This is a genomic window from Micromonospora sp. DT43 (assembly GCF_049841645.1).
In the GTDB taxonomy this organism is placed as follows: domain Bacteria; phylum Actinomycetota; class Actinomycetes; order Mycobacteriales; family Micromonosporaceae; genus Micromonospora.
The window spans coordinates 125,182-181,495 of record NZ_JBNCKR010000014.1 but is presented as its reverse complement, the minus strand read 5'-3'; the positions used below and the strand labels follow the sequence as shown (position 1 = coordinate 181,495).

At 72.6% G+C, this 56,314-nt stretch carries 51 protein-coding genes and 2 pseudogenes; 30 read left to right on the top strand and 23 right to left on the bottom strand.

The features are described from left to right. Positions 1-499: 499 nt before the first annotated feature. Positions 500-811, bottom strand: coding sequence for a MazG-like family protein (locus tag ACLQ26_RS27430; RefSeq protein ID WP_425747212.1), 312 nt, complete (start codon positions 809-811; stop codon positions 500-502). A gap of 273 nt (positions 812-1,084) precedes the next feature. On the opposite strand from ACLQ26_RS27430, the gene ACLQ26_RS27425 reads away from it, so the two are divergent. Further along, the gene (locus ACLQ26_RS27425; protein WP_425747211.1) at positions 1,085-2,497 is read left to right on the top strand and encodes a hypothetical protein; all 1,413 of its coding nucleotides are present in this window, start codon (positions 1,085-1,087) and stop codon (positions 2,495-2,497) included. A gap of 74 nt (positions 2,498-2,571) precedes the next feature. On the opposite strand, the gene ACLQ26_RS27420 is transcribed toward ACLQ26_RS27425, so the two are convergent. The 3 genes from ACLQ26_RS27420 to ACLQ26_RS27410 form a co-directional block, all read right to left on the bottom strand. Then, on the bottom strand, positions 2,572-3,300 hold the full coding sequence (locus ACLQ26_RS27420; protein WP_425747209.1) for a hypothetical protein: 729 nt from the start codon (positions 3,298-3,300) through the stop codon (positions 2,572-2,574). A gap of 207 nt (positions 3,301-3,507) precedes the next feature. Then, positions 3,508-4,620, bottom strand: a complete 1,113-nt coding sequence (locus ACLQ26_RS27415) for a DUF3626 domain-containing protein (RefSeq protein WP_425747208.1) — start codon at positions 4,618-4,620, stop codon at positions 3,508-3,510. Continuing rightward, a complete protein-coding gene (locus ACLQ26_RS27410; RefSeq protein WP_425747206.1) occupies positions 4,604-5,056 on the bottom strand; it encodes a VOC family protein in 453 nt (150 codons plus the stop codon). Before ACLQ26_RS27410 ends, ACLQ26_RS27415 begins: the two co-directional genes overlap by 17 nt. 54 nt (positions 5,057-5,110) lie before the next feature. Here ACLQ26_RS27410 and tsaA point away from each other — a divergent pair, with 54 nt between their 5' ends. After that, positions 5,111-5,539, top strand: a complete 429-nt coding sequence (gene tsaA / locus ACLQ26_RS27405; RefSeq protein WP_425747205.1) for a tRNA (N6-threonylcarbamoyladenosine(37)-N6)-methyltransferase TrmO — start codon at positions 5,111-5,113, stop codon at positions 5,537-5,539. Between the two features lie 2 nt (positions 5,540-5,541). Here the strand turns inward: tsaA and ACLQ26_RS27400 are convergent, their stop codons facing one another. Together ACLQ26_RS27400 and ACLQ26_RS27395 are read right to left on the bottom strand one after the other, a co-directional pair. Continuing rightward, positions 5,542-6,171, bottom strand: coding sequence for an MBL fold metallo-hydrolase (locus tag ACLQ26_RS27400; protein WP_425747204.1), 630 nt, complete (start codon positions 6,169-6,171; stop codon positions 5,542-5,544). Further along, the gene (locus ACLQ26_RS27395; RefSeq protein ID WP_425747203.1) at positions 6,171-7,256 is read right to left on the bottom strand and encodes an S-(hydroxymethyl)mycothiol dehydrogenase; all 1,086 of its coding nucleotides are present in this window, start codon (positions 7,254-7,256) and stop codon (positions 6,171-6,173) included. Before ACLQ26_RS27395 ends, ACLQ26_RS27400 begins: the two co-directional genes overlap by 1 nt. 187 nt (positions 7,257-7,443) lie before the next feature. Between ACLQ26_RS27395 and ACLQ26_RS27390 the strand changes: the two genes are divergently transcribed. The 3 genes from ACLQ26_RS27390 (at position 7,444) to ACLQ26_RS27380 (ending at position 10,593) form a co-directional block, all read left to right on the top strand. Beyond that, positions 7,444-7,863 carry a hypothetical protein gene (locus tag ACLQ26_RS27390; protein WP_425747202.1) on the top strand — a complete coding sequence of 140 codons (420 nt, stop codon included), beginning with the start codon at positions 7,444-7,446 and terminating at the stop codon, positions 7,861-7,863. Between the two features lie 10 nt (positions 7,864-7,873). Then, complete coding sequence (locus tag ACLQ26_RS27385) at positions 7,874-9,049, top strand: low temperature requirement protein A (RefSeq protein ID WP_425747201.1); 1,176 nt, start codon at positions 7,874-7,876, stop codon at positions 9,047-9,049. Positions 9,050-9,123: 74 nt separating this feature from the next. Continuing rightward, a complete protein-coding gene (locus tag ACLQ26_RS27380; protein WP_425747200.1) occupies positions 9,124-10,593 on the top strand; it encodes a cryptochrome/photolyase family protein in 1,470 nt (489 codons plus the stop codon). On the opposite strand, the pseudogene ACLQ26_RS27375 reads toward ACLQ26_RS27380, so the two are convergent. From ACLQ26_RS27375 to ACLQ26_RS27360, 4 genes and pseudogenes are all read right to left on the bottom strand, one after another. Further along, positions 10,594-10,794, bottom strand: a pseudogene (locus tag ACLQ26_RS27375) (acetoin dehydrogenase); the annotation flags it as partial. Between the two features lie 92 nt (positions 10,795-10,886). Beyond that, positions 10,887-12,395 carry a flavin-containing monooxygenase gene (locus ACLQ26_RS27370; protein ID WP_425747199.1) on the bottom strand — a complete coding sequence of 503 codons (1,509 nt, stop codon included), beginning with the start codon at positions 12,393-12,395 and terminating at the stop codon, positions 10,887-10,889. A gap of 420 nt (positions 12,396-12,815) precedes the next feature. After that, positions 12,816-13,277, bottom strand: coding sequence for a hypothetical protein (locus ACLQ26_RS27365; protein WP_425747197.1), 462 nt, complete (start codon positions 13,275-13,277; stop codon positions 12,816-12,818). After that, entirely contained in the window at positions 13,277-13,756 is a 480-nt protein-coding gene (locus tag ACLQ26_RS27360) for a hypothetical protein (RefSeq protein ID WP_425747196.1), read from the bottom strand. Before ACLQ26_RS27360 ends, ACLQ26_RS27365 begins: the two co-directional genes overlap by 1 nt. Positions 13,757-13,800: 44 nt before the next feature. Between ACLQ26_RS27360 and ACLQ26_RS27355 the strand changes: the two genes are divergently transcribed. From ACLQ26_RS27355 to ACLQ26_RS27325, 7 genes are all read left to right on the top strand, one after another. Beyond that, positions 13,801-14,820 carry a helix-turn-helix transcriptional regulator gene (locus tag ACLQ26_RS27355; protein WP_425747195.1) on the top strand — a complete coding sequence of 340 codons (1,020 nt, stop codon included), beginning with the start codon at positions 13,801-13,803 and terminating at the stop codon, positions 14,818-14,820. Between the two features lie 87 nt (positions 14,821-14,907). Next, complete coding sequence (locus ACLQ26_RS27350; protein ID WP_425747194.1) at positions 14,908-15,540, top strand: ATP-binding cassette domain-containing protein; 633 nt, start codon at positions 14,908-14,910, stop codon at positions 15,538-15,540. Then, positions 15,537-16,814: a hypothetical protein gene (locus ACLQ26_RS27345; protein ID WP_425747193.1), complete on the top strand. Its 1,278-nt coding sequence runs from the start codon at positions 15,537-15,539 to the stop codon at positions 16,812-16,814. Before ACLQ26_RS27350 ends, ACLQ26_RS27345 begins: the two co-directional genes overlap by 4 nt. After that, a complete protein-coding gene (locus ACLQ26_RS27340; RefSeq protein ID WP_425747191.1) occupies positions 16,811-18,577 on the top strand; it encodes a hypothetical protein in 1,767 nt (588 codons plus the stop codon). The genes ACLQ26_RS27345 and ACLQ26_RS27340 overlap by 4 nt, the downstream gene beginning before the upstream one ends. Beyond that, positions 18,574-20,952 carry a tetratricopeptide repeat protein gene (locus ACLQ26_RS27335; protein ID WP_425747190.1) on the top strand — a complete coding sequence of 793 codons (2,379 nt, stop codon included), beginning with the start codon at positions 18,574-18,576 and terminating at the stop codon, positions 20,950-20,952. The genes ACLQ26_RS27340 and ACLQ26_RS27335 overlap by 4 nt, the downstream gene beginning before the upstream one ends. A 77-nt stretch (positions 20,953-21,029) precedes the next feature. Further along, positions 21,030-21,647, top strand: coding sequence for an ABC transporter ATP-binding protein (locus tag ACLQ26_RS27330; protein WP_425747189.1), 618 nt, complete (start codon positions 21,030-21,032; stop codon positions 21,645-21,647). Further along, positions 21,644-23,074, top strand: coding sequence for a DUF6297 family protein (locus tag ACLQ26_RS27325; RefSeq protein WP_425747188.1), 1,431 nt, complete (start codon positions 21,644-21,646; stop codon positions 23,072-23,074). Before ACLQ26_RS27330 ends, ACLQ26_RS27325 begins: the two co-directional genes overlap by 4 nt. Positions 23,075-23,172: 98 nt before the next feature. On the opposite strand, the gene ACLQ26_RS27320 is transcribed toward ACLQ26_RS27325, so the two are convergent. The 4 genes from ACLQ26_RS27320 to ACLQ26_RS27305 all read right to left on the bottom strand — a co-directional run bounded on the left by ACLQ26_RS27320 (position 23,173) and on the right by ACLQ26_RS27305 (position 30,672). Further along, positions 23,173-24,891 (bottom strand): AIPR family protein, encoded by a 1,719-nt coding sequence (locus tag ACLQ26_RS27320; RefSeq protein WP_425747187.1) that lies wholly within the window; start codon positions 24,889-24,891, stop codon positions 23,173-23,175. A gap of 21 nt (positions 24,892-24,912) precedes the next feature. Next, complete coding sequence (locus ACLQ26_RS27315; RefSeq protein ID WP_425747185.1) at positions 24,913-28,128, bottom strand: helicase HerA domain-containing protein; 3,216 nt, start codon at positions 28,126-28,128, stop codon at positions 24,913-24,915. Further along, positions 28,125-28,838, bottom strand: a complete 714-nt coding sequence (locus ACLQ26_RS27310; protein ID WP_425747184.1) for a hypothetical protein — start codon at positions 28,836-28,838, stop codon at positions 28,125-28,127. Before ACLQ26_RS27310 ends, ACLQ26_RS27315 begins: the two co-directional genes overlap by 4 nt. Positions 28,839-29,121: 283 nt before the next feature. After that, positions 29,122-30,672 carry a PLP-dependent aminotransferase family protein gene (locus ACLQ26_RS27305; protein ID WP_425747183.1) on the bottom strand — a complete coding sequence of 517 codons (1,551 nt, stop codon included), beginning with the start codon at positions 30,670-30,672 and terminating at the stop codon, positions 29,122-29,124. 63 nt (positions 30,673-30,735) lie between these two features. On the opposite strand from ACLQ26_RS27305, the gene ACLQ26_RS27300 reads away from it, so the two are divergent. Next, entirely contained in the window at positions 30,736-31,347 is a 612-nt protein-coding gene (locus ACLQ26_RS27300) for a LysE family translocator (RefSeq protein WP_425747182.1), read from the top strand. Positions 31,348-31,383: 36 nt separating this feature from the next. Here ACLQ26_RS27300 and ACLQ26_RS27295 read toward each other — a convergent pair whose 3' ends face one another. After that, positions 31,384-31,986: an MBL fold metallo-hydrolase gene (locus ACLQ26_RS27295; protein ID WP_425747181.1), complete on the bottom strand. Its 603-nt coding sequence runs from the start codon at positions 31,984-31,986 to the stop codon at positions 31,384-31,386. Positions 31,987-32,028: 42 nt separating this feature from the next. Between ACLQ26_RS27295 and ACLQ26_RS27290 the strand changes: the two genes are divergently transcribed. Continuing rightward, the gene (locus ACLQ26_RS27290) at positions 32,029-32,835 is read left to right on the top strand and encodes an SDR family oxidoreductase (protein WP_425747179.1); all 807 of its coding nucleotides are present in this window, start codon (positions 32,029-32,031) and stop codon (positions 32,833-32,835) included. 7 nt (positions 32,836-32,842) lie between these two features. Here ACLQ26_RS27290 and ACLQ26_RS27285 read toward each other — a convergent pair whose 3' ends face one another. Continuing rightward, on the bottom strand, positions 32,843-33,451 hold the full coding sequence (locus ACLQ26_RS27285) for a hypothetical protein (protein WP_393302498.1): 609 nt from the start codon (positions 33,449-33,451) through the stop codon (positions 32,843-32,845). 167 nt (positions 33,452-33,618) lie between these two features. On the opposite strand from ACLQ26_RS27285, the gene ACLQ26_RS27280 reads away from it, so the two are divergent. The 3 genes from ACLQ26_RS27280 (at position 33,619) to ACLQ26_RS27270 (ending at position 36,154) form a co-directional block, all read left to right on the top strand. Continuing rightward, positions 33,619-34,674: a DUF5919 domain-containing protein gene (locus tag ACLQ26_RS27280; protein ID WP_425747178.1), complete on the top strand. Its 1,056-nt coding sequence runs from the start codon at positions 33,619-33,621 to the stop codon at positions 34,672-34,674. Positions 34,675-34,786: 112 nt separating this feature from the next. Further along, positions 34,787-35,674 (top strand): pentapeptide repeat-containing protein, encoded by an 888-nt coding sequence (locus ACLQ26_RS27275; protein WP_425747177.1) that lies wholly within the window; start codon positions 34,787-34,789, stop codon positions 35,672-35,674. A 243-nt stretch (positions 35,675-35,917) separates the two neighbouring features. Next, a complete protein-coding gene (locus ACLQ26_RS27270; protein WP_425747176.1) occupies positions 35,918-36,154 on the top strand; it encodes a preprotein translocase YidC in 237 nt (78 codons plus the stop codon). Between the two features lie 238 nt (positions 36,155-36,392). Here ACLQ26_RS27270 and rnhA read toward each other — a convergent pair whose 3' ends face one another. Continuing rightward, positions 36,393-36,866: a ribonuclease HI gene (rnhA, locus tag ACLQ26_RS27265; protein WP_425747175.1), complete on the bottom strand. Its 474-nt coding sequence runs from the start codon at positions 36,864-36,866 to the stop codon at positions 36,393-36,395. An 82-nt stretch (positions 36,867-36,948) separates the two neighbouring features. Between rnhA and ACLQ26_RS27260 the strand changes: the two genes are divergently transcribed. Both ACLQ26_RS27260 and ACLQ26_RS27255 read left to right on the top strand, forming a co-directional pair. Continuing rightward, positions 36,949-37,677: a tyrosine-protein phosphatase gene (locus tag ACLQ26_RS27260; protein WP_425747174.1), complete on the top strand. Its 729-nt coding sequence runs from the start codon at positions 36,949-36,951 to the stop codon at positions 37,675-37,677. 73 nt (positions 37,678-37,750) lie between these two features. Continuing rightward, on the top strand, positions 37,751-38,857 hold the full coding sequence (locus tag ACLQ26_RS27255; protein ID WP_425747173.1) for a serine hydrolase domain-containing protein: 1,107 nt from the start codon (positions 37,751-37,753) through the stop codon (positions 38,855-38,857). Positions 38,858-38,867: 10 nt separating this feature from the next. On the opposite strand, the gene ACLQ26_RS27250 is transcribed toward ACLQ26_RS27255, so the two are convergent. Both ACLQ26_RS27250 and ACLQ26_RS27245 read right to left on the bottom strand, forming a co-directional pair. Continuing rightward, positions 38,868-40,121: a lycopene cyclase family protein gene (locus tag ACLQ26_RS27250; protein WP_425747172.1), complete on the bottom strand. Its 1,254-nt coding sequence runs from the start codon at positions 40,119-40,121 to the stop codon at positions 38,868-38,870. Between the two features lie 46 nt (positions 40,122-40,167). Further along, positions 40,168-41,439 (bottom strand): MFS transporter, encoded by a 1,272-nt coding sequence (locus ACLQ26_RS27245; protein WP_425747171.1) that lies wholly within the window; start codon positions 41,437-41,439, stop codon positions 40,168-40,170. Between the two features lie 128 nt (positions 41,440-41,567). Between ACLQ26_RS27245 and ACLQ26_RS27240 the strand changes: the two genes are divergently transcribed. The 3 genes from ACLQ26_RS27240 (at position 41,568) to ACLQ26_RS27230 (ending at position 43,861) form a co-directional block, all read left to right on the top strand. Continuing rightward, positions 41,568-42,395, top strand: a complete 828-nt coding sequence (locus tag ACLQ26_RS27240) for an ArsR/SmtB family transcription factor (protein WP_425747216.1) — start codon at positions 41,568-41,570, stop codon at positions 42,393-42,395. Between the two features lie 273 nt (positions 42,396-42,668). Beyond that, a complete protein-coding gene (locus tag ACLQ26_RS27235) occupies positions 42,669-43,163 on the top strand; it encodes a hypothetical protein (RefSeq protein WP_393302476.1) in 495 nt (164 codons plus the stop codon). Between the two features lie 86 nt (positions 43,164-43,249). After that, a complete protein-coding gene (locus tag ACLQ26_RS27230; RefSeq protein ID WP_425747170.1) occupies positions 43,250-43,861 on the top strand; it encodes a class F sortase in 612 nt (203 codons plus the stop codon). A 16-nt stretch (positions 43,862-43,877) separates the two neighbouring features. Here the strand turns inward: ACLQ26_RS27230 and ACLQ26_RS27225 are convergent, their stop codons facing one another. Together ACLQ26_RS27225 and ACLQ26_RS27220 are read right to left on the bottom strand one after the other, a co-directional pair. Continuing rightward, entirely contained in the window at positions 43,878-44,345 is a 468-nt protein-coding gene (locus ACLQ26_RS27225) for an NUDIX domain-containing protein (protein ID WP_425747169.1), read from the bottom strand. A 24-nt stretch (positions 44,346-44,369) separates the two neighbouring features. Then, on the bottom strand, positions 44,370-45,590 hold the full coding sequence (locus ACLQ26_RS27220; RefSeq protein WP_425747168.1) for a helix-turn-helix domain-containing protein: 1,221 nt from the start codon (positions 45,588-45,590) through the stop codon (positions 44,370-44,372). A 233-nt stretch (positions 45,591-45,823) separates the two neighbouring features. Here ACLQ26_RS27220 and ACLQ26_RS27215 point away from each other — a divergent pair, with 233 nt between their 5' ends. The 6 genes from ACLQ26_RS27215 to ACLQ26_RS27190 all read left to right on the top strand — a co-directional run bounded on the left by ACLQ26_RS27215 (position 45,824) and on the right by ACLQ26_RS27190 (position 50,347). Beyond that, a complete protein-coding gene (locus tag ACLQ26_RS27215; protein WP_425747167.1) occupies positions 45,824-46,186 on the top strand; it encodes a hypothetical protein in 363 nt (120 codons plus the stop codon). 332 nt (positions 46,187-46,518) lie between these two features. Next, positions 46,519-47,676 carry a magnesium and cobalt transport protein CorA gene (locus ACLQ26_RS27210; protein WP_425747166.1) on the top strand — a complete coding sequence of 386 codons (1,158 nt, stop codon included), beginning with the start codon at positions 46,519-46,521 and terminating at the stop codon, positions 47,674-47,676. A gap of 80 nt (positions 47,677-47,756) precedes the next feature. Beyond that, positions 47,757-48,527, top strand: a complete 771-nt coding sequence (locus ACLQ26_RS27205; RefSeq protein WP_425747215.1) for an SGNH/GDSL hydrolase family protein — start codon at positions 47,757-47,759, stop codon at positions 48,525-48,527. A 44-nt stretch (positions 48,528-48,571) separates the two neighbouring features. Further along, on the top strand, positions 48,572-48,991 hold the full coding sequence (locus ACLQ26_RS27200) for a YchJ family protein (protein WP_425747164.1): 420 nt from the start codon (positions 48,572-48,574) through the stop codon (positions 48,989-48,991). 202 nt (positions 48,992-49,193) lie between these two features. Further along, entirely contained in the window at positions 49,194-49,964 is a 771-nt protein-coding gene (locus ACLQ26_RS27195; RefSeq protein WP_425747163.1) for a hypothetical protein, read from the top strand. Then, complete coding sequence (locus tag ACLQ26_RS27190; RefSeq protein WP_425747162.1) at positions 49,961-50,347, top strand: VOC family protein; 387 nt, start codon at positions 49,961-49,963, stop codon at positions 50,345-50,347. The genes ACLQ26_RS27195 and ACLQ26_RS27190 overlap by 4 nt, the downstream gene beginning before the upstream one ends. A 47-nt stretch (positions 50,348-50,394) precedes the next feature. On the opposite strand, the gene ACLQ26_RS27185 is transcribed toward ACLQ26_RS27190, so the two are convergent. Then, on the bottom strand, positions 50,395-51,648 hold the full coding sequence (locus ACLQ26_RS27185) for an MFS transporter (protein WP_425747161.1): 1,254 nt from the start codon (positions 51,646-51,648) through the stop codon (positions 50,395-50,397). A 791-nt stretch (positions 51,649-52,439) separates the two neighbouring features. Continuing rightward, positions 52,440-53,085 (bottom strand): annotated as a pseudogene (locus ACLQ26_RS27180) (mechanosensitive ion channel family protein); the annotation flags it as partial. Positions 53,086-53,351: 266 nt separating this feature from the next. Between ACLQ26_RS27180 and ACLQ26_RS27175 the strand changes: the two are divergent. Continuing rightward, a complete protein-coding gene (locus ACLQ26_RS27175; protein WP_425747160.1) occupies positions 53,352-54,461 on the top strand; it encodes a peptidoglycan recognition protein family protein in 1,110 nt (369 codons plus the stop codon). A gap of 146 nt (positions 54,462-54,607) precedes the next feature. Beyond that, positions 54,608-56,182 (top strand): FMN-binding glutamate synthase family protein, encoded by a 1,575-nt coding sequence (locus tag ACLQ26_RS27170; RefSeq protein WP_425747159.1) that lies wholly within the window; start codon positions 54,608-54,610, stop codon positions 56,180-56,182. Positions 56,183-56,314: the final 132 nt, after the last annotated feature.

Sequence of the window (56,314 nt, the reverse complement as noted above, 5' to 3'; positions counted from 1 at the left end):
ACCCGCATCACCAGGGGGGCGGTGGCGCGGGTGTGAGCACCTCGTCCGGCGCTGCACAGTTCAAAGGGGGAAAGTCTCGGGGTCGGCGGCCTGCGAGCAGGGGGCTCGTGGCGCCGGGACCGTGTGTAACGACCGGCTGGCCGGGGTCATTCCCAGGCCCTCGGCGTGACCCGGGACTGGCCTGCGCTCGTTCGCGGGGTCTGCAACGAGCCGGCCCGGCCTGCCATTCCCACCCTCACGACGGGGCGGGGGTGGCCGTGGTCCTGCGATCGTCAGGGTGTGTAACGACCCCCGGCCCGCCACGATTCCGGCCCACGGGTGCACCCGGTCACAACCCAACGGCCCCCGCGAACGGACATACCGCCCATCCGGCACGGCGGACACGGGCGGTGCGACACGCTCGGGGATGATCGACTCGGGTTCGCCGAAACCGGGGTATCGGAGCGGGGCTGACACCCCGACTTCAGGGAAGCCGAGTGGATCATGGGGGCGGATCGTGTCACCCCTCCAGACGAGAGCGGACCTTTCCGGCACAGGCCCCCACAACGGTCTGCGCGTCGAGCCCCAGACTCTCGATGGCCACGAGCGCGGTGAACACCACGTCGGCCAACTCGGCTGCCACGTCCTCGCGGGTGTGAGTGACACCCTTGCGCGGATTCTGCCCGAGTAGACCGATCCAGGCGGCCGACGCCTCCCCCGCCTCCTCGGTGAGCTTGAGGATGCGGCAGGTCAGTTCCGTCTGCCCGGTGCCGTTCGCCGCGTCCAGCCAGCTCCGCGCAGCCCGGGCCGCCGTCCAGATCGAGTCGTCCACGGCGACCAGTCAACCCGACGGGCCCGACCAACCGCACACCCGGCCTCGCACGGTCGGGACGCGTACCGCGCCAGCGGGCATCCTCCAGGTCACACGGCCACCCACGGACGCCTCGGGCTGGTCTGATCGGCCGGACAGGCGGCTCTGAGCGGTCGGTCAGTTCAGGCATTGACTCCTGTCGACGGCGGTCCTAGGTTCAGGACGCTACCGGCCGGTAGGCAACCGTCCCGCCTGGTCGCCCCGCAGGCGACATCCGTCCGATGGGGAGCATCGATGCTGTCCGTACCCATTCGCACCCTGCGCCGCCTGGTCGCCACCACCGCGACACTGACCCTGACCGTCGGGCTGCTCGGCGCCGCACCCAGTACCGCCGCCGCACCCACCGCCGCCGCATTCACCGCCGCCCCAGCCGGCGCCGCCGGCCACGATCCCTCCGGCGACCAGCCGCTGCCCGGCTACACCTTCCAGAACCCGCCGCTGGCGCCGCTGGTGGTGGCCGGCAAACCCACGACGGTACGCCAGGGCGTGCACCGGCACGCCGCGTACATCATCGAGGTTCCTGCCCGGTGGAACGGTGACCTCGTCGTGTGGGCGCACGGCTACCGTGGCCAGGGCACGGTGCTCTCGCCGGAGCCGCCGGCCTTCGAGCTACGCCAGCGGCTGCTGACGCAGGGGTACGCGTGGGCGTCGTCGTCGTACGACCGCAACGGCTTCGACATCCGCTCCGGGGTGCTGAGCACGAAGGACCTCGCCGACCACTTCGGGCGGATCGTGCGCAGGCCCCACCGCACCTACCTCGCCGGGGTGTCGATGGGCGGGTACGTCATCGGGCGCTCGCTGGAGCAGTATCCCGGCTACTACGACGGGGCGCTGCCCATGTGCGGGGTGCTCGGCGACCAGACGCTGCTGGACTTCTATCTCGACTACAACCTGGTCGCGCAGGCCCTCTCCGAAGTGCGGGCCTACCCGACGCCGGCCGACTACCTGAGCAACGCGGTGCCCCGCATCCAGGTGGCGCTCGGGCTGGCGGGGCTCACGCCGACCGGGCCGGACACCACTACCGACCGGGGCAAGCAGCTGCGGGCCATCACCGTCAACCGGTCGGGCGGGCCACGGCCCGGCGCGGAGGCGGCCTTCGCGGTCTGGAAGGACTTCCTCTTCTCCATCGCGGTGACCGACGGCGGCGACTCACCCGCCCAGCGGCCCAGCCAGATCTCCACGAACCTGCTGACCCGCTACACCCCGAACGGCCCCGTCAGCGTCAACTCGACGGTGCAGCGGGTTGCTCCGGAGAACATCGTGCAGCGGCTCCTGCCGACGCTCACCGAGGTGCCGAAGATCGCCGGTCGTCCGAGCGCGCCAGTGGTCAGCCTGCACGACCTGGGCGACATGTTCGTGCCGTTCAGCATGGAGCAGGCGTACGCCACCGACGTGGCACGCAACGGTCGCAGCCGGCTGGTGGTGCAGCGGGCCATCCGGGCCGCGCAGCACTGCGAGTTCAGCCCGGCCGAGGCCGGCGCCGCGTGGGACGACCTGGTGACCTGGGTACGCACCGGCAAGCGGCCGGCCGGCGACACGGTGACCGATCCGGGGGTGGTGGCCCGACCCGAGTACGGCTGCCGGTTCAGCGACCGGGCCGCGTACGCCGCCGGGGTGGGCACCCGCCGCCTGTACGCGGCCTGCTGACCCAGAGGGACCAGAAAAGCCGGCCGGCTCCCGTAAGAGGGAGCCGGCCGGCGTGTGTTTGTGTGCGTGTGGTGTCACCAGAGCTGCTGGACGACGTCCGCCGCCTGCTCCTCCCACTGCGCGTACGCGTAGGGGAACGCGGAGACCTGCACGGTCTGCGCGGCGGCGGTCAGCGGCAGGTCCTGCCAGCCGCCCACGTTCTTGAGGGCGCTGAAGAACGCCGTGGCGGCGTACTCCGGGTCGGTGATCTGCTCGGGCGTGCCCCAACCGGACGACGGACGCTGCTGGAACAGGCCCTGCGAGTCGTGGTCGTTGTACGCACCGAGGTGGCCGAGGTTGTAGAGCTTCGACTCCTGCAACGAGGTGGCGACGCCGATCACCGCGCCACGGTCGCCGACGCCTGTCTTCTTGGCCGCGTCCACGATCTTGCGGGCGTTGTCGAGCTGCGCGTCGTCGAGCGGAATGCGCGACTGGGCGCCTTCGATGCCGTGCGGGATCAGCTCGTCGCGGCTCGGCTTGCCGGCCGGCGGCTTGCCGGTGGCGGAGCCGGTGGTGAGCCCGGACTCGACGGGCTGCTCCTCGTGGTGAGCCGCGGTGGCGGCCTTACCCGTGGTGGCCTTGCCGGTGGCGAGGTCGATGGCGGCGACGGCACCCTGGTGCGGGCCGGAGGTGACCGGCGCGGCGGCCGCTGTCGGCGCGAGGGCCAGACCGCCGAGGGCAGCCACACCCACCACGCTCAACGCGGTCTTGCGGTACGAGTCCTTAGCGATGGCGGGGAGCCATCGAGTGAAGTCGGGCTTCACGATGGTTCCTTTCGATCGTGCGGAGCGCTCCGGGGTGAACACTCCTCGGGAGATGACCGCGGAAAGGGGTTTGGACTCCGGCGGTACGGGGGACACAACCGGGTTGACGTGTCGGTCATTCCGGAAATGCCGGGCGGTCGGCGAGGTGCGGTCCCGGTCACCTCCGGGAAACGGGACACACAGGCCTTTCGGCGACGAGGCGGACTGTCAGTGAGATGGCTCGCCGAACCGGACCAGAACGTGCCAGAGCTGCTTGAGATGCTGCAGGGTGTCCGCGATCGGACCCCGGTCCGCCCACCGCTCCGGCTCGGTCACCACCGACACCGCGCCCCTACCGATCAGCGCCGCGTCCACCGGATCGCCGGGGCGTGCGAACTCGCGGTGCAGGCGCGCCGCCAGCACCGGGATCGCGGGGCCACGGAACTCGGCGTCGACACGGTCGACCGTCAGCGCGAAGCCGGGGTGCCAGCGCAGCGGAAAACCGTACCGCCGAGCGATCGATTCCAGCGTCGCCCCGGTCGGGGTGCCGGCGAAGGACGGATCCACCACCAACTCCTCGACGTCCTGCGCGAGGTCGAGGGGGCCGTGGATCTGGGCCTCCACGTAGTCGTCGAGCGCGCGTCCGACAGTGGCCGGCGCGCTCGACGGCTCCAGCAGCGTCCGCGCCAGGGTGGCGACGTCCGTCCCGGTCCGGCCCAGGCACTCGCCGGTGCCGGCGACACCGGTCAGCAGCCCGGCGAAGACCGCCTCGAAGGCATCGGCCGTGCCCACCACACCGGGGTCCAGGTGGCTGTCGCCGAGGCAGAACGTCGCCCGGGCCAGCGCCGCCGGGCGCAGCCGCAGGTGACAGGAGCCGAAGCGGGGACAGGCGCCGTCCGCGTGGTCGAGCAGGTTCAGGCCGCCGTACGTGGGCCGATCCGCCGGCGCCACCCCGGGCTGCTGGTACGCGCCGCCGAACATCCGGTGCTCCCACCGGTCGCGGTCGCCACCGGCGTACGCGGTGAGCCCGCCGTTGGAGATCCCCGTGACGAACTGACTGCGATACACCCCGTCCTGCGCCAGCGCGGACGCGACGGCCCGCCCGTCGGCGCACAGGCGATCGGGGTGGAAGTTGACGGTGAGCCGGCCACTGTCGGCTGCCGCGGCGAGCAGTCGTTCCGGCCGGTGGCCGACGTCGGCGGCGGCGAGTTCCCGTTCGATAGCGGCGAGCGCCGCGGGCCGCTCGACCGCGGCCGACGACCGCACATACGCCAGGGCAGCCACCTGCGCCGAGGTGAGAGCGGCGGCGCGGAGCCCACCCCGCTCAGACGTCGCCGTCATGTCCGGGGTCCACGGCTGCCGGCGCGGCCAGCTCCTCGAAGACGGTGATCTGCAGGTCCGCCGGGGCGTCCAGGCGGGAGTTCAGCGACTGCCACGGTGTACGCGTCGGCGGCGCGATCTCGCTCGCCCCGGCGGCGACGAGTCTGGCCGTGGTCGCCCGCGTGTCGTCCACCTCGAAGGCCACCCGGATGCGCGGCGCGACCTGCCGGCCCACCTCGACCTCGTCGATCATGCGCTTCTGCGCGGGGTTGGCGATCTCCAGGGTGGCCCGGCCGGCATCCAGGATCACCACCCGGGCGTCCCCGTCACCGGTGAACGCCGCCTCCTCGGGCAGGCCGAGGGCGTCCCGGTAGAACGCCACCGCCGCCTCGTGGTCGGCTGCCTCCACGACGAGGCGCAGCTGACGGACGACGGGTACGGGGTGTTCGGCGACCATGCGCCGGATCCTAACAACGCCCTAGGCTGACACATTGTCCCGAAGGGAGCGACGATGGTCGAGACGTACGGCGACGACGCGTACCTGCTGCGCCCGGTCGGTCGGGTCGCCTCGCCGCTGACCGACGCGGCGAGCGCGCCCCGGCAGGGCGACGAGGGCGCCCCGACGGCGTGGCTGATCTTCGACCCACGGGTCGAGCGGGCCCTGAGCGACCTGTCGGTCGGCGCGGAGCTGCTGGTGCTGACCTGGTTGGACCGCGCCCGGCGCGACGTGCTGGCCGTGCACCCGCGCGGCGACGAGACCCGCCCCCGCACGGGCGTGTTCAGCACCCGCTCCCCGCATCGGCCCAACCCGATCGGCCTGCACCGGGTGCGGGTGCTGGCGGTGGACGGGTTGCGCGTCGAGGTGGCCGACCTGGAGGCCCTCGACGGCACGCCCGTCCTGGACGTCAAGCCGGTGCTGGGCGCCGCCGACGAACGCTGACGTCAGTGCCCGCGTGCCAGCCACTCCGGTAGGTGCGGGGCCTCCGCGCCGATCGTGGTGTCGTCGCCGTGCCCGGTGTGCACGACCGTCTCCGGGGGCAGGGTCAACAGCCGGGTCCGGATCGACTCCACGATGGTGTCGAAGTCGCTGTACGAGCGCCCGGTCGCGCCGGGCCCACCCTGGAACAGGGTGTCGCCGGTGAACACCGCCGAAAGGTCCGGGGCGTGGAAGCTGCACGCGCCGGGGCTGTGCCCGGGGGTGTGCAGCACCCGCAGCGTGGTGCCGGCCACCTCGATGCTCTGCCCGTCCCACACCTCGCCGTGTGGCGGCAGGTGGGGGTGGACCAGGTCCCACAGCACCCGGTCGGCGGCGTGCAGCAGCACCGGAGCGCCGGTGGCCTCGGCCAGTTCGGGGGCCACCCGTACGTGGTCGTCGTGGGCGTGGGTGGCCAGGATGGCCCGGACCCGACGGTCGCCCACCAGCGCGAGGATCGCGGCCACGTCGTGTGGCGCGTCGAGGATGACGCACTCCTCGTCGTCGCCGATCACCCAGACGTTGTTGTCGACCTCGAACGTCTGCCCGTCCAGGGAGAACGTGCCGGAGGTGACCGCGTGGTCGACCCGGGCGGTCATCAGAACACCACCACCGAGCGGAGCACGTCGCCGTGGTGCATCCGGTCGAAGGCGTTCTCGACCTGGTCGAGGGCGATCTCCTCGGTGACGAAGGCGTCCAGGTCGAGGCGACCCTTCAGGTACAGCTCGGTGAGCATCGGGAAGTCCCGGCTGGGCAGGCAGTCGCCGTACCAGCTGGACTTGAGGGCGCCTCCGCGACCGAAGACGTCCAGCAGTGGCAGCTCGATCTGCATCTGCGGCGTCGGCACGCCGACAAGCACCACGGTGCCGGCGAGGTCCCGGGCGTAGAACGCCTGCTTCCAGGTCTCCGGTCGACCCACCGCGTCGATCACCACGTCGGCGCCGAAACCGCCGGTGGCGGCACGGATCGCCTCGACCGGGTCGGTCTCGGAGGCGTTCACGGTGTGGGTGGCGCCGAACTTCCGGGCCCAGTCCAGCTTGCGGCTGTCGGTGTCCACCGCGACGATCGTGGTGGCGCCGGCGAGGGCCGCGCCGACGACCGCCGCGTCCCCGACACCGCCGCAGCCGATCACCGCGACCGAGTCGCCGCGGGTCACGTTGCCGGTGTTCATCGCCGCGCCCAGCCCGGCCATCACGCCGCAGCCGAGCAGGCCCACGGCGGCCGGCCGGGCGGCCGGGTTCACCTTCGTGCACTGGCCGGCGTGCACGAGCGTCTTCTCGGCGAACGCGCCGATGCCCAGCGCCGGGGCGAGTTCCGTGCCGTCGGTGAGCGTCATCCGCTGCGCGGCGTTGTGGGTGTTGAAGCAGTACCACGGGCGGCCCCGGCGGCAGGCCCGGCAGACCCCACAGACCGCTCGCCAGTTGAGCACCACGAAGTCGCCCGGGGCGACATCGGTGACGCCCTCCCCCACCTGCTCGACGACGCCCGCCGCCTCGTGCCCGAGCAGGAACGGGTAGTCGTCGTTGATGCCACCCTCGCGGTAGTGCAGGTCGGTGTGGCAGACCCCGCAGGACTGGATCCGGACGATCGCCTCACCGGGGCCGGGGTCGGGCACCACGATCGTGGTGACCTCGACCGGTGCGCCCTTGCTGCGGGAGATGACTCCCCGGACTTCCTGGCTCACTTCGCCTCCTGCTGGTGGTGTGCGGCGGGACCGGACGCCGGGCAGGCGGGTGAACCGGGCTCGGCGGTGGGCCCCCGGCGAACCTACCGCGATCATCACGGCCGGCCCAGTCGGCCGGGCGGCGGGTTATCGGCTGTCACGCGGGGTACGCGGGTCACAATTCGGACCACGGCCACCAGGAGTGATCATGAAACTCGCGCACCTGCCGCTGCGGGTCAGCATCGGCGCGTACTTCCTCAACTCGGGTCTGGGCAAGCGGAACCTGGAGGGCGAGGCCGCGCAGGCCATGCACGGGATGGCGGTGGCGGCCATGCCGCAGCTCGGTCAGTTCGAGCCGCCGCGGTTCGCCAAGCTGCTGTCGTACTCGGAGATCGCCCTGGGGGCCGCGCTGCTCGCGCCGTTCGTCCCGGCGCCCCTGGTGGGGCTGGGACTGACCGCGTTCGGCGCGGGCCTCGTGCAGCTGTACCTGAAGACGCCGGGGATGCGCGAGCCGGGCAGCATCCGGCCGACCCAGCAGGGCGCAGGGCTGGCCAAGGACGTCTGGTTGGTGGGCGCCGGCCTGACCCTGGTGCTGGAGGGGTTGACGCACGGCCGTCGGCGCGGCTGAGATAGCTGCGGTGACCCACACTCGTTCGGTACGGCCGTTCTACCGGCCGATGAGGCCCCGCCGCCGCGACGAGCCGCACCGCGCGGCCACCCCGCTGGAGCTCTTCTTCGACCTGTGTTTCGTGGTCGCCGTGGCGCAGGCGGCGACCAGCCTGCACCACGACGTCGCCGAGGGCCACCTCGCGCACGCGCTGCCCAGCTACCTGATGGTGTTCTTCGCGATCTGGTGGTCGTGGATGAACTTCACCTGGTTCGCCTCGGCGTACGACACCGACGACGACGTCTACCGGATCACCACGCTGGTGCAGATCACCGGGGCGCTGATCCTGGCGGCCGGGGTGCCACGCGCCTTCACCGAGGGTGACTTCACCGTCATCACCTACGGGTACGTGGTGATGCGCCTGGCCGCCGTCACGCAGTGGATCCGGGCGGCCGCAGGCGATCCGGCGCACCGGGCGGCGTCACGCCGCTATGCGATAGGCGTGACAGTGGTGCAGCTCGGCTGGCTGCTGCGGCTGGCGCTGCCCGACGGTTGGGGCGTCGCGGCGTTCGTGCTGCTGGCGCTCGCCGATCTGCTGGTGCCTGCGGTGGCCGAGCGTCCGGGGATGACGCCGTGGCACCCCGGGCACATCGGCGAGCGGTACGGGCTGTTCACGCTCATCGTGCTCGGCGAGGCGGTGCTGGCGATCTCGGTGGCGATCCAGACCGGGCTCGACGCGGGCGACCACGGTCTCTGGGCGCTCGCGGCGGCCGGCGCGGTCATCGTGTTCGCGCTCTGGTGGCTCTACTTCGACCGACCCATCGAGGCGCCGGACCGGTTGCCGTACTCGCTCATCTGGGGCTACGGCCACTACCTGATCTTCGGGGCGATCGCCGCGCTCGGGGCCGGCCTGCCCGTGGTGGTGGACCACGAGCGGCACCTGGCGCACATCTCCGCGACGACCGCCGCCTACGCGGTGGCCGTGCCGATCGCCGTCTACCTGCTGACGGTCTGGGTGCTGCTCGTCCGCCGCCAGCAGCACGGCGCGGTGGTCGTCGCCTATCCGGTCGTCGCCGGGTTGGCGCTGCTCGTGCCGCTGGGTCCGGCCCCGGTGCAGGTGCTCGCACTGTTGCTCGTCGTCCTCGTCACGCTGACGGTGCTGCTGCGCGAACGCGACGCGGGGGCGGCCGCCACGCCGACGGCCTGATCCCGATCTGGATCAGACATCGACACCCGGCCTGCCGACGCGCGGTACGGCCCGGAATTGGGCAGAATCGCGGCATGCCTCGCCGCCGATGGTTGCTGGCCGACCAACTCGGGCCACATTTCCTCGACGACCCCGATCAGCCGGTCCTGCTGGTGGAGATCCGGGAGCTGTTTCGCCGTCGGCAGCTGCACCGGCAGAAGGCGCATCTGATTCTCTCCGCCCTGCGCCACCGCGCCGCCGAGCTGGGCGACCGGGCGCTGCTGCTGCGTACCGACACCTTCCGCGAGGCTCTCGCCCAGGTCGCCGAGCCGGTGGAGGTGTGCCACCCGCACTCCCGGGCCGCGCTGAGTTTCGCCCGCTCGGTGCCCGGGTTGACAGTGCTGCCGCCGCGCGGCTTCATCACCAGCCAGGCCGACTTCGTGGCGTGGGCGGACCGCATCCGCCGGGGCCCTCTGCGGATGGCCGACTTCTACCGGCAGGCCCGTCGCTGGCACGACGTGCTGAGCGGGCCGGCCCGGGGAACCGGTGGGGCCCCGACGCCACGTCGTCCCCGCGCGGAGGCCCCGGCCGCGTCGGCGACGCCACCGCCTCCGCCGCCGATCGTCGAGGACGACATCGACGCGCGGGTCCGCCACGATCTGGACCGGTGGGAGGCCGACGGGGTCCGGTTCGTCGGCCGCGACGGCCCCCGGCAGTACCCGGCCACGCACGCCGAGGCGCAGGCACGGCTCGCGCACTTCCTGACGTACCGGCTGCCCGGGTACGGCCGCTACGCCGACGTGATGAGCGCCGACGACCCCCTGTTCGCGCACTCGACGCTGTCGTCGTCGTTCAACCTGGGGTTGCTGCACCCCGAGCCGGCCGTCCGTGCCGCCGAGCAGGCGTGGCGGTCCGGCGCCGCGCCCCGTACGGCTGTGGAGCCGTTCATCAGGGGGCTGCTCGGTTGGCGGGAGTTCCTCTGGCAGTTGTACTGGTACCACGAGCCCGAGTTCCGGGGCGCGAACTGGCTGGCCGCGACCGAGCCGATGCCGCAGTGGTTCGCCGAGTTGGATGCCGACGCGGTGGAGGCGCGCTGCCTGTCCGACGTGCTCGCCGCCGTCCGGGACCGGGCGTGGACGCACCACAGCCCCCGGCTGCTGGTGTTGGGCAACTACGCGTTGCAGCGTGGCTGGCGTCCCACCGAGGTCGCGGACTGGTTCCGGCGCTGCTTCGTCGACGGCACCGACTGGGTGATGAACGCGACTGTCATCGGCATGAGCCAGTACGCCGACCTGGCCAGGGTGGACACCCGCCCGTACGCGGTGGACGGCACCGACATCGACGAGATCAGCGACTACTGCGCCGGCTGCCGCTACACGCCGGAACGGGCGCTCGGCGAGCTGGCCTGCCCGTACACCGGGGGTTTCGAGAGCTTCCTGCACCGCAACCGGGAGCGGCTGGTGGCCGACCCGCGGCTCGCCGCGGAGTTGGCCCGCCGCGACGAGCCGGAGCGACGCGACGCGGTGGTGGCGCAGGAGGAGAAGCGGGGCAGCACCGCACCGTGATCAGGCGGTGTCGGCAGCCGGTGCCGAGGGCTGCGCGGCGGGCCGGGTGACGCCTGCGTTGAGGCCGACGACCAGCAGCCTGTTGTAGGAGGCCGGCAGGAGCCGGGCCAGCAGGTCGAGCAGCTTCGCCGACCAGCCGATCAGCACCCGGCCCCGACGCCGCTCGACGCCTCTCAGGATCGCCTCGGCGGCCCGCTCCGGCGCCGCGCCGATGCCACTTGCCGCTCCGGTCACCACGGCTGTCGCGCCGGCGAAGTCGAACCTCTGCACGATAGGTGCTCCTCTGCTCGCGGTTACCGACGCTCGGACGCGACGGGACGTGGAGTGCTGCCGGGCGCGGTCGCCTCGGCGCCGCGCGAGAACCGCACCCCCTCGTCGGTGAGCCGGCCGTGCCGCATCAGCAGCACGTCCCGGGCGTAGTTCTGGTGCAGCCGCCACGGCGCCCGCGCACCCTGCCGGGGCAGCACGTCGACGCCGCGCAGCACGTAGGACGAGCGCAGGTCGATAAGCGGCACCCGCCGCGCGTCGGGCGGCGGGAGCGGGGTCACGACCTGCTGGCCGGTGCGATCCAGGTGACGCAGCAGCCGGCAGACGTAGCCGGCGACCAGGTCGGCCTTGAGGGTCCACGACGCGTTGGTGTAGCCGATGGTCAGCGCGAAGTTCGGCACGCCGGAGAGCATCATGCCCTTGTAGGCGACGGTGTCGGGCAGGTCGACGTCGACGCCGTCCACGCGCAACGTCAGGCCACCGAGGGCGAGCAGGTTCAGCCCGGTCGCGGTGACCACGATGTCGGCGCGCAGTTCGTCGCCGGAGGCCAGCCGGACACCGCGCGCGGTGAACGTGTCGATGGTGTCGGTCACCACCGAGGCCCGGCCCTCCCGCACGGCGGTGAACAGGTCGCCGTCGGGCGCCACGCAGAGCCGCTGGTCCCAGGGGTCGTAGCGGGGCGAGAAGTGCCGGTCCACGTCGTACCCGACCGGCAGCCGACGCTTCGCGCCCCGCCGCAGCAGCCGCCTGACCAGGCCGGGCGCGCGTCGGCTGAGCTGGAAGTTGACAGTGGAGTGCAGCACGTTCTTCCACCGCACCACCGGATACGCGGCGTCCGCCGGCAGCCAGCGCCGCAGCGCGCCGGCCAGCCGGTCGCGCGAGGGCAGGGCGATGACGTACGTGGGAGAACGTTGCAGCATCGTCACGTGCGCGGCCCGCCGCGCCATGGCCGGCACCACTGTCACGGCTGTGGCGCCGCTGCCGATGACCACCACCCGCCGGCCGGTGTGGTCGAGGTCGTCGGGCCAGTGCTGCGGGTGCACCAGCCGCCCGGTGTACGCGTCGACGCCGGGCAGTGTCGGCGTGTAGCCCTCGTCGTACCGGTAGTAGCCGGTGCAGGCGAACAGGAACGAGCAGGTAAGCACCACGCTCTCGGCGGTGTCGGTGCGCTGGGCGTGCACCGTCCAGCGGGCGGTGCCGCTGTCCCACTCGGCGCGTACCACCCGGTGGGAGAAGCGGATGTGCCGCTGCACGTCGTAATCCCGGGCTGTTTCCCGCACGTAGGCGCGGATGGCAGCGCCGTCGGCGATGGCCGTGGCGTCGGTCCAGGGCTTGAAGGAGTAGCCGAGGGTGAACATGTCCGAGTCGGACCGGATGCCCGGGTAGCGGAACAGGTCCCAGGTGCCGCCGACGGCGCCGCGGGCCTCCAGCACCGCGTACGTCTTGTCGGGGCAGTCGCGGCGCAGGTGGCAGGCGGCGCCGATGCCGGACAGGCCGGCGCCGATGACCAGCACGTCGACGTGGTCGGAGGGCATGGCGAACCTCGGTTCCGGGGCGGTGGACGGACACTAACACCGCCCCGGACACCCGGCACCTGGCCGAGTAAGCCCTAACCTGGCTGGGGCGATGGGCGCAGCCGGCGGTCGGATGGCCTGCGGTGACCGTCGGTCACCTCCGTGGGGGGCGGATACGGTCGTCAGCGGTATACCTCAGAGTCATATTCATACCTCTGAGGTATACCGCTCAACAGCACATCGACACGGCGGGCAGCCACAGCGGATGAACAGCGCCCTTCGCCGCAATCCCGGCCCCGTCCTGCGAGACCATCGCCCCGCCGCCGAGCTGACCGTGGCGGTGGGAGGCCCGCTCGGGCGAGCATCCGGTCGAAGTCGTCGGCGGAGAGCACCGGGCCGTTGTTCTTGCGCCAGCCCATGTCCCGGGAACGGCGCTGCAGGCTAGTCCGTGGACGCTCGGGTGGATTCCATGATCCAGTTGGTCTCCCAGGTGCGTTCGCCGTCGACCGAGAACGCCTGCTCCCAGCGGGCCGTGGTCGCGGTGATGCCCGACCAGATGAACCGGCACCGCACCGGACGCCCCTCGTGCTGGTCGTCGGCGTAGAAGCGCCCGACCCCGTCGACGAAACGCCCCACCATCGGCGGCTGCTCCAATTCGCCGCGCCCGCTGTTCATCCAGTAGATCGACCACAGCTCGCTCGCCGGGTCGAAGATCCTGATCGTGGCGCCGGTGAAACCCTTGGTCGGAAAGGTGATCTCGTCGAAGTTGCCGCCCCCGCCGAAGAAGCTGTGCGCGACCGACACCCCGGGAAACTCCTCCCACTCGTCGCAGCCGGTCAGCCGCTCGCGCAGCCGCCGGTTGACCACGTTCCAGGTGCCCACGTAGAAGTCGAAGTCGCCCATCAGCGGCCCACCGGCCCTTCCGCTCGCGTGTCAGACAGATATCCGGCCAGGTCGGGGGCCTCCGGCGCCAACATGTGCCGCACCCAGGCGGCCCGCTCGTGCTCCAGCACCGCCAGCTCCCACACGCAGCCGACGGCGGGCCGACGTACCTCGACGAAGTGGGTCGGGTCGTCGTCGGGGCAGTCCAGCGCCGGCTGCCCGGCCGCGGCGACACGAACCTCCACCGCGTTGTCCCACACCCAGGTGTACGCCAGCAGGTAGGCGCCGGTGTCCGCGCCCCGGTGCAGCACCACCCACCCGGCGGCCGGGGTGCCGTCGTCGACGATGTCGACCAACAGCAGGGGCACCTGGTCGTACGCGGCCTTCTCCACCTCGGGTTCGACAGGTCGCTCCGGCTGGTCGATGTGGTAACGCTTGAGCTGCCAACCGTCCACCGTGACCGGTCCCGGCGTGCGTAGATCCTTGTCGTGAAATGCCATGCCGGGACGGTAGGACGGCTCCCCTGACAGCTAGTGTCAGTGAAGTGCGGGCCAGTCGACTTCTCTCCGTCCTGCTGCTGCTCCAGTCGCACGGCCGGCTGACCGCCGCGCAGCTCGCCGACCGGCTGTCGGTCTCCCCGCGCACCATCTACCGGGACGTGGAGTCGCTGCACGCCGCCGGCATCCCGCTCTACGGTGAGGCCGGGCACGCCGGCGGCTACCAGCTCGTCGACGGCTGGCGGACCCGGCTGACCGGCCTGACCGCCGACGAGGCCGATCGCCTCTTTCTCGCCGGACTGCCCGGCCCCGCCGACGAACTGGGCGACGGCGACGTGGTGGCCGCGCTGCAACGCAAGCTGCACGCCGCGCTCCCCGAGCCGCTGCGCGACCGGGCGACCCAACTGTCGCAGCGCTTCCACCTGGACACACCCGGTTGGTACGCCGACGGAGACGCCTCCCCCGAGCTGGCCCGCACGGCGGAGGCCGTCTGGCGGCAGCAGCGCGTCGAGGTGCGCTACCGCGGCTGGCGCGGCGAGGTGACCCGGGTGCTGGAGCCGTACGGCCTGGTGCTCAAGGGCGGCCGGTGGTACGTGGTGGCCACCCGACCGGGCCGGGCCGAACCGGCGACCTACCGGGTCAACCAGATCCTCGCGCTGACCCCGCTGGCGCAGGAGTTCGACCGGCCGGCCGACTTCGACCTCCCGGCCTGGTGGCGGGAGCACGTGGTGCGGTTCCGGGCACGACTGCACCGCGACGAGGCCACCGTACGGCTGTCCCCCGCCGGCCGGGAGCGGCTGCGGGAGATCGGCGCCGACCCGGTGGTGTCCGCGGTGGACGCCAGCGCCGGACCGCCGGACGCGCGCGGCTGGATGACAGCGGTCCTGCCGATCGAGTCGCTCACCCACGCGCACGGGGAGCTGCTGCGCCTCGGCGCCGACGTGGAGGTGCTGACCCCTGTCGCGCTCCGCGACCGCCTGGCCGCCACCGCCGCCGGGCTGGCAGCCCTCTACGCCCCCGGCGGGCAGCCGACGCCGCACGCCCCCGGCGGCCAGCCGAGCCGGTAGCCGCCACCTTCCAGAGTGGAAGATCGGCGGGACATCGACTGTCGGCAGGGTGTGCCACCCTGGGACGGGCATCAGCGGTCACCGGAGGTGAGGGCCACGCTACGACTACGCGCACTTGTCGCCGTCCCCGGCACCGGGCCGGTGACCCTCGAGGTTTCGTCCGGCGCGACTGTCGCCCTGGTCGCGCCGCCCCGGGTCGGCACGGCCGTGGCCCGGGTCCTCGCTGGGCTCGCCGCGCCCGTCACCGGGCGGATCATGGTCGGTGACCGGGACGTGACGGCGCTCGCGCCGCCGCGCCGGCAGATCGGCTACGTGCCCGCCGGCGGCGCGCTGCTGCCACAGCTCACCGTGCGCCGCAACATCGAGTACGGCCAGCGCAAGCGCGAGCGGGTGCACGAGGTGGCCGACGACTGGACGGCGACAGTGGTGGACCGGCTGGAGCTGGCACCGACGCTGGCCCTGCTGCCACACCTGCTCTCCGACGCCCAGCGGTTCCGGGTGGCGCTGGCCCGAGCGGCGGTCTGCCTGCCCGAGGTGCTCGTGGTCGACCTGCCCGTCGACCCGTCAGGCGGCAGTCGCCTCGGTGACCTGCTGCCCCGACTGGCCCCGCCGGACGCGCCCGGGGTGGCCGTGCTCGTCTGCACCGCCGACCCGGCCACGCTCGCCGAGATCCCCCGCCACCACGAGCTGGTCACCGAGCCCGACGAGGCGCTGCGGTGACGCCGGCCGGCCGGCTCAGCCGGCGTACGCTGCTGCGGGCCGCCGCGGCCGGCGCGGCGGCGACCGCGGCCGGGTGTGCCGGCGGCGGCCGCTCGGTGCAGGTCGCGGTGGTGTGGAGCGGCAGCGAGCTGGACCGCTTCCGCGAGGTCGTGGCCACCTATCCCGACCCGGTGCGCGTGGTCAGCGCCGGCAACGACATCGACGCGTTCCTCCGCGCCCGACACCTCGCGGGCACCTCGCCGGACGTGGCGATCCTGTCGCGTCCCGGCCTGGTGACGGAGTACGCCGCGCGGGGTTGGCTGCGCCCGGTGCGCCCCTCGACCGAGTACGCGGTGCCCATCGGGCTCAGCGACCTGCTGCTGACCGGCGGGCAGCGCTACGGCGTCTGGGTGAAGGCCGCGCACAAGTCCCTGGTCTGGCACCTGCCCTCGATGCTGCCCGAGCAGCCGACCAGCTGGGACGAGCTGGTCTCGTTGACCCGCCGCCTCGGCGCGCTCGCCCGGCGCGACGGCGGCCCGGCGCCGCTGGCGATCGGCGCGGCCGACGGGTGGGTGCTCACCGACTGGTTCGAGAACGTGCTTGCCGACCTCGCGCCGAGCGCCTACGACGCCCTCGCCGGGCCGGACGCCGACTGGCAGGGCCGGCCGGTGCGCGACACCCTCGACCGGCTCGCCGAGCTGTGGAGCATCGACGGGGCCTTCCCCGGCGGCGGCAGGCGTGCCCTGCTCACCCAGTACGAGGAGTCGGTGATCCAGGTGGTGCGCTCCCGACGGGCGGTGATGGTCTTCGAGGCCGACTTCACCGCGGAGGTGGTCGGCCGGTTCCGGAGCGGCCCGGAGGAGCCTGTCACCTTCCGGTTCCCGAGCGCCGGCACGGGAGGCGGCGCCCTGATCGTGGGCGGGGACGTGGCGGTGGTGTTCGCCGACGCCCGGGGCGGGGTGGAGCTGGTCGAGTGGCTCACCAGGGCCGACTCGTTCCGGCCGTGGCTGCGCGCCGGCGGCTACCTGTCGCCGAACACCACAATCGCGCTCACCGACTACGCCGACCCGGTCCGTCGCCAACTGGCCCGCGAGATGCGCGGCCCCGACACCCTGCACTTCGACCTCTCCGACCAACTGCCCGGGGCGTTCACCGGCTCCGACGGGGTGGGCATCTGGCGGATCATGCAGGACTTCTTCTCCGACGTCACCGACGGTGTCTCCGCCGGTGCGGCGGTTCGCCGGGCCACCGGGCAGCTCGCGGCGGCGGCCCGCGACGCGGGCGGTGGCCGATGAGCCAGGTCAAGGTGCTCGGCGAGCTGGCGGTGCTCGACGACGTCGGCCCGCCCCGGCGCGGTCGGGCCTATCCGGCGGCCGGGGCGACGTCCGCGCTGCTGCTGCCGGCGGCGCTGCTGCTCGGCGCGCTGGTGCTGTGGCCGGTGCTGCGTACGCTGCACGCCAGCGTCACCACCGACGGTCGCTGGGTCGGCGCGCAGCACTTCCGCGCCGCGCTCGCCGCGCCCGGCACCGGCGCGGTGGTCGGCCGCACGGTGCTGTGGGCGATCCTGGTGCCGGCGGTGGTGACGGCGCTGGGCTACCTGTTCGCCGTGGCGTCCCGCCGCTCCGGCGAGGGTGGGCTGGTCCGCCTGATCCTGCTGGTGCCTGTGGCGTTGCCGCTTGTCGTCACCGGTGTGACCTTCCGCCTCATGTACGACCCCGACCCGACCCGGGGCCTGGCCACCCTGCTCGCCGCACGGCTGACCGGCCGTTCGGCCGACGACGCGCCGCAACTGCTCGGGCCGGGGCTGGTCACGGTGGCGCTGATGTCGGCGTTCGTCTGGGCGTGGGTGGGTCTGGCGGTGCTGGTCTTCCGGGCCGCACTGGACCGGCTGCCGCCGAGCCTGGCCGACGCGGTCCGCGCCTACGGCGGCGGTCGACGACACGTCCTGTGGGACGCGCAGTGGCGGCCACTGCTGCTGCGCACCGTCGCGGTGGTCTTCGCGCTGGTGGCGCTCGGCACCAGCCGGACCTTCGACCTGATCCTCGTCATGACGCCCGGGTCGGTCCGCGACGACGCGGCGGTGCTGGCGCTGCGGGTCTGGCAGACCTCGGGCGGCACCACCACCGGCCAGGGGGCAGCGCTCGGCGTCGTCTGGCTGGTCGCGGTGGTCGCCGGGATGCTGGTGGCGGCGTTCTTCGTCCGCCAGGCGTGGCCGCCGCCCCGCGTCGAGGCGACACCCGGGCCCGCACCGACGACGCCGCCGCGACGGCTGTTCCGGCTGCTCGCCGCGGGCGGCGCGGTGGTCTGGCTGATCCCGCTCGTCGTGCTCGTGGCGACCTCCGCGCACGGGCAGGTGGACGCCGCCGCGCGCGGCTGGTGGTCGGCCCCGCCCGGGACGGGCTCCTACGCGGCGTTGCTCGGCGGTGACGAGCTGTGGCGGGCGCTGGGCTTCACGCTGCTGTTGGCGACAGTCGTCACCGCCACGGTGCTGGTGATCGCGCTGCTGGCCGCGTACCCGCTGGCGTGGCTGACCGGGCCGGCCGCGCAGGCGACCGGGCTGCTGCTGATGGCCGCCACCGTCGTCCCGGTGCAGGTGATCGCCGGGCCGGTCAACGAGGTGCTCGGCGTCGTGCTCTCCTCCGGCACCTCCCGCGGGCTGGCCCTGGTGCACGTGGCGTTGGGGGTGCCGTTCGCGGTGCTGGTGCTGCGCAACGCGTTCGCCGACCTGCCCGCCGAGCAGGTGCGCGGCGCCCGGCTGGGCGGTCGACGCTGGTGGGGCACCCTGCACCGGCTGGCCCGGCACAACCTGCCGGCCGTGATCGCCGTCTCGGTGCTGGAGTTCGTCCAGGTCTGGAACGACCTGGCGGTGGGCCTGCTGTTCAGCGGGCCGGAGGCCACCCCGGTCGCCCTGTTCCTGGCCGGCCAGAGCCGCGGCTTCGTGTCCAACAGTGGCGTTCTGGCCGCCGGGTCGGTGCTCGCCTCGGTGCTTCCGGTGGTGCTGATGGTGCTGGCGCGACGGCAGCTCGTCGCCGGGCTGGTCTCCGGGGGCGTGCGGTGACCGGCCCCACCGGTAACGGCCGGGTGCCGCGCTGGCCGGTGCTCGTGACGATCGGCACGCTGCTCAGCGGGGTGTTCGGCAACCTGGCCAGCAACCTGCTGTCCGAGTTCGCGGCGAGCGTGCTCGGCCCGGCCAGCATCGTGGTGGCGGTCCTCGGCGGCCTCGGTTTCGTGGTGTTCGAGCTACGCCGACGTCGTGCCATCCGGGAGACCGGCCCGGAGCCCACCGACGTCGTCACCACACCGCAGACCGACGTGCCCACCCTTCCGTACACGGCCGGGTTCGCCGGCCGCGAGGAGCACGTCCAGGCGGTGCTCGACCTGCTCGCCAGCGAGCACGCGGTGGCGGTGCTGGGCCGGCGGGCGGTCGGCACGTCCGCGTGCGCCGTCCAGGCGGCGAACCTGCTCCGGGACGAGTTCCCGGACGGCCAGTACCACTTCGACCTGCGCCGCGGCGGTCGTCCCCGCTCCGCGCGGCAGGTGCTCGCCGCGCTGGCGGGCGTCCTGGGCACCGCGCCGCCGACGTCGGGCCGCCCGGACGCCCTCACGGCCGCCGCCGCCGCGCTGCGTCGCAAGCTCGACGGTCGCAAGATCCTGCTGGTGCTGGACAACGTCGACCGTCCCGAGCAGGTCCGCGCGCTGCTGCCGCCGACCGCCCGCACCTGCCGACTGCTGCTGGCCGGCGGCCCCGCGCTCAGCGGTCTCAACGGGGTGGTGGAGCACTGGCTCGCCGAGCCCGGCCCGGACGAGGCCGTCGAGCTGTTCGCGGCGGCCGGTGGGGCCGCGCCGGCCGCCCGGATCCGCCGCGCCGACCCGCGCACCGACCCGGCGGTACGCGAGATCGTCGACCTGTGCGGGCGGCAACCCCGCACCGTCCGGGCGCTCGGTTACCGCACCGCCCAGCACGGCTGGCGGCACTCCGACGTGCTGGACGCCCTGCGCCGCGCGGTGCGTACCCCGCCGCACCAGCGGGTCGCTGTCTCGCCGGCTGCCCAGCTCGTCACCGAACGCGACACCGCGTACCGGGCGCTGACCCGCGAGGCCCGCCGGCTGTACCGACTGATGTCGCTGGCCCCCGCCCCGGTGGACCGGCCGACCATCGCCGCGCTGGCCCGCCGCCACCCCGAGCGCGTGAGCGCGCTCCTCGACCAGTTGGCCGCCGCCGCGTTCGTGATCGGGGCGCCCGGCGACAGGTACGAGGTCCGTCCGCTGCTCGCCGCGAACGCCCGGCTGCATTTGCGCGACGCCGAACCCGCCCGCTCCCGGGTGGCCGCGCAGGCCCGGCTGACCCGGCACCTGGCCCGCCGGGCCGAACGACACGCGGCCAACCTGGCGGTGCTCGGCTCACCACCGGACCGGGAGTGGTCGCTGCCGCTCGACGACGACCCGTACGGCTGGTTCGACCTGCACCAGGAGCTGCTGCTGGCGGTGGTCCGGGTGCCGGCCGGAGCGGCCGAGACGCTGCCCCGCCGGGTCCGCCGGTGGTGGTTCCGGTTGGCCGTGGCGCTGTGCGGGTGGCTCGCGCACGTCGAGCGGCTCGACGAGTGGGAGCAGGTCTGCCGCACGGTCCTGGCCACCCCGACAGCCGACGACCGGCCGGAGATCGCCGGGTGGGCGCACAACGAGCTCGGCGTGCTGCGGCGACGTCGGCACGACCCGCAGGGCGCGGCGGCGGCGCTCACCCTCGCGGTGGCCGAACGCGGCCGTCGGGGCACCGCCCAGGCGCGGATGAACCTCGGGTTGGCGCTGCTCGACCTCGGGCAGCTCGACGACGCGGTGGAGCACCTGGAGCTGTCCCGCCGGCACCGCTCGTCCGCCGACCGGTCCGGTCACGCGCTCACCGACCTGGGCCTGGGCGCGGCGCAGCTCGCCCGGGGTGAGCTGGACACCGCGCACCACCACCTGGTGCGGGCGGCCAACACGTTCCGGTCGGTGGGTGACGCGCGCGGCTACGCGGCGGCGCTTACCAACCTGGTGCTGGTGCACGCCACGCTCGGCGAGCACCTGGACGCGGCACAGGCGTGGCGGGCCGCGCTGCGCGAGTACGAGTCGGTAAACGACCCGACCAGCCGGGCCGCGGCGCTGCTCAACGCCGGCGCGACGCTGCTGACCAGCACGCCCGGGCAGGCGCGGGCGGCGTACGAGCTGCTGGCCGAGAGCCGGCGGCTGCGGGCCGAGACCCGGCCCACGGCGGGGCTGGGCCGAACCCTGCTGTACCTGGGCGACGCCGCCGCCGCGCTGGGCGACGGGGCCGAGGCGCGGCGGCTCTGGGCGGACGCGGCGACGGTGGCCGAGGAGGTCGACGACGGCCGGGCGCTGGCCGCCGCGGACGAGCGCCTGGAGCGCGACGCCGACCCGTCGCCGGCCGGCCCCTGAGCAGTGGGTCGCGCCTGGCGGCGTGATGTCCATCGCTCACGTTGGCCGGTGGCGCGGGTCTGGGAGAGTGTGTGATCGTGGACGCTCTTTCGGTGCGGGGACTCAGCCGCAACTTCGGCAACCTGGTCGTGCTCGACGACGTGAGCTTCACGTTGGCGGCGGGCCGGATCGCGGTGGTGCTGGGCCCCAACGGCAGCGGCAAGACCACCCTGCTGCGCTGCGTGGTCGGCGCCGACCGTCCGGACGCCGGTGAGGTGCTGGTGCAGGGCCGCCGGGCCGACGAGACCGATCCGCAGGTGCGGGCGCTTGTCGCGGCCGCCCTGGACGACATCGACTTCTTCCCCGACCTGTCGGTGGTCGAGCACCTGGAGCTGGTCGCGTACGCCCACGGGGGCGGCGCCGACCCGGTCGAGGAGGTGCTCGCCGAGCTGGGCCTGGAGCCGGCCCGTGACCAGCTGCCGGTGACCCTGTCCAGTGGGCAGCGCCGCCGCCTGGCGCTGGCGTCGTGCTTCGTGCGTCCCCGACGGGTGCTGATCCTGGACGAGCCCGAGCAGCGGTTGGACGTCCGCGGCCGGCAGTGGCTGGCCGACCGGCTGCGCCGGGAACGGGACGCCGGCACCGCCGTGCTGCTGGCCTCGCACGACCCGGAGCTGATCGACGCGGTGGTCGACGAGCGGATCGAGATCGGTCGGTGAGCGCCCCGCCGGCCACGATCGCCGAGGTGCCCGCCGGGCTGCCCAGCGCCCGCCAGGTGCGCACACACCTGCGTCGGGCCCGCCGCCGCCACCACGAGCACTCCCTCGGTGACGTGCTGGGCGACGCGTACGTCGTCGTGCTCTTCGTGGGCATGTACGGCTGGTTCGCGGTCAGCGCCAGCCGCAACCTGCTGGTCTCCCCCACCGTCGGCCGGGCCGACCCGGGAGTGCGCTGGTGGCTGGCGGTGGCCGCGCTGCTGGCCGGCGCGGGCCTTGCCTGGCGTGGCCTGCGCGCGCTCGGCCCGCTGCTGGTGACTCCGGCCACCCAGAGCTGGGTGACAAGCGCCCCGGTGGACCGGCGGGCCTGGCTGGTGCCGCGTCTCGGCGTCCTGCTGGCGGGCGCGGCGGCCGGCACGGCGCTGCTCGCGGTGGCCGTGGCCGTGCTGGGCGGCGTCACCGACCTGGGCGCCGTGGGCTGGGCCGCGGCGGCCGGGGCGGGATGGGGCGCCGCCGCGCTCGCCCTGAGCGTCGTCGCCCAGAGCAGCCGGGCCGGCCGCCGCTGGCCGACTGTGGTCGGGGCGACGCCGATGGTGGCGGCCGCCGTCGTCGCGACGGCGGTGGTGATCGCCGGTCGCCTCGGTGACGCGCTGCCCCGGCCGGCGGCGCTGCCGACAGGCGCCCTGGTCGCCGTCGGGGTGCCCCTCGCGGTCCTCGGCACGGTTCTCGCCGTGCGGGCGCTGCCCCGGGTGGATCGGGCCACGCTGACGACAGGCGCGCAGTTCGCCAACGCCGCCGCGACGGCCACCATCCTGCTCGACCCGAGCATGCTCACCAGCCTGGTGGAGAGCCGGCGGTGGCGGCGTATCGGCCGGGTCCGCAGCCGCCGCTTCCTGCCCGGCCCCGCCTGGTGGGCGTTGCTGCAGGCCGACGTGCGCCGGCTGCGCCGTCACCCCAGCGCCCTGCTGATCTGGGCGGGGCTGATCGGCGTCCAGTACGCCGCCGCGCTCGCCCTGCCGGGGCTCGCCGGCGCCACGCAGGTGGTGTTCGCGTACGTCGCCACCGACCGGCTCACCGGTGGCCTGCGCGCGGTCAGCCGGTCACCCGGGCTGCGCCGGGCCCTCGGTGGCAGCGATGCGGCGCTGCGGGGAATCCACGTGGCGGTGCCGGCGGTCGGCGCGGGCCTGTGGTGGCTGCTGACCCTGCCGAGCCTGCCGACCCTCGACGCTGGACCGACCTGGTTGGCGCCGACGCTTGCGGTCGGGGTGGTGGCAGCCGCCTGGCGGGCCGGCACCCGCCCGCCGATCAACTACGGCGGCGCGACTGTCAACACGCCGTTCGGGATGATCCCTGTCGACCTGTTGCGCCAGGGCTCACGCGGGCCGGCGCTGCTGGCCGTGCTGGTGCTCGTCCAGCTCTTCCTGGGCTGACTCCGCTTCCGGGGCGGTGTGGCTCGCCCGGGCAGTCTGCCACCGGCCCTGTCGACCTGCCCCAGTTGTGGGGCGTCGGAACGTAGCGGACGCGACCGTCATCCTTGCAGCACCGCCGCACGGACGGCGTCGGCGAAACGGCGGTTGCGGACCATCTGCCCGAGGGGCACCCCGCTCTGCTGTTCGGCGTCGATGATGCGGCCGAGGGTGGGCAGGAGTTTGAGGACAGCCTGCTCCGAGGCACCGGGATCCCACACCAGATCGAGCAGCCGCCGGCACTGCTCGCTGGCACGGCGGGGATTGCTGGTCAGGCGTTCGGCTCCGAGAACCTGCCACCGCATGGCCGCCATGAGGTGATAGCGCGCGGGCCGCAGCGTCGCTCGAATCCGCCTGGTTCGCAGCAGCCATTCGAGGCGGTAGTGGGCGGCAGCCGCCACGTAGTACGCGTCCGGGAGATGGTCCTCCTGAAACAGCGCATCGCGGTGGCGCTGGGTGAGATCGCGATAGTGACCGGCGGCCGCCGGCTCCCCGAGGAACATCGCGGCGTAGGCACGGGTGAGTTGGGCACGGTTGACCACTCGCGTCTTCTCCACCTCGTTCCGGGTCGCGTACTGCTTGGATCGGCGCTCATACCACAGTCGGCGCGGCGCCGGTTGCGCGGAGAACCAGTCCTCCAACCGTCGGTGAAAGTCCTCCCGGGTCGACAGCTCCTCCTCGCTCACCGCGGTCTGCCGGTTGGTGGCGGCGATGATGCCAGCGATGACCTTCTCGTCCTCGCTGTGCACGATCCGTACGCTGACCTGCACGTCGTCGGTGAGTCGATCCCGCTCGTCGAACAACACGTGACAGGTCTGGCACCCGTTGACCACCTGGAAGTCTCGGATGTGCACCTCGTCGCCGACCACGTTGAGCCCTCGGGTGACGATGGTGACGCCGTTGTTGAGCACGGCGAAGCGACGGTGCTGCAGCGGATCTCGGATGGCGTCACGGATCTGGCCGTTGACCCCGTTGTAGCCCTGGAAGTCCCGCACGTTCTCGTGGAACAGGGCCTTGCGAATGTTGCCGGCCGGATCGGTGAGCACCCGGGACACCAGTTCTCGAGCGGGTAGCAGACCGAACAGCGACTGGACAACACCGGGCATGGTCGGTGGGGAGAGCTTCTTGAGCATCTCGAAGGTGGCCGGTACCGCCTGCGTGGCACGCTGGTACAACTCACGCAACTCGTCGCGGGTCACGCAGCGCACGTCGACCACATCGAAGCGGCCGGAGCGCATGAGCCCCCGCTCCGCCGATGCCGCCTTCTTGCGCAGCATGTCCGCCACCTGACCGCCCGTGGTGACGTACCGGACGTGCAGCTTGGGCCGACCGCCAGAGAACTTCGCGATGTTCGCGTAGACCGCCCGGAGACACCCGCGAAGGTTCTCCACGTCCTGGGACGCCGGATACGGCAGGTCAGCCTTGTCGACGACGTGCGCGAGGTTGTCAGCCAGGTCAGCGATGACCTTCGACTCGAACTTGGGGCTGGTCTTCGCCTGCACGACGATGATCCGTACGTCCAACTGGCGTGCCTGCTCGGTCGCCGCCCGGACGTCGGCCTCGTCGTGCAGGAGCTCGCCGTTGACCAGGATGCCGAAAACATCGATGCCGAGGTCATTGCCGCCACCCATCCGGAAGACGTCCGGGCTGAAGTCGCTCTCGTAGAACGAGCTGAGCACGCAGAAGCCCGCGAAGGCTTCGAACGCCTCGTCCTGTGGCAGCCCGACGAGGTCGCGGTCGGTCTGAAACTGGCGAACCAGGCTGTCGATGACGATGTCCATGCTGTTCCCCCTGCCGGTCCGTCAACTCCGGGCCCGGATCAGTACTTCTTCCACGGTGAGCGCGCTCGTCGGGTGGTGGCTGAGGCACATCGGTGTTGCCAGCTTCTGGAAGCCGAGGCCTTCGCCCACCGCGTAGAACTGGCCGGCAGTCAGTCGAGAGATGTCCAGAACGGCACTCGCCTTGGCCTGCGCCACCTCCTTCGCCGCCGCGATCTGGATCGGACTGTTCAGAAAGCCGAAGAACTGGGTCGCGGCATTGCCGACGATCCGGTTGTGGATGCCCTTGGGCGCCTGGGTCGCGAAGATCAGACCGAGGCCGTACTTGCGGGCCTGGCTGGCCAGGGCGAGAGTGCTCTCCGTGCAGGCCGTCAGCGAACCCGAGGGCGCGAGGGTCTGCGCCTCGTCCATGACGAAGAGCCCGCCGAGCGGGCGATCGCCGGCGGGATGTTGCTTGATCCACGCGAACAACGCCATCTGCAACTGGTTCACGAAGCCCTGCCGCTGCTCGTTGCTGGGCAGCCCGACAAGACTGATCACTGATATCCGCGCCCGCTTGCCGGCCGACGGAGTCAGGAGAACGCCCGGGTCCAGGGGCACACCGGCGCCGCCGAACAGCGGATCGAGGATCATCGCCGCCTTGAGGGTCTCGGCCATGTCATGCGCCAGTTCACTCGCCCGAGTCAGCGTGGTGGCGCTGTCAGGCAACTCCGCGAGCAACTCGACGAAATCACGCAGACCGGTGCCTCCGCTCTGGGCGAAGTACGCCAGCGCCTCGCGCAGCACCGCCCGGCCACGGTCCATCTTCGCCGTCTTGCCGCCCATCCGTGCCCGGGGTGCGAGCCCTGCCACGGCGGTGTCCAACGCGAGGGCGAGTTCGTCGGGTTCGTCGAGCACAGCCGCGAAGTCCGGAAGCGGCTGAAGACTGAGCGGACGGCCGGCTTCCCGGCGGGGAGTCCACACCACCACGTCCGTGCCGTGCAGATAGGCTGCGGCCCGCTCGGCATCGCCCGGCTGCCATGACGGCGGCGCCTCCGGCCACGGATCACCGAGCCGCGCCAGGTCGTTGTTGGGATCGAGCACGATCGTGGAAACCCCCTGCAGGGCACACTCCTCGATCAGCCGCCGGATCAGCACGGTCTTGCCCGATCCCGAGCCGGCGAAGATGACAGTGTGTTTGCGTAACGACTCCAGCGGCACCCGAATCGTCGCGCCTGTCTCGACCACCGTCCCCAGCAGAAGACCAGCACCACCGGTTGTCTCATTGAGCCGCGCCTCGCGGGTCGTTTCGTCGGGCGCCGTCCAGTGGGCGTCGCCGGGTTCGATCCGCTCATTCGTCGGCGATTCCGGCAGACCCGGCCGATCCGGGGGTCCACCGGGTCGCCCAGGGCCGGGAGACTGCGCCTCCGCGCTGTCCGGCGGCAGGCCGAAGACCTGCCGGAACAGCGCGGTGTTGCCAGCGGGGCGACGCAGGCGAAGCCAGTCGCCGAGCGCCGGATCCTTCTCGTCGAGCAACACCGCGAGCCCGGCGAAGGTGCGCAGGTCGTCGGTGGACACCTCGGTGATCAGCCCGCCCGCAACCTCGAACTCGTCCAGCAGGCGTCGGGTCACCGGCCCCTTGGGCCAACGAGTGTTGCGAAGCAGTACCGCACGCCGCTTGTCGATGCTGGGATCCAACCCCACGAGCTGTCGAAGCCGCTCGATCCGCGCCTGCACAGCCCGATGGTGCGTGTGCGACAGCGCGCGGAACGACCAGTGCGCCTCATCCTCGGTCGACTCGTCCAGGCTTTCCCGGAGCCAGGCATGCATCGACGGATTGCCCTCCTCGCCGAGCACGACCTTGTACCGCCCGGTCAGATCTCCCTGCTCGACCGCCCATGCCCGCAGGCCGGCCCCCAGCAGGCGAGGCATCTCGACGTCCTCGGAGGCAGGATCCATGGCGTGGTCGACGTCGAGCGATCCGCGCAACTCGACGAACCGCCGCTGCACCGACTCCACGTCCTGCGGCTGAGCCGCCGGCTGCGGCTCCCGTGGTGCGACTCGTTGGTCCAGGTCGTGCAGCGGCTCGACACTGCCGGTCGTGAGGCAGACGCGAAGGTGCTCATCCACCCGCTCCAGCAGGGATCGCGGGGTGTAGTCGGGTGCGGCGACGAACGCCGACGGCAACACCGGCCAGGTCGCGTACGGCGGCGAGAATCCGACCGAATCGAAGAAGGGCCCGAAGCGCGCGGCAACCAGTTCCGCGCCCACCTCGGGTGACGGCAGCCGACTCAGCCGCGTCTCCCGCCGGAACCGGTCCCGCACGGAGTCAACGGTGTGGTTGCTGATCAGCTGCCAGGAGGTGGGCAGGCATGCCACCACTGTCACGGTGCGCCGCAGCGCTTCCCGCAACTGCATCAGGCCGTGCCCGAGTTCCTCGGCCAGGGCGACAGATTCGAAAGACACGGCATCCGGCTGGCCGTGATTGACGACGGAGGTACGGGCCTGCGCGATGACGGTGTCGATCTGGTCGACCGCGAACATGCTGGCACCGGTGCTGGCCAGCAGACGGGAGATCTCTTCCGCGACCTCCTGTGCCGTCTTCGCTCGGCTCGGCAGGCCCCACCGGGCCTGCTCACCAGGGTCCTCATCGGGCAACGACGTAAGGAACGCCTCACCGATGTCCTGAGCCGCGTCGTCCTTGGCGGCCAAGAGCGCCAGGGCCCGCAGGGTATGCCGGCACTCACGCCCCAGATCGGGGTCCACTCGCCGGAGCGCAGTCACGAAGGCGTCGAGCGATTCCGTTGTCAGTGGATGTCGTCCACGAATCCGGTCGCGCAACTCCCTTCCCACGGCGGCGTGCTCACACAGCCGATCGAGAAGCACCTCCAGTTGAGGATGCCGGTACGAACCCGAGCGCCGCAGACCGCGCAGGAGCGTGTGCACGACGTTGGGCCAGAAGGCTCTTGTGTCGGAGATTCCGAGAAGAAAGAAGTAGCCGCCACTACGTTGCACCTGCTCACGTGCCCAGCGCAGGAGATGGGTCTTGCCGGCGCCGTGCTGGCCTTCCAGGATCAGCCCGAGCGGGCTTCGCCCCTTGCTCGCGACCGCTTCCCGGTACACGCGGAGGAGAGCGGCACCGGCCTCACCGTTGAGCGCGTCGATGTGGATGTCCAGTGGGGACCACACGTCCTCCTGGGTGGGCGCCCAGTCGAGCCGCCGCAATTCCAGCAGTGCCTGACGCTGGACCTGGTCGATCATGAGCGGTCGATCGTGATCAGATGCTTGTCTTCACCACCGATGGTGACCGCGGCGTCCCGGACCGCCTGCGTCAGCGCCTTCCGGTTGGGGTCCGGCTCAAGATGGATCTCCCGCCGCCGGTCCATTGCCCGCAGCACACGATCGAGGTCGTCGCGAGCCACGTCCTCCAGACTCCCCCGGAGACGTGCCAGGCTCACCAGGCTGCCCGGTGCGTCGGCGAGACGCTGGTACGCGTCGCGCACCCGGTCCTCGACACCGTCCGGCTCGCTGCCCGCCCGATCCCCTTCCGGTGGGGCTGCGCCCCCGGACGGCGTCGGCACCTCGTCGGAAGAATCCGTGTCGGTGGCGGGGATGCCCAGAGGGCCGACGTACAGGTCGGCCAGCTGCAGATTGCGGGTCGCCAGCAGCCGATCCAGGTGCATCAGCGTCCCGTAGTGCAGCAGCCATGCCGACGAGACCCGCTCGGGGGCGGCTGCGCCGAGCTCGCGGCGAGCCCGCTTCCAGCCATCCTCGGTCAACTCGTGAAAGATCGCTCCGCGCAGGCCCTTGCGCCAAACGATGTACCCGGCGGATTCAAGTTCCTGCCGGATGTTCTTCTCGATCCGCATCCGGAATTGTTCGTACAACTCCGAATTGGATGCCTCCGAGACATGGGTCATCAGCGCCACGAGCGCCTGTCTGGCCGACGTACCGAGGGGTTTGTTCGACATGGGGCAGTTCTCCGGGTGTGCGAGGGGAACGGACGACGGCATGCCTGAGGGACTGGCCGTGGATGGGGACCACGCCGCCCGAGAAGAGCATCATTGCGGCACGATCGAGGCGAGCGCGAGCCCACGAAGGCACCAAGCGGGTGTGAACCGCTGTCATATTCCGGACTTTCGACCAAGGCTGAAAAGCATTGATTCTGCTGCCTCGTCCGGAATGGATCAGCCGACAGCCGGCTGGGCCCGATGCAGCGCAGCGGCATTCGTCGTCGATCTGCTGCGCCAGGGCTCACGCGGGCCGGCGCTGCTGGCCGTGCTGGTGCTCGTCCAGCTCTTCCTGGGCTGAGCGCGCCGGCCGACCGGTCGGCCGCAGCACGGCGGCGATGGCGGCGACGCCCTCGTCGATCTCCGTCGCCGTGCGGGCCGCGTAGCCGAGCACCAGGCCGGGCCGGTGTGGGCGCTGGCAGTGCCAGGACAGGGGCTGCACCTTCACCCCGCGCGCCAGTGTCGCCGCCGCCACCTCCGTGTCCGTGACGGCGGCATCGTCCAGGGTGATCGTCAGGTGCAGCCCGGCCGCCGCGCCGTGCACCGTGGCGCTCGGCAGGTGTCGGGCCAGGGCGGCGACCATCGCGTCCCGGCGGCGGGTGTGCCGGCGGCGCAGTAGCCGCAGGTGCCGCTCCAGCGCGCCGGAGGTCATCAGCTCCGCCAGGACCAGCTGCGGCAGCACCGCGTTGCCCAGGTCGGCGTTGCGTTTGGCGGCCACCACAGCCGCTCGCAGCCGCGACGGCACGAGCAGCCAGCCGACCCGCAGCGCCGGGGCGAGCAGTTTGGACACGCTTCCGGCGTAGCAGACGTGCTCGGGCAGCAGGCCCCGCAGCGCCGGCACCGGGGGCCGGTCGTAGCGGTGCTCGGCGTCGTAGTCGTCCTCGATGATCAGACCGCCGGCCCGTGCCCAGTCGAGGAGTTGGCGGCGGCGGTCACCGTCGAGCACCACGCCGGTCGGGAACTGGTGCGCGGGTGTGAGCAACACCGCGGGCAGGCCGCTGGCGACCAGTTCGCCGACGCGCAGCCCGGCGTCGTCCACGCTCACCGGCGGGGTGACGACCTGCCAGTTGTTCAGGTGCTGCCGTACGCCCAGCGAGCCCGGCTCCTCGACGGCGATGCGGTCGATGCCGACCGGGCGCAGCGCCTGGGCGAGGAGCCCGACCGCCTGCGACACCCCGGCCACGATGATCACGTCGACGGGGTCGACGGTGATGCCCCGGTTGCGGGCCAGCCAGGCGGCGACGGCCCCGCGCAGCACGGGCGCGCCGCAGGGATCGCCGTAGCCGAGGTCCGCCGCGGCGAGCCGGCGGAGCACGGTCCGTTCCGACCGCAGCCAGTCCGCGCGGGGAAAGGCGGTCAGGTCGGGTACGCCGGGGGTCAGGTCGATCGTCGCGCGGGCCGCGCGTACCGCGTCGAAGATGTCGCTGCCGGGGGCCGGTGAGAAGAGCGCGGCCGGTTCCGCCGGCGCGGCCGAGGCGGGCGCCGGCGCGGGCGGCGCCGGGGCGCCGACGACCACCGTGCCGGCCCGGCCCCGGCCGGTGAGGTGCCCCTCCTCGGTGAGCCGCTGGTACGCCTCGGTGACCACGCCCCGGGAGACGCCGAGGTCGGCGGCGAGCACCCGGGTGGCGGGGAGCCGGGCGCCGATCGGCACCCGCCCGTCGGCGATCGCCTGGCGCAGTCGGCCGGCGAGCCAGTCGGCGCGTCCTCCGGGGGGCGCGTCGGCGACGGTGAGGTGCAGAAAATCCGACCCGGCCGTTATGGACCTCTCGGAGTCGTTCGGTTTGGCCCTGCTCACCGGACCATCTTGGCAGCAGAGTGGGTCGCAGACATCCCCGCCCGACTCCACCGGAGGACGACAGTGAGCATCCCCTTTCTGATCACCGCCCTGATCGTGGTGATCACCCCCGGCACCGGGGTGTTCTTCACCCTCTCCGCCGGGCTGTCCCGGGGCGCCCGGGCCGGCGTACTGGCCGCGTTCGCCTGCACGCTGGGCGTGGTCCCGCACCTGCTGGCGGCGCTGACCGGGTTGGCGGCGCTGCTGCAGACCAGCGCCACGGCGTTCGAGGCCGTCCGGTACCTGGGCGTCGGCTATCTGCTCTACCTGGGCTGGTCGACGATCCGCGACCGCAGCGCCTTCGCGGCGACGAGCGACCGCCCACCCCGCTCGGCGGCGCGGGTGATCGTCTCCGGTGTGCTGGTCAACCTGCTCAACCCGAAGCCGACGCTGTTCTTCGTCGCGTTCCTGCCGCAGTTCGTGGACACCACCGCCCCGGGCTCGACCCGGGCGATGCTGGCCTGCGGCGTGGTGTTCATGCTGCTCACCTTCGTGGTGTTCAGCGGCTACGGCGTCTTCGCCGCCCACCTGCGGGACCGGGTGCTCACCCGCCCCCGCGTCACCGACTGGCTGCGCCGGTCCGTCGCCGGCACGTTCGTCGCGCTCGGCGTGACGCTCGCCCTCACCGAACGATAGGAAGTCCGGCGTGCCGACGACCGACGGCACGCCAGGTCAGGCGGTGTCGCCGGGGGTGAGGTGGCGGTAGCCGGGGATGGTCTCGGCGAACCAGCCGGCGACGCTGGCCAGGCCGCGCTCGTTGAGCTGCGCGTCGTGGATGGGGTACGCGGCGACGGCGCCCACCGCGCGGGCGAATCCGATCGCCTCGTCCAGGCGCAGCCACGACCCCTGGGCGGGAACGAGCAGGGTGTGCACCGGTTCGTCCGGCACGTGCACCGAGTCGCCCGGGTGGTAGAGCTCGTCGCCGATCAGGTAGCCGAGGTTGGGGCAGTCCGGCTGGCCCTCGTGGATGGCGGCGTGCCGGCCACCGTGCGCGCTGACCGTGATGCCGGCGGCGGTGAAGCGCTGCCCCGCGCGCACAGGCGTCACCGGCAGCGGGGCGAGGTCGGGCAGCCGGGCGCCCTCCGGGGCGTACACCGGGACGCCCAGCCCGGCCAGGCGCAGCACGTCCACGTGGTCGGTGTGTTCGTGGGTGACCAGGACGGCGTCCGCGCCGACGAGCGCGGCCGGCTCGCTCCAGGTGCCCGGGTCGACGACCAGCACCCCACCGTCGTGCTCGACGCGGACGCAGGAGTGTGTGAATCGGGTGATCCGCATCCGGCGACGGTACGCCGCGCCGGGTCGGGGTACTGCCCAGCCATGCCCCAGCGATACGACACCTACCCGAGGATCGCCGTGGTCACCGGCGCGGACTCCGGCATCGGCAAGGCCAGCGCGGTCGCCCTGGCCGAGGCCGGCTTCGACATCGGCTTCACCTGGTACGGCGATCCCGACGGCGCCGAGCGGACCGCGACCGAGGTCCGCGCCACCGGGCGACGGTGCGAGGTCGCCGAGGCGGACTTCACCCGCCTGCCGGACGCGACGGCGGTGATCGACGAGTTGGCCGACCGGCTCGGCGGGATCGGGGTGCTTGTCAACAACGCCGGCACCGGCGCCTCGACGCCGTTCGTCGACACCGGCTGGGACCAGTGGCGCGAGGTGCTCGCCGTGGACCTCGACGCGCCCTTTCTGTGTGCACAGCGGGCGGCACGACGGATGCGGGCCGCCGGCGCCGGCGGACGGATCATCAGCATCACCAGCGTGCACGAGCACGCGCCCCGGGTGGGCTCGGCCGCGTACTGCGCCGCGAAGGGTGGCCTGGGCCTGCTGACCCGGGTGATGGCCCAGGAGTTGGCCGCCGACGGGATCACCGTTAACGCCGTCGCTCCGGGTGAGATCGCCACACCGATGACCGGTCAGGAGGACGTCGACCCGTTCACCCAGGAGCGGCCCGGCGTACCGGTGGGGCGGCCCGGTGACGCCCGCGAGGTGGCGGCAGTGGTCGCGCTGCTGGCCTCCCCCGCCGCCAGCTACGTCACCGGGGCGTCCTGGCCGGTGGACGGCGGCATGCTGCTGATGGGCCCGCAGGCCGCCGCGTTGACAAGCGACGACTGGCGACGGGTCTGAGGAATCGTCAGCCCAGTCGCCCGCTGGACGTGCGGACGATGTACGCGAACTGGACGGCGAACGCCACCACGGCGACCAGCGCTCCGACCAGGATCGCGAGGCCACGCCCGAGACCGACGGTTCCCGTCACCAGGGCGACGCCGACCCCGAGCAGCAGCGCGTTTACCGCTCCCACAAGCGCGGCGGTGGTGAGCAGGAACTCCCAGCGGCCCGGCTGGGTGCCGACAAGCGTCCAGGCCGTCCGCATGCTGCCCTCGTCGACCACGGCGTCGGCGAAGAAGTCGTGTTCGCTGGCGAACCGGTGTTGGTAGTACGCGCGGATGCGTTGGATCCGCCGCAGGTCCAGGGAGTTCTCCACGGTGGTCTCCACCAGCCGCAGGAAGGTCAACACGCCGATGATCACCAGGGTCGGCAGCACCGCGCCCAGGTAGGGCCGGACCACGGCGTCGTTGCCGGACACGAAGCCGAGCCCGATCAGGGAGGCCGACAGCACCGACAGGAAGATCGTGGCGCGGCCCGTCGCCTCGGCGATCGTGCCGGAGCGCGACGTCTGCAACGCGTAGTGCTCGGTGGTCAGGGCGGCGAGCAGGGCCTTCTCGCGTTCGTCGTCGTCCATCCACCGCCACCCTCCGCAGTCGCACGCCCCCTTTACCGTCACCTTAGAAGCGGTGGGGACGGTCCGGTCGGCGAACGCGTCGGTCGGGAACGGGACAGCGAGCGGCAAAGCCGGCACGTATCCTCCGCATCCTGGTGATCACAGTGCCCTACGGAAGGGGACACCGGATGCCCGAGTGGGCGGGTCGGGGCGACCGTGGCGGCCGACAACGACGTGCCTTCGGCGTCGGTGGGGCGCTGCTCGGGATCGCCCTCGTGATGCTGTTGGCCGCCTGGCGCAGCAGCGGCTTCCTCAGCGACCTGCTGCTCAACATCGGCTCCAGCGTTGTCCTCGCCGCCATCTCGTACGTCATCTTCGACCCGCTGTTCGAGGAGGCCCGCAGGGCGCGGGTCCAGGAGCACCTGAGCTTCGACCAGCACGCCTTCGTGGCCCGGCTGCACCGTTCCGGGCGCCGGGTGCGAATCCTCGACACCTGGACGATCCTGCTCGATGACGCGCAGCGCGAGGAGACGATGCGGGGTATGCGGGCGGCGCTCGCCAACGGCGCGCAGGTGCAGTTGCTCCTGCTGGACCCGGACTGCACGGCCGCGCAGCAGCGCTCCGAGGAGTTGGAACGGGAGCGGGTGGACGTGCCCCGCTACATCCGCACCAACCTGCGGCACCTGGCGCTGTTCCAGGACACCCTCGACGCACGACTGCGGCACCGGTTGCAGGTCCGGCTCTACGACGCGTCCCCGTCGATCCAGCTCTACCAGTGGGACAGCCGGGCGCTGATCTCGTTCTTCCCGATCGGGAAGCTGTCGTTCAACGTGCCCCAGCTCGAGGTCGACATGGACAGCCCGTGGGGCGGGTTCGTGCACGCCCGTTTCGAGGAGCTGTGGGAACACGAGCAGGCGACAGTGAACCTGGAGCGGTACTGGTCGGTCGCCGTGATGCTGCGCCACGACGACTCCGACGTGATCGAGATGCAGGTGCCCTACGTGAGTGTGGAGGGGCAGCACTACGTCGACTGCGGCGGGTTCAAGGCGAGGGGGCCGCTTACCGTGCGGGCCGTTCTGCCACCGCGCGCGCCGGGCGGCGCCCCCGGGGTGTTCGCCCTGGCGGAGCCCGTCGACGGGGACCGCACGCCGGCCGCCACCGTCCGCAGGCACTTCGACCAGAAGTACGGCGGCGGCGACGGGCAGCGGGAGATCCGCCGGCTGGTGCCGCCACCGGAGGAATGACGTACCCCCTCCGGGAGGCGACGCGCACGGACGGTGAGCCCCGGCCCGGTGGGTCGGGACGCGGCGCGGGACAATGGGGTCGTCGCCTCGATCGCCAGGAGGATCGTTCCCCGTGTCGACCCATCCCCCGCCGCCTGCGCGGTCGGCGCAGTTGCGCGCCGACTGCGCGCGCTGTTTCGGGTTGTGCTGCGTGGTCCCCGCCTTCGCCGCGTCGGCCGACTTCGCCATCGACAAGCCGGCAGGGCGGGCCTGCCCGAACCTGCGCCCGGACCACCGCTGCGGCATCCACACCGAGCTACGGGAGCGGGGGTTCGCCGGCTGCACGGTCTTCGACTGCTTCGGGGCCGGCCAGCAGGTCGCCCAGGTCACCTTCGGTGGGCGGGACTGGCGGGACGCCCCGGAGACGCTGCCCGCGATGGCCGAGGCGTTCACGGTGCTGCGCCCGCTGCACGAACTGCTCTGGTATCTCACCGAGGCGCTGTCGTTGCGCCCACCGGCCGCGCTGCGCGCCGAGCTGGATCGCGCCCGTGCCGAGATCGCCGCGCTCGCCGAGGGCGATTCGACGCGGCTGCGCGCCGTGGACGTGGACGCGCACCGCGCCCGCGTCAACCCGCTGCTGTCGCGGGCCAGCGACGCTGCCCGCTCGCCGGGCGGGATCGATCGGCGGGGAGCACAGCTCCTCGGGGCGGACCTACGCCGGACGGACCTGCGTCGGGCCAACCTGCGCGGCGCGCTGCTGGTCGGCGCCGACCTGCGCGGCGTCGACCTGACCCTGGCCGACGTCACGGGCGCCGACCTGCGCGGGGCCGACCTGCGCGGCGCGGACCTGCGCGCCACCCTGTTCCTGCATCAGGCCCAGCTGGACGCCGCCCGGGGTGACGTCCGCACCGGCCTGCCGGCGACGCTGAGCCGGCCGGCGCATTGGACGGCACTGACGCTCACACCGGTGCGACACCCCGCGCGGGCCGCCGCCCCGACCCGCCGGGGCCGCCGCCGCTGACGGCGGCACGACGAGCGGGGGTACGCGGCACACTCTCGCCGGCCCCGCAGGCGCCCCGCCGGCGGCGGAGCCTGCGCCTGCCGAGCGGTACGGGAACGCCGGCCGGCGGACCTTGAGCCTGCCGACCGCTCCGCCGGAGGCGGCCCCCCGCAGCGAACCGGCTGCCGCCGCCGGGCGAGGTTTCGTGGGTGACGACGCCGGGTAGCCACGGCCGACGCGACAGGCATCGACGGGGGGCACGGCGTGGGCTACCGAAATCGTCAAGGTGAGCAGCCGGGCGACCCGCAGCACAGCGAGGACGAGGCCGGCCAGGTGCCACTGGCGCAGGTCGAGGCGGACACCGAGGTCCCGCCACCGGCGGACACCGACGTCCGGCCGGACATCGTGACCGAGCCCGACAACTCGGGGGTCGCCGGTGGCTCGTCGGGCAGCAGCGGCGGCGGATCGAGCATGCCGGGTCACCCCGACGCGACCCGCTGACCCGAGCGGACCTGGCCGGGGCGGTGGGCGCAGCCGGTGACCGTCGGTGACCTCCGTGGCGGCGGATTCGGTCGAGAGCGGTATACCTCAGAGTCATATTCATACCTCTGAGGTATACGGCTCACCAGCACATCGACACGGCGGGCAGCCAACGGCGATGGCCAGCGCCCCTCGCCGCAACCCCAGCCCGGTCGCCGCCTGGACTCCGCCTCGGCTCGACCGAGGACTTTGACCCGGCCTAGCGGCTCGCCAGCGCCGCCCGTGCCTCGGTCATGCCCTTGTTGGCCAGACCGTCGGCGCGCTCGTTCTCCGGGTGACCGTTGTGCCCCTTCACCCACAGCCAGGTGACCTCGTGCCGCTCGCAGGCCGCCTCCAGCCGCTGCCACAGGTCGGCGTTCTTGACCGGCTGCTTCGCGGCGGTCCGCCAGCCGTTGCGCTTCCATGACGCCAGCCAGCTCGTGATGCCGTTGCGCACGTAGGTGCTGTCGGTGTGCAGCTCGACGGTGACCGGCCGGTTCAGGCTCTCCAATGCCTGGATGGCCGCCATCAGCTCCATCCGGTTGTTTGTCGTCGGCGTCGCCTCGCCGCCGCACAGCTCCCGCTCGTGGTCGCCGTAGCGCAGCAGGGCGCCCCAGCCGCCCGGCCCGGGGTTGCCGCTGCACGCCCCGTCGGTCCAGATCTGTACGCCCCTGCCGGCCACCGCATCCACCATGGCAGGCAACCTACCGGGCGCTGGCGTCGTCCTCCCCGATCGGGGGCAGCCACGCCGGGCCGGAACCACTAGGGTCGGCCGGATGGATCGGCACGTCGCGTTCGACCGCCTGCACAACTTCCGCGACCTCGGTGGTTACCGCACCGACGACGGACGCTCGGTGCGCTGGGGCCTGCTCTACCGATCGGATTCGCTCGGCAAGCTGTCCGGTGCCGACCTGGACCGCTTCCAGGCCCTCGGCGTCCGCACGGTGATCGACCTGCGGTACCCGTGGGAGATCGCCGCGCGCGGCCGGGCACCGGAGATCGACGGGCTGGCCTGGCACAACCTGAGCATCGAGCACCGCCCCTACGACCAGGCGGTCATCGACCCGGCGGTGGACCCGTGGCGCCACCTCGCCGACCGGTACGCCGAGGTCGCCGAGGACGGCGTCGCCGAGCTGCGCGAGGCCCTCGACGTGATCGCCGCCGCCGACGCTCCGCTGGTCTTTCACTGCGCGTCCGGCAAGGACCGCACCGGGCTGCTCGCGGCGCTGCTGCTGGCCCTGCTCGGAGTGGACGAGGAGCAGATCGCCGCCGACTTCGCGCTCACCGAGCTGGCCACCGCACGCCTGGTCGCGGACTGGCAGGCCCTGAACCCGGACCGTGCGCTGGTGTGGCCGGGGTACGGGCGCGCCCCGGAGGCGATCATCCGGCACGTCCTGGCCGACCTGAGCGCCGCGTACGGGTCGGTGGTCGGCTACGCCGCCGACCGGCTCGGCGTGGACGACGCGCTGACCGCCCGGTTGCGCGAACGGCTGCTCACCGACTGAGCGGTCGCCGTCCGGTTGCGGCTGTCGAAAATCGGACGCGCGGTCGCGAGCCGGTCTGTCAGAGTCGACGACCGTGAACGGGAACTGGGACGGCCTGCGGGCCGACGTACGTAAGACGATCGACGAGCTGATCGCCAGCGGACGGGAGTCCGGGGTGCAGGTCGCCGCGTACCTCGACGGCGAGCCGATCCTGGAGGTGCACGCCGGCAGTGCCGACCGGGCCACCGGCCGGTCGTTGACCGCCGACACGCCGATCTGGAGCGTGTCCACCGGCAAGGTCCTCACGACGACCGTGGTGCACGTGCTGGCCGAGCGCGGGGAGGTGGACTACGACCTGCGGATCGCCGAGGTGTGGCCGGAGTTCGGCCGGCACGGCAAGGACACCGTGACCCTGCGGCACGCGCTCACCCACACCGCCGGTGTGCCCGCCCTGCCGGCGGACGTGACGCCGGAGGACTTCACCGACTGGGACCGGATGTGCGCCATCGTGGCCGACGCCGAGCCGATCGCCCCGCCGGGCGAGGTGAAGGCGTACCACGCGTGGACCTTCGGCTGGCTCATCGGTGAGGTGGTCCGTCGGGTGACCGGCCGGCGCGTCTCGGCGGTGCTCGCCGAGGACGTGGCCGGGCCGCTCGGGGTGGCCGACGAGCTGTACCTCGCGGTGCCGGCCGCCGACCTGTCCCGGCTGGCCCGCGTCGAGGACCGCAACATGGCCGCGCTGTTCGACTTCGCCAGCGCCAACCTGCCGAACTTCGACCGGGTCGCCCCTCCCGGCGTCCGGCCCGGCGCCCAGGTGGGCAGCCGGGCCGACGTCCTCGCCGCCGAGGTGCCGGCGACGGGCACCATGACCGCCCGCGCTGCGGCGCGGATGCTCGCCGCGCTGATCGGCGAGGTGGACGGCGTCCGGCTGATCTCGCCGGCCCGGCTGCGTACCGTCACGACGCCGGCCGGGGCGGGTCCGGAGTGGGTGTTCGGGCAGGAGGCGACCTGGGGTCTCGGGTACGCGGTGGACGCCGACGGTTCGTTCGGCGCGGCCGGCAGCGGCGGCAGCCTCGCGTACGCGTACCCGGAGTTGGGGTTGACTGTCGCGGCGACGAAGACGCTGCTCGGCGCCGGCGACGGCGACCCGATGGAGGACCTTCGGATGCTGATCCGCGACGCGGTGGCGGCCCGGCGCTGACCGGCCCGGCTCAGGTTTCCGCGTCGGCGACTCGCCGCTGCGGTCCGCCCACCACGGCCGCCGGGATGGCCGGTACGGGCCGGGCGGGCCGCAGCCGGTCACGGACGCGGTGCGCCGCGTCGCCGGCGGTGGCGGCGATCATCGGCAGCAGTCGGGTGGAGTTCATGATCGCGATCTCCTCGGCCGGGCTGGTGACGCCGTCGAGGAAGCGCAGGACCCGCTCGGGCGGGTTGCGGTCGAAGAGCCTGTCGAAGAACTCCGGGCCGCCGACGCCGCCGCGGTCCAGCGCGCGCAGCGCCACCGCGTCCATCCAGCGGTGCCGCGCCGGGTACGCGGGCGCGGGCACCGGCGGGCGGCCGGCGGCGAGAGCCCGGGCCACCTGGTCGGCCTGCCGGTACATGGCGGAGAAGGTGAAGCCGGTGGAGGGGCGGGTCGCGCCACCGGCCGTGCCGAGGCGGACGACGCGGGGCGAGGGCCGGGCCGGGAACGGCGCGTCGGTCATCGGGATCACCCCGTTCTCGACCTCCCGGACGCGCAGTCCGGCCGGGTCGAGCCCGAGCAGGTCGCGGTAGCCGGCCAGCGCCGTGTCGTACCCGGCGTCGGTGCGCAGGCCGGGCGAGAACTCGGTGTACTCGACCAGGGCGTAGCGGTCGCTGACCGGCAGCACGTACCCGAAGGAGACGCCCCGGGCCGGCTGTGGGGTGCGGAAGTCCATGAGCACCGCCCGTGCCGGGTCGAACGCCGGCCGGTTGGCCTCCAGCCACCAGCCGCGAAAGTGCTGCAACCAGGTCGTCCGCCCCGCTCGCGCCGGTGGCCGGGGGCGGGAGTCGAGCACCCAGCCGGCCCGCACGGTGGGCCCACCCCCGGTGCGGACGAGCACCCGGGCGCCGTCGTCGGTCACCGTCTCGGCCGGGGCGACGATCCGGATGGCGTCCAGCCGACTCTCGGCCTCGGCAGCCCGGTCGTAGACCGGGCCGGAGCGCAGCATGGCGTACCGCAGCGGGGTCAGGTCGAGGACGCGGCGCCGCGCGGGCGTCGCCACCTCGACCTGCCGCCAGCTCGCGCTGAGCAGCGGGTCCAGGTCGGCGCTCGGGTGGCCCCAGAACGCCCAGGTGCGGTCCTGGCCGCGGCGACGCACCGGGTCGACGACGGCGATCCGCAGGTCGCGGACGCCGTGTCGGTCCAGCGCGGCGAGCAGCAGCGAGGCGGCGCCGCCGCCGCCGAGCAGCGCGAGATCGACGTCGAGCGGCGCGGAATGGGTCACCCGCACCACGCTGCCACACCCTCGGGCCGGGCCGCGCGCCGCGTCCTCAGGGCACCGGGGCGGGTCGCTGCTCGACCGGAGGCTCGTCGGCGTAGGCGCGCGCCACGGCGTCGCGGTTGAAGACCCGCCAGGTGGCGGCGGAGACGCCGATCGCCACGACCAGCCCGACCCAGTAGGGGGCGGTGATGCCGTACTCGGCGGCCAGCAGCCCGCCGAGCAGCGCGCCCACGCAGTTGCCGCCCGCGGCCACGAACATGGTGGTGCTGGCCACGCGCCCCTGCAGATTCGGTGGAGTGAGTCGTTGGCGCAGCGAGTTCGCCACGAGGTTCCACAGGCCGCCGTGCACGCCGAAGGCGAAGAGCGCGATCCCCACCACGACGGTGCTGCGGGACGCGGCCAACGCCAGGTGCAACCCCGCCTCGATCAGCAGGCCGATCCGCACGGTCCAGGTGGCGCTGATCCAGGCGACGATCCGGTCGCCGAGCAGCGCGCCGAGCACCCCGCCGCAGGCCATGCAGGTGAACAGCAGCCCGTAGCCGACGGAGCCGAGCCTGAGCCGCTCGTCGGCCAGCAGCACCAGCACCGCGAGGGCTGCCGTGAGTGTCACGTTGAGCAGGCCGATCAGCACTGCCATCGTGCGCAGCAACCGCTGGTGTGCCAGCCAGCGCAGCCCTTCGACGATCTCGCCGCGCATCGAGCGGGTCCGGGGCGCGGTCGGGGCGCGGTCGGCGGCCCGGAAGTCACCGCCGATCAACGCCACCAACACCGCGCTGAGGGCGTACGTGACGGCGTTGACGAGGAACGGGCTGCCCGCCGCCAGCGCGAAGAGGAAGCCGCCAAGCGGGCCGGCGAGCATGCTGTTCATGAGTGTGGCGCCGCCGCCGAGCCAGCCGTTGGCGCGCTCCAGGCGGTGGCGGGGCACCACTGTCGGCAGCATGGCCTGGCTTGCCGCGCGGAACACGATCTCGCCGGTGTTGATCACGAACAGCACCACGTACAGGAGTGCGACCCCGGCCCGGCCGGTCATGATCGCCGTGGCCAGGACGGCCAGCGCGACCACCCGGACCAGGTCTATGACGATCATCAGGCGGCGGCGGTCCATCCGGTCCGCCAGGACCCCGCCGGGCAGGGCGAAGAGCAGCCAGGGCAGCCAGGCCACGGCGGACGCCGCGGCCACCACGAGCGGATCGTCGGTACGCGAGGCGACGAACAACGGCGCGGCCACCGTGGCAAGCCCACTGCCCAGGGCAGAGAGGGTGCTGGCCGCCCACAGCCGGGCGAACCGCGTCCCCAACCCGTCCCCCACGTCCCGTGTCACGGCCAGGGAACCTACCAGCGCCGCCGCCGACGCCGCCGCAGGTTATCCGTCGGCAGAGGGCCTGATTGACAGGCAACCATCCGGTTGCCTATCGTGATGCGCAACCAAACGGTTGCCTGTTGGGAGACGTGGTGGACGAGGTGTTCCGGGCGCTGGCGGATCCCAGCCGGCGCCGACTGCTCGACCGACTCAACGAACGCAACGGCCAGACCCTGCGGGAGCTGTGCGACGGGCTGGCGTCGACCCGACAGGCGGTGAGCAAGCACCTGTCGGTGTTGGAGGCGGCCGACCTCGTCACGACCGTACGACGTGGCCGGGAGAAGCTTCACCACCTCAACGCCGCCCCGATCAACGCCATCGCCGAACGGTGGCTCAGCCGCTACGACCGTGAGCGGGCGGCCGCGCTCGCCGACCTGACCAGAGCATTGGAGCGACAGCCCATGGAGAGCCCCACGTTCACCTACACCACCTACGTCGCCACCACGCCGCAACGCCTCTGGTCCGCGCTCACCGAGCCGGCGTTCACCCGCCGCTACTGGGGTGGGGTCGCGCTGGTGTCGGACTGGACGGTCGGCGCGCCGGTGCTGTGGCAGGACGCGCCGGACGCCGAACCCCGCGACCTCGGCCAACGGGTGCTGGTCGCCGAGCCGTACCGTCGCCTCTCCTACAGCTGGCACGGCTTCCAGCCGGAGCACGCCGAGCACTTCGGCTGGTCCGCCGAGGAGTTGGCCGCCCGGCTGGGCGAACGCCGCTCGACGGTGACCTTCGAGATCGAGCCGCACGGGGCGTCGGCCGTCCGACTGACAGTCCGCCATGACGACTTCTCTCCGGACAGCGAGATGCACCGGGCGATCAGCGGTCAGCTCGACGGCAGCGGTGGCTGGCCGGAGCTGCTGGCCGGCCTCAAGACCCTGGTCGAGACCGGCGAGCCGATGCCGGCCCAGCACACCGACTGACAGTCTCGGGACAGGCGACGCCATACCTCGCCATCGGCCCAGGGGCGACAGCCCGACCGGAGCGGACATCGACCGGAGCACCGCGGGCCGGTCGGGCCTTTCCGCAGCTCCCCCCGCCTTCGGGTGGACACGTGACGGCAACGAAGGTTTCTCATTTTCACCTGATCGTGGTGCCAACCCACCTAGTGTTGGGCACACCGGTGCTAGTCACGGAGTTGGCCACCCGAACGACGTCCCACGCAGTCAGCGGACGAAAAGTGAGGGAAGACGCGTATGAAGCTCTCAACAGCACTCTGCACGGCGGCGCTCGGCGTGGGTCTCGGCACGCTCCTGCTGCCGGGCGCCGCACTGGCCGACACCGTCGTGTCACCGGCCACCACCCCGGTCGGAGGAACCGTCGTGCTCACCGCGACGACCTGCAACCCGAAGTCCGGTGACGTCATCTTCCGGGTCACCGGACCCAACCGCGACGAGAACGTCCGATCCACCACGGCCGCCGCCGGCGGCGGGCTCAGCGCCGAACTGTTCACCGCCGGGTTCACCCTCGGCACGTACACGGTGGCCGCGACCTGCGGCGACGGCAGCTCGGCGGGCAGCGCCACATTCACCGTCACCCCGATCGGGGGCGCTCCGGCCGGCTCGGGCGGCGACAACCGCGACGGTCGTGACGCGGGCGCCCTCGCCGCCGGAGGCACCCTGCTCGGCACCGCCGCCGCGGGCGCGGTGGTCCTGTTCCGCCGGCGTCGTCCGGTGTCCACCGTCGCCTGACCGGCGACGCGCTCCATCCCTGAGAACGGGTGCCCGTGCCGGTGACACCGGCACGGGCACCCGACGATCCCCACGGAGGTCAGCACGTGTGGTGGCGGCGGACCCTTCCGGCGGTGGTCGCCCTGCTCGCCGTGTCCGGGCTGGGGCTGATCACCGTCGGCCTCACTGCCGAGCCGGCCCAACCCCCACGCCCGCCGGCCGACGCGCCGACACGCTCCCGGCCCGCGCCGGACCTGGCGCCGCTGCCCCGCGCCGCGCCCGTCCGGGTGCGGATTCCCGCCATCGGTGTACGCGCCGAGATCGTCGCCGTCGGCGTGGACGCCGCCGGCGTGCTGGAGGTCCCCCCGCTGGACAAGCCGACAGTGGCCGGCTGGTACCGGCACGGGGTCAGCCCCGGCGAGACCGGCAACGCCGTCCTGGTGGGCCACGTCGACTCCCCGGCCGGCCCGGCGGTCTTCTTCGACCTGGGACGACTGCGCGCCGGCCAGGAGATCCAGGTCACCCGCGCCGACGCACGGGTCACCACGTTCACAGTGGACGGTGTCCACGCGTACCGCAAGGATGCCTTTCCCAGCGGCCTGGTCTACGGGCCGGCGGACGCCGCCGGGCTGCGCCTGATCACCTGCGGCGGCCCGTTCGACGACGCGACAGGCAACTACGTGGACAACATCGTCGTCTTCGCCAGCCGCACCGCCTGACGCGGCCCAAGTCGGTCTAGATGGCGCTGCCGTGCTCCGCGTACGAGGACATGCCGTTATTCAGAGCTGCGATCGCGGTGCGAATCCTGCGGGCGAGTCGAGGTGGCCCGTACTCTTCGAGGGACTCCGCGCTCACATAACGCCACTCGGTCAGTTCACCGTCTACGAAGCGAATGTCGCGCTCCTGCTCCGGGCTGAGTGATCCGCCGCTGAAGATGAAGAGCAGCTTGTCGCCCTCGTGTTCGGCGGGCGCCCAGTCCACGACGAGCATCGGCCCGAGCGCCGGGGTGAGGCAAAGCTCTTCTCGAATCTCCCGCATGCACGCGGCGCGTGGTGACTCGCCAGGTTCGACGTAGCCGCCAGGGATGTCCCAGTGTTTCTTGTAGCTGGGGTGTACCAGGAACACGCGACCTTCGTCGTCGAGAAAAAGGGCGCCGGCGGCGACGCGTGGGGTTGCCACGGGTGGCATCTCGTTGGCCGTCACCTGGGCAGCCTAGTTGGACTGGGTTCAATCGAGCACCTTGAGCCGCCGGGCCAGGCCGACCAGTTCCGTTGAGGGCTTGCCTCGTTGCCTGCGGATCCAGGTCAGGGCGAGTTGGCGGCTGAGGAAGTGGTGGCGGACCTGCTCAGGTGCCATCCGTTCGGCGTCGAGGATGACGGCCTGGGCGTCGTCGACGCGGTTCCATGAATTGTAGGCGCGGGCGACTTCGAGAGCGTGCCGTATTCGGCGCTCCATCGGTAGCCCGGCGGTGTCGATGCGCGGGCCGAGGTCGACCGCAACTTGCAGATCGCCCAGCTCGGCGGCCGTGGCGACGCGGTGGATGGCGACGTTGGTCGGGCCGAACGCGGTCCAGAGGTGGTTGGTGTCGGCTCCAAGCTGGCCGGCGGCCTGGTCGGCGATGGCGAGGAAGGAACGGGTCGTAGCGGCGTCGTTGGAGCGTGCGGCAGCCATCGCGCCGGACAGGAACAGCGTCCCGTAGACGGAGAGCAGCGCTGGTGTGGCGTGCTTCAGATGAGGCTCGAGGTAGCCGGCGGCGTCTTCGGTGAGGCGTACCGCTTCGGCGTAACGCCCGGTGGCATGCAGGGCGTGACCGACCGAGCGGAACAGGGAACCGGTGACAACCGGGTCACCCGTGGGCCGGACGGCGGCCAAGCCGCGGTCAGCGGCGATCCAGGCGAGGTCGCTCTCTCCCAGCTTGGTGAGCTGCGTAGCAGCGAGTTGGTACACCAAGCCGAGAAGTCGGCGAGCCTGCTCCTGGTCGCCGCCGTGATGGTCGGCGGCGGTCTGGGCGCGGCGTAGCAGCTCGGGCAGTCGGCCGATGACATACCGGAATCGGGAGTCCTGGTAGGCATCCCAGAGGGCTCCCACCTCGTTCCTCAGCACAGCAATGCTCGTTGGCTCCGCGTCTGTGCCGCTGCCCAACGGGCCAAAGGCGCGGTAGTCCATCAAAGCAGCGCGCAAGGCGGGAACTGTCGTGGTGCCGCTGTCGCCGTTCCAGTCGAGCAAGCCGGGCTCGCCGAGCAGGTCGCCGAGGGAGACGTCCAGGACGTCGGCGAGGGACGTGATGACGGAGAGCCGGTCCAGCTCGATCCGGTTGTTCTCGATCTTGCCCAGCCAATCGGCGGTACGACCGATCAGTCCGGCCAGAACTTCTTGGGATAGGCCGCGTCGGTAGCGGTACCAGGCGAGGCGTTCGCCGATGGTCAGGTTGTTGGTTCTTCCGCGCACCGGTTCACCGTCCCCCCTCGAGCGACTGCGACCCCGGAAGGATTTTCCGGGTAGGTGAGCGGCATGTGCCACAACCTGTCTGCATGACAGGGCTGAACGCATCGACCAATTCTCAATCCTGCTCCGCCACGGCCTGCAAGTACACCCTCGCCAGCACGCGTCGGTCGGACCCGGACTGCGCGGGTACCGGCCGCGCGGCGACCTGCTGAGGCTGGCCCGGGGTGGGTGCTGGCGTGGGACCGCGACCCGAACGACGGTCCGCCAATGGCCCACCCGCCCCGGTGCCTCGCACCGCCACGCAGCGCCAGCCGGGTGTCCCCGTTCCGGGCGAGCTGGTGCTGATCGACGGTCGGGCGTCGGTGCAGTTCGGCGGCGACCGGGCTCTGTGGCTGCGCGTCACCTCGGTCTGCGACAAGCCGACGTATCACGGCTGGGTATGGCTGACCGGCTACTCCATCGACCTGACCACCGGCAGGGCCCTGACTCGGCGGGAGGTCTTCGCCGAGATCGCTGGTCTTCAGATCCAGCGACCCAGGACTGACAGCGCGCCGCCGTGCGACAAGGCGGAGTCAACGACGAGGAGACGCGGTGTTTGACGTTCGAGTACAACTCGGGGCAGTGCTGAATATCGACGCGGTCGATCGCCTTCTGCCGTCCGACGGGCCGGTTCGGCTGTGGGTGACCGGAGTACGGCTGGTAGCCAATCGTCCTCCCCAAGACGAGTGGATCTGGGTCGAGGGCATCAGGCTCTTCCCGTCAGGTCATCACGGCCCTCGAACACAGATCCTGGTACGCGCGAGCAAGCTTCCGCCGCAGGGCTCGGTGCGGTGAGCGCTACCTGTCAGGCGCGGCACACGCTCGGCTCCGAGCGGCGCAACCCACCCCGCTGTCAGTAGCCGGACGCCACTGGGCAGAATCCGGTGGCACCATGCCCTGCGAGCGAGCACCGTGGCCGCAACGGTGCACGGGAGGGGGCGTCGTGGATCAGCGAGCGGTACGGGACCGGGCCGGTCGTGGCGTACGCGCCCTGGCCCGACGGCTGCTCGGCCGTCCTGACGACGACTCCCCCACGCCCCGCCGCTCCAATCCGGACGCCGTTGTCGACTGCGCCGTCTACGTCAACGGTCGACGGGAGCCGGGCCGGCCGCACTACGCCGACGCGTACGCCCGTGCCCGGCACGGCCGTGACTCCTTCGTCTGGCTGGGGCTGCACGAGCCCGGCCCGGCGGTGCTCGCCGCCGTGGGCCGCACCTTCGGCCTCGACGAGCTGACCGTCGAGCAGGCGCTCGCCGACGGGCACCGGCCCACGATGCAGCGGAACGGACCTGTCACCCTCCTGGTGTTGCGCACCGCCGGGTACGTGGAGCACGCCGAGCTGACCGACACCTCCGAGGTGATCGACACCGGCGACGTGATGGTCCTGCTCGGCGACCGGTTCGCCATCACCGTGCGGCACGGCGCCGCCGGGGCGCTGCGCGACGTCCGCGCCGACATCGAACGCCGCCCCGCGCTGCTGGCCGCCGGACCCTGGGCGGTGGCGTACGCGGTCTGCGCCCGGATGGTCGACACGTACCTGGAGGTGGCCGGGCACGTGGAGCGGGACCTGGAGCGGGTCGAGGAGGCGGTGTTCGCCCGCGACCGCTCGGCCGACATCCAACACATCTACCAGCTCAAGCGGGAGGTGGTGGAGTTCAAGCGGGCCGTGCTCCCCCTGCAGACGCCCGTGCGGATGCTCCTCGACCCGGGCACCGACGGACCGCCGCGTGCCCTGCACCGCTGGTTCGTGGACGTGGACGGCCGGTTGGCACGGGCCGTGGACCGGGTGGCCGCGTACGACGACCTGCTCACCTCGATCGTGCAGTCCCGGTTGGCGCAGCTCGCCGTCGAGCAGAACAACGACATGCGCAAGATCGCCGCCTGGGCGGCCATCGCGGCCACCCAGACCGGCATCGCCGGCCTCTACGGCATGAACTTCGAGCACATGCCCGAGCTGGCCTGGCGCTACGGCTACGCCGGCGCCCTGACCCTGATGGCCGCGATCGCTCTCGCCCTGTACCGCCTGTTCCGCCGCTCGGGCTGGCTCTGACCCCTCCACCGCGATCGAGGCTGAGGTCTGCCGGGTCAGCCGTCGGCACGTGTCGGGCGAGGGCTAACCTCGCCCGGGTGATGTGGCGGCGGTACGTGGCGATCGGTGACAGCACCACCGAAGGGCTCGACGATCCGGACGGCGCCGGCGGCTACCGGGGCTGGGCCGACCGGTTCGCCCTGGCGGTGGCGCGCGCCCAGGGCGGCCTGGAGTACGCGAACCTGGCCATCCGCGGCCGGACCACCGCGCTGATCCGCGCCGAGCAGCTCCAGCCGGCCCTCGATCTCGCCCCCGACCTGGCCACCGTGGTCGCCGGCATGAACGACGTGCTGCGCCCCTCCTTCGACGCCGACCAGGTCGCCGGGGACGTCGCGGCGATGCAGCGGACACTCGTCGCGCAGGGCGCCACAGTCCTGACCTTCACCATGCCGGACCCGGCGCCGGTGATGCCGCTGGCCCGGCCGCTGCGGGGCCGGATGCTGGCGCTCAACGAGGCCCTGCGGGCGGCCACCACGCAGACCGGTGCCACGCTGCTCGACCTGGGGGCGCATCCCGTCGCCTCCGATCCGCGGCTGTGGAGCGACGACCGGCTGCACGCCAACAGCGCCGGGCACGCCCGGATCGCCGCCGCCCTGGCGTACACCGCGGGTCTGCCCGGGTTCGACGACTCCTGGACCGCGCCGCTGCCGCCGGCGCCGCTGCGGCGCCGCGCCGAGGTGCTCGGCGCCGAGCTGGCCTGGGCCCGCCGGCACCTGCTCCCCTGGGTGGCCCGGCACCTGCGGGGCAGGTCCTCCGGGGACGACCGGGTCGCGAAACGACCGGTGCCGCTGCCGGTGTCGCTGGACCAGTGACGGCCGGCCGCCGGGGCCGCCCGGCGGTGCGGCAGGATGGCGGAATGGGCAGGAGTACGGGTGGCCGGCGGGCGAACGCGACGACCGGACCGGTCTGCCCGTGCGGCTCCGGCCGGGCGTACGCCGACTGCTGCTCCCCGGTCCACGGCGGCACCGCCCACGCGTCGACAGCCGAGGCGCTGATGCGCTCCCGGTTCAGCGCCTTCGCCCTCGGCGACGCCGACTACCTGCTGCGCAGTTGGCACTCGTCGACCCGTCCCGCTCGACTGGAGCTGACCCAGGGGCAGCGGTGGACCCGACTGGAGATCGTCAAAACCGAGCGCGGCGGTCTGCTCGACGCCACCGGCACGGTGACGTTCCACGCCCACTACCGCGAGGCGGGCCGGCCGGGCACGCTCACCGAACACAGCCGGTTCGTCCGCGAGGACGGCCGCTGGGTCTACCTCGACGGCGACCAGCCCTGACTCCTACGCGGGCGGCCGACTCTGCCGTAGGATGACCCCTGGCGTCGTCCTACGCCGCACCTCCCTCCCGGCGCTCACGCCGCCGGCCACGCGGAGGCAAAGGGGGCCTGGAGCTCTCGGGACGCAATGCCACGTGCCCCACTCCGGCGGGGTCGACGGGAGCGTGAGTCCCGGTGACCGTGCCGTTGACCGGGAGCATGTGATGACCAACCAGAAACCGTTCAAGGCCCGAATCCGGACCCGGATGGCGAAGACCGGCGAGAGCTACACCACGGCCCGCCGGCAGCTCATCAATCGGGCCAGCCCGCAGACCGCGTCACCGCCCGAGGGCCCTGCCGCCGCGCAGGCCGCGGGCCCCGCCGCCGCGCAGATCGTGAGTCCCGCCGCCGCCCAGACAGCGGGATCCGCCGCCGCGCAGACCGAGCGGATCGCCGACGACCTGATCCGCGCCCGGACCGGCCGTTCCTGGGCCGAGTGGTTCGCCCTGCTCGACGCCGCGACCGCCGCCGAGTGGACGCACACCCAGATCGCCCGCCACCTGGTGGCCGAGCACGAGGTGCCGGGTTGGTGGGCACAGACCATCACCGTCGGGTACGAGCAGGCACGCGGCCTGCGCACGCCCGGCCAACGACGCGGCGGCGGCTTCGAGGCCAGCGCCAGCCGGACGGTGGCGGTGTCGGCGGCACGGCTGTTCGAGGCTTTCGCCGACGAGACGGTACGCGCCCGCTGGCTCCCCGACGTCGAGATGCGCGTCCGTACCGCCACCGCCCCGCGCAGCTTCCGGGCCGACTGGGCCGGTGGTCCCACACGGGTGGTCGCCGGCTTCGACGCGGTCGGCGAGTCGAAGGCCCGGGTCAGCATCCTGCACGAAAAGCTGGTCGGGGCCGAGCAGGCCGTCGAGCTGAAGGCGTACTGGCGGGATCGGCTCGCCGCCCTGAAGGCACTGCTCGAGTCGGACGGAGACCACCGATGACCATCACGTTCATCAACCTGCCGGTGCGCGACCTGCTCACCGCCGCCGAGTTCTACCGGGCGCTCGGCTTCACCACCGGCCACACCGAGCCGGACGGGGACAGCATGGCGCTCACCGTGTCCGACAACACCCGACTGCTGCTGCACGTCCGCTCGGCCTTCGAGGCGTACACCGGTGTGCCCATTCCGGACCCGGAGACCAGCCGGGAGGTCATCGTGGGGTTGTCGGCCGAGAGCCGCGAGCGGGTCGACGAGTTGGTCGACCGGGCGGTGGTGGCCGGCGGCGAGTCGCTCGGGGCGGGGAGCACCAACGGGCCGATGTACATGCGCGGATTCCGCGATCTCGACGGCCACCAGTGGTCGTTCCTGCACCTCGCCGGCTGAGCGCATCCCCGGCGGCGGGCCGCTGCGCTCACCGCCGGGGACCCCGGTCAGCCCGAGCCACGCGCGCCGCCCACGGCGACCACGCTGCTCGCGGCCGGGGGACGCCGGTGGCGGGCCAGCAACACCAGCGCCACGACGAGGTACGCCCCGGCCGCCGCCGCGAACGCCACCGCGTTGCCGGCCGCCGTGGCGACGAGACCGTAGCCGGCGTACGTCCCGATGATCAGCAGGTCGGTGGCCATGCCGGCCAGCGAGGTGACGGTGGCCCGACTGTTCCCGATGATCCGCGCCTGCAACCGCGCGTCGGCCAGCACCGTGGCCAGTTGCGCGGCACCGAACGCCACCGCGAGCAGCACGAAGCCGGCCGGCTGCCGGACGAGAGCGCCCCCGGCCAACGCGACGGCGACCAGGCCGAGCAGCGCGGCGTAACCCCGGCGGCCCAGCCGCTCCCCCGCCGGGGCGAGCAGCCCACCGATGGTCACGCCGGCCCACAGCAGCAGGAGCAGAAGCGGCACGGCCCGCGCGCCGACGCCGGTGTCCACGGCCAGCAGCGGCGTGTACTCGTCAAGCGCGCCCCAGTCGGCGGCCACCACCGCGACCAGCAGCACGGCCGCCCGCACGGGGGGCCGCGTGCGAACCTGCGTCACGCCTTCGCGCAGCGTGTCCCACCAGGTCAGGCCGATGTCGTCGTCCGACGTGCCCGACGGGGTCTGCGGCGGATGCTCGGGGAAGCGGGTCGCGACGGCGGCGGCGAGCAGGCAGGCGAGCACGCTGGCCACGCCGACCGCCGGGTACCCGCCGGCGGCGAGCACCGGCCCGGCCAGCACCCCGGTGACCACCACGCCCAGCACACCCGCCGTCCGGGCTCGACCGAGTACCCGGGCGTACCGTCCGACGGCGCCGAGCCGGTCCAGTTCGGTCCAGACCAGCGCCTCGAGAGCGCCGGAGACCAGTGCCCCGCCGGCGCCCCACAACAGGAACCCGACCGCGAAGGCCGGGTACGACGGCACCAGCACCCAGAGCGCGTAGCCGCCGGCCGTCACCAGCGGGGCGAGGCACAGCAGCAGCCGGCGTGACACCACGTCGGCCCACGCGCCGGACGGCACCTCGAACAGGATGCCGGCGACCGACCAGATGACGAAGAGTGACGAGATCTGCCCCACCGACAGGCCGGTGTCGGCGAAGAGGACGACGTACAGCGGATAGAGCAGGACGAGGTCACTGAGGAACGCGTACCCGTAGAGGGTCGTCGACAGCCGGCGGACCGCCGGGTCGGGCGCGCGCGAGGCGAGGTGGGTCATGGGGCCTTCCCGTGGGAGTGGAGACGGACACCGGACGTGCGGTGCCCGTGGCGGCCCACGGGTGTGGCCTACGGCATCGGATCAATGTCGCCAGGTCATGTCGGCGATGCTAGACCGGCGTCACCGTGCCCGGCCAGCGCTTTCGGGGTGCCGGAAGCGCACCCGGCGTGCCGGGTGCGACGGGAACGGGGCGGGATCCGCCTGGATCCCGCCCCGCTGTCGCGCCGCGGCTCAGCGTCGGTTCGGGTCCACCGGCGGGATGACAGTCGTCGTCTCGCTGTCGTCGCTGGTGCGCTGCCCGGGAACGGTGCCACCGCTGATCACCTGGGTCGTGTCGGCCTCCCGACCGGAACCCACCACCTGCGTCGCGTCCGGGTCGGCCGGACGAGCGACCACCTGCGTGGTGTCGTCGGCGCTCTTCCGGGCCGGGACGCCGACGGCGGGCCTGTTCCCGGCGACCACCTGGGTCGTGTCGTCGGTCGACGACCGCACCACCTGCGTGGCGTCCGGGTCGGTCGGGCGGGTCACCACCTGCGTGGCCTCCGGGTCGGACGAACGGGCCGTGACCTGCGTGGCGTCCGGGTCGACTGGGCGGGCCGTGACCTGCGTGGCGTCCGGGTCGGACGGGCGGGTCACCACCTGCGTGGCCTCGGGGTCCGTCGAGCGGGCCGGCGCCGGGGTGGCCACCGGGGCGGGGCGGGTGGCCGCCGACCGGGCCAGTTCGGCCTCGGCCTCGCGTCGGCTGGCGCGATACGCGCGGGTGTGCGTGGCGATCAGCGCCGACTCCTGCTCGGCGCGGGTCAGCCACGCCTCCCAGCGACTCTGCATCGGACGGATGAGGCCACCACCCACCCCGACGACGAGGATCCCGCCCACGGTGGCCAGCACCGCGATCAGCACCGGGGTGGTGACCGCGGTCGCCACCCCGATCTGGTTGAGCGCCGCGATGACACCCAGGCCGAGGATGAACACCGAGGCGATACCGGCCAGCACCCGACCGTACGACAGCCCGCCGAGCGCGCCGCTGATGATGTCCTTGACGGCGTTGGCGATAGCGGCGGCGACCACGACGATGACGATCGCGACGAAGGCGCGGGGCAACCACGCGACCACAGCCGTGATCAGGTCGGAGATCGGGTTGGGCCCCCAGATACCGAAGGCGAGTTGCAGGGTGAGCAGCAGCACCCCGTAGTAGACGAGCTTCGCGACGATGTCGCTGGCGTCGTACCGGGAGCGGCTCAGGGCACGGCGGATGCCGCCGCGCTCGACGGCGCGGTCGAAGCCCACGCGTTCGAGGACCTTCTCCACGATCTTCAGTACGGCCTTGGCGATCAGCCAACCGGCCACCAGGATCGCCAGGAAGGCGACGGCCTTGGGCAGGAAGAGCATCACCGAGCGAAGGGCGTCGCCCACCGCGTCGCTGACGTTGTCACTCATATGGTCGTTCCTCCACGCGGAGCAGCCGGGATGATAGGCCACCGACCTACCCCCACCAGCTCACGCGGAAACGCCGACCGGTTCGCGACTGTCCCGTCGATCAGTGAGGGCGGCGCGGCAACCCGGCGTTCCCGCGGTCGCGAAGGGTCTAGCGCGCGGGCGAGTCTTGGCAATATTCTCCGGAGTGCGTGCGGCCACTGGAGCTACTTTTCATCCCCCCGCCGTCGGCCGCAGGAGGAGATGTCATGCACGTCGACCATTCCGAAGTGGACCGCCGAACGCTGCTGCGGGCCGGTCTCGGCGCGGCCACGGTCGCCGTCGTCGGAAGCGAACTCGCCTTTTCGGGCGCGGCGCAGGCCGCTCCCGGCACCGACCTCGACTGGATCATTAGCTGCGACGAGTGGGCCGCCCGCCCACCGAAGGACCCGCTGTCGGTAAGCGCCATCGCCACCAACAAGATCATCGTGCATCACATGGCGTTCCCGAACGTCACCGACTACTCCCGCGAGCAGGCGGTCAAGCTGGCCCACGACTGCCAGGACCTGCACATCGACGGCAATGGCTGGTCGGACACCGGCCAGCACTTCACTGTGAGCCGTGGCGGCTACGTGCTGGAGGGCCGCCGAGGCAGCCTCGAACGCCTCGAAGCGGGCGACCGCCAGATGGTCTCGGCGCACTGCCCGGGCGAGAACGGCCGGGCCATCGGCATCGAGAACGAGGGCACCTACGTCACCGAGACCCCACCGGAGGCGTTGACCGACTCGCTGGTCAAGCTCTGCGTGACGATCTGCCGCCAGTACGGGCTGCACGCTTACGACATCTTCGGCCACTGGGACTTCAGGACTACCGACTGCCCGGGCGCGGCCTTCTATCGGCAGTTCCCGGCTCTGCGGCGGCGGGTCCACGCGGCCCTCGGCACCAAGCTGGGTGACGTGCCGGCGCGCCGCTGGCCGGACCTGTGGCGGTTCGTCAACTCACCGTCGGTCCGGGTGGTGCAGCACCTGCTGGCCCACCGTGGCTACGCCGTGACGGTCAGCGGAACGTTCGACGCCGCGACCGTGGCCGCCGTGCAGGACTGGCAGGCCCGCAACGGCATCGCCGTGGACGTGGACGCCACGCTCACCACCCCCACCTGGGAGACCCTGGCCCCGGAGCTGGACCAGCACGCCGCGGGCGCGCCGGTCACGGCCGTCCAGGAAATCCTCGCGACCAAGGGGTACGCGGTCACCGTGACCGGGGCGTACGACCACGCCACCCGCAGGGCTGTGCAGGACCTGCAGGCGCTGCACGGGCTGCCCCGCAACGGCAAGCTCAGCACGAGCACGTGGTGCACGATCGTCGGCGGCACGGTCCGCCAGTCGTTCACCCACCACTGACCCTCGGTCGGCGGCGGCGCGGGGTGATCCCCGTGCCGCCTCCGCCGTGGGCGAACGCTTGTCACCAGCACGCACCCCACGCCTGAGCAGCACAATGTCGGCCCCCCGGCGGTTTGACCGACGGCGCGGGCGGAAAGGTTGCCGGCATGACATGGGCCCGTCGAGCCGTACCCGCAGTCGCCGCCGCCGTCGCGGCGCTCGCCGCGCGGGATCTGATCCAGCGCGACCACGCGCTGCTGCGCAACTTCCCGGTGCTCGGTCGTGCCCGGTACCTGCTGGAGGCCGTCGGGCCGGAGCTGCGGCAGTACATCGTGGCCGGCAACAACGAGGAACGCCCGTTCACCCGCGACCAGCGCCGCTGGGTGTACGCGTCGGCGAAGCAGGAGAACAACTACTTCGGCTTCGGTACGGACAACGACATCGAGTTCACGCCCGGCTACCCGATCATCAAGCACCGCACGTTCGGCCGGGCCGTGCCGCCGTCGTCCCCCACGGCCGGGCACGACGTCCGGCTGCCGTGCGCGAAGGTGCTCGGCGCGGCGCGGGAGCGGGCCCGCGCGTTCCGTCCGGAGTCGGTGGTCAACATCTCCGGGATGAGCTTCGGTTCGCTGTCCGGCAACGCCATCACCGCCCTGAACAAGGGGGCCGCGCTTGCCGGGTGCCTGCAGAACACCGGCGAGGGTGGCCTGTCGCCGTACCACCGCAACGGCGGTGACCTGGTCTTCCAGCTCGGCACGGCGTACTTCGGCTGCCGCGACGAGCACGGCCGGTTCAGCCTCGACCGCCTGAAGGACCTGGTCGCCGGCGCACCGGTCAAGGCGTTGGAGATCAAGCTGAGCCAGGGCGCCAAGCCGAGCCTCGGCGGGCTGCTACCCGGGGCGAAGGTGTCCGCCGAGATCGCCGCCACCCGGGGCATCCCGGCCGGTCAGGACTGCGTCAGCCCGTCGCGGCACGCCGAGTTCTCCGACTGTGACAGCCTGCTCGACTGGGTGGAACTGCTGGCCGCCGAGACGGGCCTGCCCGTCGGCATCAAGTCGGCTGTCGGCGACCTGAGTTTCTGGCAGGATCTGGCCAGCCTGATGCGTGACACCGGCCGGGGCGTCGACTTCGTCACCGTCGACGGCGGCGAGGGCGGCACCGGAGCCGCGCCGCTGATCTTCACCGACTCGGTGTCGCTGCCATTCCAACAGGGCTTCTCCCGGGTCTACAAGGTCTTCGCCGAACACGACCTGCACGAGCAGGTGGTGTTCGTCGGCAGCGGCAAGCTCGGCCTTCCGGACAACGCCATCGTGGCGTTCGCGCTCGGCTGCGACATGGTCAACGTGGGTCGGGAGGCGATGCTGTCGATCGGCTGCATCCAGGCGCAGAAGTGCCACACCGACACCTGTCCCACCGGGGTGGCGACGCAGAACGCGTGGCTGGCCCGGGGCCTCGACCCGACGCTCAAGTCCGTCCGGGCGGCCAACTACCTGCAGACGCTGCGCCGGGACCTGACCAAGGTCGCCGAGGCGTGCGGCGTGGAACACCCGGGCCTGATCGGCACGGACGCCGTGGAGATCCTGGACGGCCGCACCGGCTCCACCCCACTGCACGAGGTGTACGGCTACCGTCCGCACTGGGGTCTGCCCTCGTCGGCCGACCAGAAGGAGATCATCCGGTTGATGACCCCGGAGGTGCCTCGGGGCAGCAGCGCCCCTCCGTCGGCCACCGCCATCGGCTGAGCCCCAGCGCAACGTGCCGCTCCGGGTGAGAGCCGCCATCTGCCCCGCCTCGACTGAAGGGAAGCCCGGCCCAGACGTGGCCTCGCCGTGACGTGGCCTCGCCGTGACGTGGCCTGGCGCGGCGCGGCCCGG

Excerpts from the sequence above, each read along its gene's own strand:
- ACLQ26_RS27340 (WP_425747191.1), top strand. The coding sequence starts at position 16,811 with ATGAGCCAGGTCAAGGTGCTCGGCGAGCTGGCGGTGCTCGACGACGTC.
- ACLQ26_RS27315 (WP_425747185.1), bottom strand. The coding sequence starts at position 28,128 with ATGATCGACCAGGTCCAGCGTCAGGCACTGCTGGAATTGCGGCGGCTC.
- ACLQ26_RS27390 (WP_425747202.1), top strand. The coding sequence starts at position 7,444 with ATGAAACTCGCGCACCTGCCGCTGCGGGTCAGCATCGGCGCGTACTTC.
- ACLQ26_RS27290 (WP_425747179.1), top strand. The coding sequence starts at position 32,029 with ATGCCCCAGCGATACGACACCTACCCGAGGATCGCCGTGGTCACCGGC.
- ACLQ26_RS27170 (WP_425747159.1), top strand. The coding sequence starts at position 54,608 with ATGACATGGGCCCGTCGAGCCGTACCCGCAGTCGCCGCCGCCGTCGCG.
- ACLQ26_RS27235 (WP_393302476.1), top strand. The coding sequence starts at position 42,669 with ATGAAGCTCTCAACAGCACTCTGCACGGCGGCGCTCGGCGTGGGTCTC.
- ACLQ26_RS27310 (WP_425747184.1), bottom strand. The coding sequence starts at position 28,838 with ATGTCGAACAAACCCCTCGGTACGTCGGCCAGACAGGCGCTCGTGGCG.
- ACLQ26_RS27195 (WP_425747163.1), top strand. The coding sequence starts at position 49,194 with ATGACCAACCAGAAACCGTTCAAGGCCCGAATCCGGACCCGGATGGCG.
- ACLQ26_RS27360 (WP_425747196.1), bottom strand. The coding sequence starts at position 13,756 with ATGGCATTTCACGACAAGGATCTACGCACGCCGGGACCGGTCACGGTG.
- ACLQ26_RS27380 (WP_425747200.1), top strand. The coding sequence starts at position 9,124 with ATGCCTCGCCGCCGATGGTTGCTGGCCGACCAACTCGGGCCACATTTC.
- tsaA (WP_425747205.1), top strand. The coding sequence starts at position 5,111 with ATGGTCGAGACGTACGGCGACGACGCGTACCTGCTGCGCCCGGTCGGT.
- ACLQ26_RS27410 (WP_425747206.1), bottom strand. The coding sequence starts at position 5,056 with ATGGTCGCCGAACACCCCGTACCCGTCGTCCGTCAGCTGCGCCTCGTC.
- ACLQ26_RS27425 (WP_425747211.1), top strand. The coding sequence starts at position 1,085 with ATGCTGTCCGTACCCATTCGCACCCTGCGCCGCCTGGTCGCCACCACC.
- ACLQ26_RS27190 (WP_425747162.1), top strand. The coding sequence starts at position 49,961 with ATGACCATCACGTTCATCAACCTGCCGGTGCGCGACCTGCTCACCGCC.
- ACLQ26_RS27370 (WP_425747199.1), bottom strand. The coding sequence starts at position 12,395 with ATGCCCTCCGACCACGTCGACGTGCTGGTCATCGGCGCCGGCCTGTCC.
- ACLQ26_RS27280 (WP_425747178.1), top strand. The coding sequence starts at position 33,619 with ATGCCCGAGTGGGCGGGTCGGGGCGACCGTGGCGGCCGACAACGACGT.
- ACLQ26_RS27295 (WP_425747181.1), bottom strand. The coding sequence starts at position 31,986 with ATGCGGATCACCCGATTCACACACTCCTGCGTCCGCGTCGAGCACGAC.
- rnhA (WP_425747175.1), bottom strand. The coding sequence starts at position 36,866 with ATGGTGGATGCGGTGGCCGGCAGGGGCGTACAGATCTGGACCGACGGG.
- ACLQ26_RS27400 (WP_425747204.1), bottom strand. The coding sequence starts at position 6,171 with ATGACCGCCCGGGTCGACCACGCGGTCACCTCCGGCACGTTCTCCCTG.
- ACLQ26_RS27285 (WP_393302498.1), bottom strand. The coding sequence starts at position 33,451 with ATGGACGACGACGAACGCGAGAAGGCCCTGCTCGCCGCCCTGACCACC.
- ACLQ26_RS27320 (WP_425747187.1), bottom strand. The coding sequence starts at position 24,891 with ATGGACATCGTCATCGACAGCCTGGTTCGCCAGTTTCAGACCGACCGC.
- ACLQ26_RS27210 (WP_425747166.1), top strand. The coding sequence starts at position 46,519 with ATGCCCTGCGAGCGAGCACCGTGGCCGCAACGGTGCACGGGAGGGGGC.
- ACLQ26_RS27260 (WP_425747174.1), top strand. The coding sequence starts at position 36,949 with ATGGATCGGCACGTCGCGTTCGACCGCCTGCACAACTTCCGCGACCTC.
- ACLQ26_RS27200 (WP_425747164.1), top strand. The coding sequence starts at position 48,572 with ATGGGCAGGAGTACGGGTGGCCGGCGGGCGAACGCGACGACCGGACCG.
- ACLQ26_RS27185 (WP_425747161.1), bottom strand. The coding sequence starts at position 51,648 with ATGACCCACCTCGCCTCGCGCGCGCCCGACCCGGCGGTCCGCCGGCTG.
- ACLQ26_RS27415 (WP_425747208.1), bottom strand. The coding sequence starts at position 4,620 with ATGACGGCGACGTCTGAGCGGGGTGGGCTCCGCGCCGCCGCTCTCACC.
- ACLQ26_RS27205 (WP_425747215.1), top strand. The coding sequence starts at position 47,757 with ATGTGGCGGCGGTACGTGGCGATCGGTGACAGCACCACCGAAGGGCTC.
- ACLQ26_RS27365 (WP_425747197.1), bottom strand. The coding sequence starts at position 13,277 with ATGGGCGACTTCGACTTCTACGTGGGCACCTGGAACGTGGTCAACCGG.